Origin of the sequence: Pseudomonas fluorescens NCIMB 11764 (assembly GCF_000293885.2) — a bacterium.
Taxonomy (GTDB): Bacteria; Pseudomonadota; Gammaproteobacteria; order Pseudomonadales; family Pseudomonadaceae; genus Aquipseudomonas; species Aquipseudomonas fluorescens_B.
The window spans coordinates 1543783-1601453 of sequence record NZ_CP010945.1; the positions used below are offsets into that span (position 1 = coordinate 1543783).

The following is a 57671-nucleotide window of genomic DNA, read 5'->3' on the forward strand; positions in this document are numbered from 1 at the left end:
TGAACGGGTCGAGGACGGCAGTGCTGTCGTCCGGCATCAGGATCATGTCGGAGGCTTCGATGCCTTTCCAGCCAGCGATGGAGGAACCGTCGAACATTTTGCCTTCTTCGAAGAAAGCTTCATCCAGCGCGTCGCGAGCCGGCATGGTCACGTGGTGCTGAGTGCCTTTGGTGTCCGTGAAGCGCAGATCAATCCACTTGACGTCATGATCTTTGATGAGTTGAACCGACTTCGACATAGTGTCCTCCGGGTGGCTTCGGGCTTAGTAGTGGATGCCCTTAGAATGTGGGTGATGCCGGCGCGAATACTCTGCCAAGGCAACCTGCCTCACAAGGGAGCAAATTGCATGCCAGTGCCCCAGCATGGGTTTTTTGCCCCAATATCACGCTTATAAAGGCACAAATCGCATTGAGGGGCAAAATGTCGCCCTACAATGTAGCGTCGAAACCAATAAACGACCCGTTTTGGTGCGCTGAAAACCTTCTGCACATTAACTGGTTAAACCTTGAGCAATTTCCGCTATAATCCGCGCCCCCCTTTTTCGGCTGGCCCAGCGCGCGCTGTTTTCATGAAACTAATCGTAAAAGTCTTCCCCGAGATCACCATCAAGAGCCGCCCGGTACGGATGCGTTTCATCCGCCAGTTGGCCAAAAACATCCGCACCGTGCTCCGTGACCTGGACCCGGCCGTGGTGGTGAACGGTGTGTGGGACAATCTCGAGCTTGAAACCCGCGTTACTGAGCCTAAAGTCCTGAAGGACATGACCGAGCGCCTGAGCTGCATGCCGGGCATAGCGCATTTCCTGCAGGTCGACGAGTACCCGTTGGGCGACTTCGATGACATCGTCGCCAAGTGCAAGCTGCACTTCGGTGATTCGCTGGCCGGGAAGATTTTTTCGGTGCGCTGCAAACGCGCCGGCAAGCATGAATTCAGTTCGATGGATGTCGAGAAATACGTCGGCAGCCAACTGCGTCGTCAGTGCGGCGCCGCCGGAATCTCGCTGAAAGAGCCGGAAATCGAAGTTCGCATCGAAATTCGCGACAAACGGTTGTTTGTGATCCACAGCCAGCACAACAGCATCGGCGGTTATCCGCTGGGTGCCCTGGAACAGACGCTTGTGCTGATGTCCGGCGGCTTCGATTCCACTGTTGCGGCCTACCAGATCATGCGCCGCGGCCTGATGAGCCATTTCTGCTTCTTCAATCTGGGCGGGCGGGCCCATGAACTGGGCGTCATGGAAGTGGCGCACTTCATCTGGAAGAAGTACGGCAGCTCCCAACGCGTGTTATTTGTCAGTGTGCCGTTCGAGGAAGTACTGGGAGAAATTCTCGGGAAAGTCGATAACAGTCATATGGGTGTAGTTTTGAAGCGTATGATGTTGCGCGCTGCTTCCCGTATTGCCGATCGGCTGGACATCGAAGCGCTGGTCACCGGTGAAGCGATTTCCCAGGTTTCCAGCCAGACGCTGCCGAACCTGTCCGTGATCGACTGCGTGACCGACAAGCTGGTCTTGCGTCCGCTGATCGCCAGTCACAAGCAGGACATCATCGACCTGGCCAACGAAATCGGCACTGCCGACTTCGCCAAGCACATGCCGGAGTATTGCGGGGTCATTTCGGTGAACCCCAAGACCCACGCCAAGCGTCCGCGCGTGGAGCATGAAGAGAAAGAATTCGACATGGCGGTCCTTGAGCGTGCGCTCGAGAACGCCAAACTGGTGCCGATCGATCGCGTGATCGACGAATTGGGCCAGGACTTGCAGATCGAAGAAGTCAGCGAAGCACTGGCGGGCCAGATCATCATCGACATCCGACACCCGGATGCCGCTGAAGACGAGCCGCTGGAACTCGCTGGCATTGAGGTACAAGCGATGCCGTTTTATGCATTGAACGCTCGTTTCAAGGAACTGGACCCTACTCGCCAGTACCTGCTGTATTGCGACAAAGGCGTGATGAGTCGCCTGCATGCCCACCATTTGCTCAGTGAGGGGCATGCCAATGTGCGCGTTTATCGACCGAGCTAAGAGCCCGGGGCTGTTTGCCTGTGGCCTGCGTCACCGGCCCCCCGACTCTGCCGTCAAGCTGTAACGGCAAGGCCTGACTCTACTGTTAATCGCTGCCAAGACTTGTCAGCACACCGAATCCTCTGATCGAGATACACAAGTGATCGAAAATCTACGCAACATCGCCATCATTGCTCACGTTGACCATGGTAAAACCACCCTGGTAGACAAACTCTTGCGTCAATCCGGCACCCTGGAGCGCAACGAGCTCAACGACGAGCGCGTGATGGACTCCAACGACCAGGAGAAAGAGCGCGGTATTACCATTCTGGCGAAAAACACCGCCATCAACTGGAACGGCTACCACATCAACATCGTGGATACCCCGGGCCACGCCGACTTCGGCGGCGAAGTTGAACGCGTAATGTCGATGGTTGACTCCGTTCTGCTGCTGGTTGACGCTCAAGACGGCCCTATGCCGCAAACCCGTTTCGTGACCAAGAAGGCTTTCGAAGCCGGCCTGCGTCCGATCGTGGTCATCAACAAGGTTGACCGTCCAGGCGCGCGTCCGGACTGGGTTCTGGACCAGATCTTCGACCTGTTCGACAACCTGGGTGCCACCGAAGAACAGCTGGACTTCAAAGTCGTCTACGCCTCGGCCCTGAACGGTATTGCCGGTCTGGAACACACCGACATGGCTGAAGACATGACCCCGCTGTACCAGTCGATCGTCGACAACGTACCTGCGCCGAAAGTCGACCGTGACGGTCCGTTCCAGATGCAGATCTCTGCTCTGGACTACAACAGCTTCCTGGGTGTTATCGGCGTTGGCCGTATCGCTCGTGGTCGCATCAAGCCGAACACTCCGGTTGTCGCTATCGACGCCGACGGCAAGAAGCGTAACGGTCGTATCCTGAAGCTGATGGGTCACCACGGTCTGCACCGTATCGACGTTGAAGAAGCAGCTGCCGGCGACATCGTCTGCATCAGCGGCTTCGACCAGCTGTTCATCTCCGACACTCTGTGCGACCCACTGAACGTCGAAGCGATGAAGCCGCTGACCGTTGACGAGCCAACCGTTTCCATGACCTTCCAGGTAAACGACTCGCCTTTCTGCGGTAAAGAAGGCAAGTTCGTGACTTCCCGTAACATCAAGGAACGTCTGGACAAAGAGCTGCTGTACAACGTTGCTCTGCGCGTTGAAGAAGGCGACTCGGCTGACAAGTTCAAAGTCTCCGGCCGTGGTGAGCTGCACCTCTCGGTACTGATCGAAACCATGCGTCGCGAAGGCTTCGAAATGGGTGTTGGTCGTCCGGAAGTGATCATCCGCATGGTTGACGGCGTCAAGCACGAACCGTACGAAAACGTGACCATCGACCTGCCGGAAGAATCGCAAGGTTCGATCATGGAGCAGATCGGTATCCGTAAGGGCGACCTGACCAACATGGTTCCGGATGGCAAGGGCCGTGTGCGCCTTGAGTACAACATCCCGGCCCGTGGCCTGATCGGCTTCCGTAACGAGTTCCTGACCCTGACCTCCGGTGCAGGCATCCTGACCTCGATCTTCGACCGTTACGACGTGATGAAGTCCGGCGACATGTCCGGCCGTCAGAACGGCGTGCTGGTTTCGGTTGCTACCGGTAAGGCTCTGACTTACTCGCTGGAAACCCTGCAAGCTCGCGGCAAACTGTTCCTGGGTCACGGTGAAGACGTGTACGAAGGTCAAATCGTCGGCATCAACAGCCGCGACAACGACCTGGGCGTCAACCCAACCAAAGGCAAGAAGCTCGACAACATGCGTGCTTCGGGTAAAGACGAAACCATCGCTCTGGTTCCGCCTATCCGTTTCACCCTGGAACAAGCGCTTGAGTTCGTGCAAGAAGACGAACTGTGCGAAGTCACTCCTAAGTCCATCCGTCTTCGCAAGAAGATCCTGGGCGAAAGCGAGCGTACCCGCGCTGCCAAGAAAAGCGGCAACTGAGTTTCGACTTAGTTAAGGCTTAAAAAAAACGCCCCCGACCGCAAGGTCGGGGGCGTTTTTGTTTGTCCGGGGTTTGTGCGGTCACTGTGGCGAGCGAGCTTGCTCGCGCTGGGCTGCGTAGCGGCCCCAGATTTTTGCAGCTAGCTGATTTTCTGAGTGCTATGCACTCAAGCGGGAGCAAGCTCCCTCGCCACAGTTCACAGGCTGAGGATCAGAATTTTTCGAGGGTACGACGGCTACTGCTGGTCTCGCGCGCCACTTCCTTCGGCTTGTAAGCGCAATACCCCGGCCGCGGTCCGATTTTCGGGTGATTGCGGCAAGTATCCGGGCGCTTTTCATAAATAGTGCACAGACGGCTCTTACGATCCAGGTACAGGCAATCGTTATTGCTCATGCGCTGGAGGGTGAAGATCTCGGTTTTCTGGCTGTAGCGCTCGACGATCCCTTCCTTCTGCAACCGCTTGGCGATGTTCTTCGCCGGTTCGCCGCGCTCGAACTCATCGACGATACCGATGCGGATCAGATCCTTGATCTTGACCTCGACCGGCAGGGTGCAGCAGCTGGATACACACGAGCCGCACATCGGCGCAGAATATTTGGCCCAGGTATCGAGACGATCGATTTCTGCGGCGGCGATCAGGTTGGGCTTCATCATCAGTTGTTACCAGCGTGTGTATCAGGGCGCGCGATCATACCGGGACTGGTGGATTTTTGAACAACCTTTCGCCAGATTTTTTCTTGGTCGTGCAATAAACACCGTTAATCCGGCACGGCCCCTGCATTGATTCAGGCACACGACAATGTAATGCCGGCCTATCTCGCACTAACAGGAAAAACTGCCGAACCAGAGCCCACGCCGTCTGTCTGACCGTCTAGGCTCAACTACTTCACGCTCGCTCGAGGTCTTATCGATGACTCAAGAACCACTTGTTCGCGAAGCAGAGGTGGCCGCATTTCGCGACGCCGTCTTGACCAAACTCACCTACGCGGTGGGTAAAGACCCGGATCACGCCTTCGACCACGACTGGTTCGAAGCCATTGCGCTGGCCGCGCGCGATCACATGGTCGAGCACTGGATGGATCACACCCGGCAGATCTACCGCAAAGGTCAGAAGCGGGTTTACTACCTCTCCCTGGAATTTCTCATCGGCCGGCTGCTCTACGACAGCCTGAGCAACCTCGGCCTGCTGGACGTTGCCCGCGAGGCCATGACCGAACTCGGCGTCGACATCGAGCGCATCCGCCTGCTGGAGCCTGATGCGGCCCTGGGTAACGGTGGCCTCGGTCGTCTGGCGGCGTGCTTCATGGAAAGTATGTCGACCCTCGGCATCGCCGGCCACGGCTACGGCATTCGGTATGAACACGGCTTGTTCCGTCAGGCGATTGTCGATGGCTGGCAGCAGGAACAGACCGAGCATTGGCTGGATTTCGGTAACCCATGGGAATTCGAGCGCCCCGAAGTCGTTTACCCGATCGGCTTTGGCGGCAGCGTTGAAACCGTCACCGACGACAGCGGCAAATCCAGGCAAGTCTGGTCCCCGGCTGAAACTGTGCGCGCCATTGCGTATGACACCCCGGTGGTCGGCTGGCGCGGGGCGAGCGTCAACACGCTGCGCTTGTGGCGTGCCCGAGCGATGGAAGATTTGCACCTTGAGCGCTTCAATGCCGGCGACCACTTGGGCGCGGTCGCGGAAGTGGCCCGGGCGGAAAGTATTTCCCGCGTGCTCTACCCGGCGGACAGTACCGAAGCCGGCCAGGAGCTGCGCCTGCGTCAGGAGTACTTTTTTGTCGCGGCGTCTCTCCAGGATTTGCTGCGCCGCCATCGCAACATGCACACCTCGGTGCTGACCCTGGGCGATCACGCGGCGATCCAGCTCAACGATACTCACCCGTCCATTGCCGTTGCCGAGCTGATGCGTCAGTTGGTCGATGTCTACGACGTGGCGTGGGACGCTGCATGGCAGGTCACCGTCGACACGCTCTCGTACACCAACCACACGCTGTTGCCGGAGGCGCTGGAAACCTGGCCGGTCGGTTTGATGGAGCGGATGCTGCCGCGGCACATGCAGATCATTTATCTGATCAACGCTCAGCACATCGACTCGCTGCGGGCCAAAGGCATTCACGATTTCGACGTGCTGCGTGCAGTGTCGCTCATCGAAGAGGACAACGGACGCCGCGTGCGCATGGGCAACCTCGCGTTTCTCGGCTCCCACAGCGTCAACGGCGTGTCCGGGCTGCACACGCAGCTGATGCGCAAGACCGTGTTCTCCGAACTGCACAAGATCTACCCGGAACGGATCAACAACAAAACCAACGGGATCACCTTCCGCCGCTGGCTGTATCAGGCCAACTCGGAGTTGACCTCGATGCTGGTCGACGCCCTCGGCCCTGATCTTCTGGATAACCCGGAAGAGCGCTTGCTCGATCTGGAACCCTTCGCTGAAAAAGCCGCGTTCCGCAAAGCGTTCGCCGAGCAGCGCCTGCACAGCAAGAAAGCCCTGGCGTACATCATTCATGAGCGGCTTGGGGTCGCGGTCAACCCGGCAGCGATGTTCGACGTGCAGGTCAAGCGGATCCACGAATACAAACGCCAGTTGCTCAACCTGCTGCACACCGTCGCGCTGTACCAGGCGATCCGCGCCGAGCCGGAAATCGACTGGGTGCCACGGGTGAAGATCTTCGCCGGCAAGGCCGCCGCCAGTTATCACCAGGCCAAGCTGATCATCAAACTCACCAACGACATCGCCCGGGTGGTGAATAACGACCCGACCGTGCGCGGTTTGCTCAAAGTGGTGTTCCTGCCCAACTACAACGTCAGCCTGGCGGAGAGCATCATTCCGGCGGCGGATTTGTCGGAGCAGATTTCCACCGCAGGTTTTGAAGCCTCGGGCACCAGTAACATGAAGTTCGGCCTCAACGGCGCGCTGACCATCGGCACCCTGGACGGCGCCAACGTGGAAATGTGCGAACGCATCGGCGCCGAGCACATGTTCATCTTCGGCCTCAGCGCGCAGCAGGTTGAAGCTCGCAAGCAGAACCACGAGTTCAGCGCGGTGCCGGACATTGCCGCGTCGCATCGACTGAATGACGTGCTGCAAGCGATTCGCGGCGGAGTGTTTTCGCCGGACGATCCTTCCCGCTACACCGGCTTGATCGATTCGCTGATTGACTACGACCGCTTCCTGGTCTGCGCCGATTTCGATTCCTACTGGGAGGCGCAGATGCGTGTGGAAGCCCATTGGCACGATTCGAACCAATGGTGGCGTTCAGCGGTGTTGAACACGTCCCGGATGGGCTGGTTCTCCTCTGACCGAACTATTCGCGAGTACGCCACGGATATCTGGAAGGCATTGGAGTAAGTCTTCAATCGGCTCGATATACTGGCGCGCCGGAAAAGATCGCAGCCTTCGGCAGCTCCTACAGTCGGCGTTCACCTAACATTGGGTGAACGCGGTCGGTTTAGGCGCTGCCGAAGGCTGCGATCTTTGCTGTACGGGCTGCGCTAATCTTCTCGGATTGGCCACTGCGCTTAGGGATATCGACCATGCAATGGATGTTCATGCTGATTGGGCTGGTGCTGGGCTGGATACTCGACGAGTCGTTCAGCGACGCGCTGTTGGGCGCGTTGCTCGGGTTGGGGATCGGCCAAGCCGTTCGCATCGGTCGTTTGGGCACACAAGCGGCGGAACAGCGCCTTCTGCTGGAACAGGCGCAAGTAGCGCTGCATGCGGTCCAGCAGCGCCTGGCCTTGCTGGAGGTGTCTGGCGTCAAGACACCCGAAGCCAGCGAGCCGGTTGCCGAGGAACCGGTTGCCAGCGACCCCGGCCCCTCCCCTGTATTCATTCTCGAAGAAATCCCGGTCTCGGCTCCGGAGATGGTCTGGGAGCTTCCCCCCGAATTCGAACCGATCACCGCGACGGCGACGCAAGCCAGTCGTCCCTTGCCCGACGATGTCTGGAAAGCCGAGCCAGTCGCCCGTGAGCCGCAGCAACCCGTAGCTCCGCGCGGCCCAAATTTCTTCGAACGGGCCATCAGCGGCGCACGCAACTGGCTGTTCGGAGGCAACACCGTGCTGCGGGTCGGCGTGGTGCTGTTGTTCCTCGGTCTGGCGTTTCTGCTGCGTTATGCCACCGAAGGCATGGTGGTGCCGATTGAGCTGCGTTACGCCGGTGTGGCAGTGGCGGCGTTGGGCCTGCTCGGTCTGGGCTGGTGGCTGCGTCATCGCAACAATCACTATGCGTTGATGCTGCAAGGCACCGGGATTGCCGTGTTGTACCTGACGGTGTTTGCGGCCATGCGTTTGCATCCATTGCTCGATCCGACGGCGGCGCTTGGGCTGCTGGTGGCGGTAACGGTGTTCTCGGCCATTCTGGCCATCACTCAGGACTCGCTGGCATTGGCCTGCGCCGCAGCGCTGGGTGGTTTCGCCGCGCCGATCCTGACGTCTACCGGCGCCGGCAACCACATCGCGCTGTTCAGCTACTTCGCCTTGCTCAATGCCGGCATCCTTGCCATCGCCTGGTTCAAGGCCTGGCGGCTGCTCAACCTGATCGGCTTCGTCGGCACCTTCGGCATCGGTTTCGCCTGGGGCCTGCGCTCCTACACGCCGGAATTGCTGTGGAGCACCGAACCGTTTCTGATTCTGTTTTTCCTGATGTACCTGGCCATCGGCCTGCTGTTCACACGGCGCAAGTTGCTGGAAATGAGCGACGCGCCCGAGGACGACAGCCGTGAGGCACTGCTGCGCTGGTCGGCGCATAAAGGTGATTACGTCGACGGCACAATGCTGTTCGGCCCGCCCCTGGTGGGTTTCGGCTTGCAGTTCGCGCTGGTGCAGCACCTGGAATTCGCCGCCGCTTTCAGCGCCCTCGCGCTGGGCATGATCTACATGGGACTTGCGCGTCTGCTGATGGGCGGACGGGCGCTGCTGCTGGCGGAAACCTGTCTGGCGCTGGGCGTGATCTTCGCCAGCCTGGCGATTCCATTGGGCCTCGATGCGCGTTGGACCTCCGCCGCCTGGGCCGTTGAAGGCGCCGGGATTTTCTGGCTCGGCCTGCGCCAGCAACGACCACTGGCCCGTGCATTTGCCTTGCTGCTGCAACTGGGGTCGGCGCTGGCGTTTCTCAGCGAGTTGCGGATCGGCGAAAGCAGCCTGCTCGACGGCGCGCCGCTGGGCGCGTTGATGCTCGGTGTGGCGTTGCTGTTCAGCTTCTACCAATTGCGCAACGCCTTGCCCGAGCAAACGTCGGAGTGGGAGCGCAAAAGCCTGCCGGTACTGGCGTGCCTCGGCCTGACCTTTCTCTATCTGCTGGCGCCGCTGTTTTTCTTCACCCACGGTACGGCGATCAGTTGGGCGCTGGCCGGTCTGGCGACATTGTTTGTCGGCCTGCGCCTGCAATCGCGCACCTTCCTGTTTACCGCGTTTGCCGTGCAGTTGCTGGGTGGCGCGTTGTTCCTGTTGCGACTGCAAGGCGCAAGCGGTGAGTCCGGCGCGGTGTTCAGTGCAGGCTGGAGCGGCTTGCTCAGCGCGTCCCTGATCGGTCTGGCGTTGATCGCCGGCATGCTGCTGGCAGCGCGAGACGACATGGTGCGTAGCGACGTTCGGCTGTTGCGCGGTTTGTCAGTGGTGTTGCTGGCCGGTCTGGTGCTGATCAATCTGGCAGTGCTGTTCGTGCTGCCATGGCAAACCGCGAGCGCGGTGTGGGCGGCCAGTGGTTTGTTTATCATCTGGCTGAGCCTGTATCTGAAGCAACGCGTAAGTTTTGTCTTCGGCCTGCTGCTGCAGGTGATTGGCGGCGCGGCGTTTCTGTTCGCTGGGCCGGATCTGCTCGGGCCGCTGGCCAGCGAAGGATTGAAACCGCTGGCGCACAGCGGTTTCTGGACGCCGCTGGTGTTGGGATTGGCCGCATTGGTTGGCGCCTGGCGCTTGCAGCTCGGCAACCATGCTTCGGCGTTTGACGCGTTGGATTTGCAGCGCTTGTCCGAAGTGCTGCTGGTGTGGGGCGCGGGATGGTGGGCGCTGGCATGGATCAGTGATGTGCTGCGGTTTGCGCCGGTGAATCTTCAAGCGACGTTGCTGCTGACGGTCGCTGCGGTGAGTGTGGCGGTGTGGGCCGTGTTGGCGTTGCGCCTGAAATGGCCGTCGCTGGGCTTGTTCTGCACCTTGCTGATACCGGCCGCGGGTGTGGTGTTGCTCGCCGCTTGGCACTCGCGTTATCACCCGGCGGCGGATTTCGGTTGGCTGGCCTGGGCGGCGGTGTTTGTCGTGCATTTCATCTCGCTGCGGCGTCTGGCACCGATGCTGCCGGCGCGTGCCTTGAGCACTGCTCATGTGCTCGGCTGCTGGCTGTTGATCGGGGTGCTGGCGCTGGAATTGCGCTACGGCCTGCTGTTGTTGTCCGAGCAGTACAACGCCTGGCGCTGGTTGGGTTGGGCGATACTGCCGAGCCTGTATCTGGTGCTGATGGCTGCGCCACGCAACGGGCCTTGGCCAGTGTCGGCTTACGCGCGTGAATACCGCTTGTACGCGGCAGCACCTCTGGCGGTGCTGATGCTCGGCTGGTTCTGGCTGGCGAACATCGTCAGCGACGGTACGGCCGAACCGTTGCCTTACGTACCGCTGATCAATCCGCTGGAATTGGGCCTGCTGTTTGCGCTGTTCGGGGTTTATGTCTGGGCGCGCAGCGCGGTGACGCGACTGGCGATCGGCAAGGACACCTTCGATCACGCCACGCAACTGATCGCCGGCGTTTCACTGTTTGCGTTCTTCACCGCGCTGGTGAACCGCACGGCTCATCACTGGGGCGGCGTCCCGTTCGAGCTGGATCTGCTGCTCGCGTCCATGCAGGTGCAGGCCGGTCTGTCGATCGTCTGGACCTTGATGGCCCTGAGTCTGATGATCGGCGGCCATCTACGGCATCGTCGTGAAGTCTGGCTGATTGGCGCGGCCTTGATCGGCGTCGTGGTCGCGAAACTGTTCTTTGTCGAATTGAGTAACCGTGGCGGGCTGGCGCGGATCGTCTCGTTTATCGGTGTGGGTGTGTTGCTGTTGGTGGTGGGCTATTTCGCTCCGTTGCCACCCAAGCGTGCCGACGCCGCGCCGGAACCTGAAAACCCGGCCCCGCAAACCGAAGGAGTGTCATCTTGAGTTCGAAGCTGAACCTGGTCTGGTTGGGCGTTGTTGCCATGGGTATGGCGCTGTCGGCCGGCGCGCAGGAAAAACCGGTGGATTTCGCCACGCAAGTGCCGTTGACCGTGAGTGGCGAGGGGCCGTGGTATCGCCTCGAATTACCCTTGGCCGTGCAATTGAACGCGCGGCAGACAGACCTGAGCGACGTGCGCGTGTTCAACGCGGCAGGCGAAGCCCAGGCCTATGCCTTGGCGCGGGAAACCGCGAAAACCAGCGAAAACCGTACCCTGACCGATGTGAAGTGGTTCCCGCTGTACAACTCCGCGGACGACACCGAGCGTGCGCCGAGTGTGCGGGTGCAATCGAGCGCCAATGGCACGCTGGTCGAAGTGCAGCCGTCGAGTCAGCTGGAGGTGGGCGAAGAAGTGCTGCGTGGCTGGTTGCTCGACGCCAGCGGCATCAAGGCACCGCTGCAGCAGTTGATCCTCGACTGGACCAGCGAGCGCGACGGCTTCCAGCGTTTCAGTATCGAAGCCAGCGACGACTTGCAGCATTGGCAGTCGTGGGGTGACGGGCAGGTGGCGCGGCTGACGTTTGCCGACGAGCGGGTCGAGCAGCATGAAGTCGGTTTGCCGGGTCAATCAGCGCGCTACCTGCGTTTGTTGTGGAGCACGCCGCAGTCGGCGCCGACGCTGACGTCGGCGCAACTGGAAAGCGCCAGCACCCGCAGCCTGCCGCTGCCGTTGGTCTGGTCGCAAGCGTTGGCCGGCAGCAGCGTGAAGGCCGGGGAATACACCTGGCAATTGCCGATGGGGCTGAATGTCGAGCGCTTGCAGGTCGAGTTGAGTCAGCCGAACAGCCTGGCGCCGGTGACCTTGTCCGGTCGTCGGGACAGCAGTCTGCCGTGGCAGCCGTTGAGCAGCGGTTTGCTTTATCGCCTGACCCAGAGTGGCCAGGACGTGGTGCAGAACGAGTTGCAGCTGTCGGGGCAAACGGTGCAGCAGTTGAAGCTGACGGTGGACGAGCGGGGCGGTGGCTTGGGTGCCGAAGCGCCAACGGTGAAGTTCGCCGTGCGCTCGACGCAATTGGTGTTCCTGGCGCGCGGTGCCGGGCCTTATACGCTGGCGCTGGGCAGCGCGACGGTGAAGGCGGCGAACCTGCCGTTGTCGACGCTGATTCCGGATTACAGCGCGGCCAAGTGGGCGGCGTTGGGCAGGGCGACAGTGGATAGCGGGGCGGTGGCGACACCGACATCGACAGCCACCTCGACTTCGCAGGTTGGGACCCACTGGAAGAAGTTCGGGTTGTGGGGGGTGTTGCTGCTGAGCGTTCTGTTCTTGGCGGCGATGGCGTTCAGCTTGTTGCGCAAACCCCCGGTCAAACCTTGAAGGCGGGTGCTGCGCACCCGATCGCCAGCAGGCTGGCTCCCACAGTTAATCGCATTCCCCAGCAGGCTGGCTCCTACAGTTAATCGCATTCCCCTGTGGGAGCCAGCCTGCTGGCGATAGCGGTTTACCTGACGGTAAAGATGCCCGTTTCGAACTACGCTGAACCCGGCACATGAACTCTATTGGGTGTTCCACGTCTGATAGGAGGAAATGCGCCCCGACTCGCGTTAAACTGCGCGGGTTTTTAGCCCCCCATTCCACCGGAGCCTTCCATGTCCCGCGTTACCCTGAGTCGCTATTTGATTGAGCAGACCCGTAGCAACAACACCCCTGCCGATCTGCGTTTCCTGATCGAAGTGGTGGCGCGCGCCTGTAAAGAAATCAGCCACGCCGTCTCCAAAGGCGCCCTGGGTGGTGTTCTGGGCAGCATGGGCACCGAAAACGTCCAAGGTGAAGTGCAGAAGAAGCTTGATGTGATGTCCAACGACATCCTGCTCGAAGCCAACGAATGGGGCGGTCACCTGGCCGGCATGGCATCCGAAGAAATGGACAATGCCTACCAGATCCCGGGCAAATACCCGAAAGGCGCCTACCTGCTGGTGTTTGACCCGCTGGACGGTTCGTCGAACATCGACATCAACGCGCCGGTCGGTACGATCTTCTCGGTGCTGCGTTGCCCGAACGAATACCTGACCCAGAACGAGCCTTTGAACGAAAAGGCCTTCCTGCAGCCAGGCACTCAGCAGGTTGCCGCCGGTTACGCGATTTACGGTCCACAGACCATGCTGGTTCTGACCCTGGGCAATGGCGTCAAAGGCTTCACCCTGGATCGTGAAATGGGCAGCTTCGTACTGACCCATGAAGACATCACGATCCCGGAGTCCACCCAGGAGTTCGCGATCAATGCGTCCAACCAGCGTCACTGGGAAGCGCCGGTACAACGTTACGTCGGTGAATTGCTGGCTGGCGACGAAGGCCCGCTGAAAAAGAACTACAACATGCGCTGGGTCGCCGCGATGGTTGCCGACGTGCACCGCATCCTGACTCGTGGCGGCCTGTTCATGTACCCACGCGACAGCCGCGAGCCGTCGAAGCCGGGCAAACTGCGCCTGATGTACGAAGCCAACCCGATGTCGTTCCTGGTTGAACAAGCCGGCGGCGCCTCCACCGATGGTCACCAGCGCATCCTCGACATTCTGCCGGACGGCTTGCACCAGCGCGTAGCGGTGTTCCTCGGTTCGAAAGAAGAAGTCGCACGCATCACGGCTTACCACAAGGAATAAACCATGACCGCGCCCTGGCAGCCGTTGCTCGAATGGTGGTTCGGAAACGCCGAATCACCGATCGAAACAGCGGCAGAGAAGGGTAAGTTATGGTTCGGCAAGCGCGACAGCCAGGACCTCGAAGCGCAGACGCGTTTCGGGGACTGGGTCGAGCAGGCACTGGCCGGCGGATTGACTGACTGGGCGCAACGCCCCGACGGTTGGCTGGCCCTGGTGCTGCTGCTCGATCAACTTCCGCGAATGATCTTTCGCGACACTCCCAAATCCTTTGCAGGCGATCCCAGGGCGCAGGCTCTCGTAGCGCAAGGCATTGCTGCGGATTTCGATCGACAGTTGCGGCCGATTCAGCGGGTGTTTATCTACCTGGTGTTTGAGCATTGCGAGAATCTGGCGGTGCAGAATGAAGCGGTCTCGCGCTATATCGACCTTGTGGCACAGCACCCGGAGGCCGAGCGGAAACTTTTTACCGACTATCTGAACTATGCCGAGAAGCATCAGCAGGTGATTGCGCGGTTTGGGCGGTTTCCACACAGGAATGCGGTATTGGGAAGGGAATCGACGGCTGAGGAGTTGGCGTTTCTTTCGGGGCCAGGGTCTCGGTTTTAGATTTCCATTTCTGCTGATACCGTCATCGCCAGCAGGCTGGCTCCCGCAGGAGTTTGTGATCGACACAAACCTATTGTGGGAGCAAGCCTGCTGGCGATGAGGCCAGTAAGAGCGCCTCAGATTCTGAAACTGCCCACCAACTGCTTCAACCGCGCCGCCTGCTGCTCAAGATCAGAACACGCGCGCAACGTCGCCTGCAGGTTCTCCACACCCTCCTGATTCAGCGTGTTGATCTCGGTGATGTCGACGTTGATCGATTCCACCACGGCGGTCTGCTCTTCGGTCGCCGTCGCCACGGACTGGTTCATCCCGTCGATCTCGCCGATCCGCTGGGTCACGCTGCCCAGACGCTCGCCCGCCTGGTTGGCGATGCCCACGCTGCTTTCGCTCTGGCGCTGGCTGTCGGTCATGGTGCTCACCGCTTCGCGGGCGCCGACTTGCAGTTCCTCGATCATCTTCTGCACTTGCTGCGCCGAATCCTGGGTGCGGTGGGCGAGGTTGCGCACTTCATCGGCGACCACGGCAAAACCGCGACCGGCTTCACCGGCCCGTGCCGCTTCGATGGCGGCGTTCAATGCCAGCAGGTTGGTCTGCTGCGAGATGCTGGTGATCACTTCCAGAATCTGCCCGATGTTCACCGTGTTGCTGTTGAGCGTCTCGATGTTGCCGCAGGAATCGCTGATCTTCGCCGAGAGCTGTTGCATCGCCGCGATGGTTTTATCCACCACCTGCTGACCGTCTTCGGCCAGGGCGCGCGCGTCGCTGGAGTGCTGCGAGGCGAGGGCGGCGTTCTGGGCGATTTCCTGGGCGGCGGCGCCCAGTTCGTTGATCGCCGCGGCCACGCTGCTGGTGCGCGAAGCTTGCTGGTCGGAGTTGAACATCGACGAGTTGGACGCGGCGACGACCCGCAGTGCGACTTCGTTGACCTGGCCGGTGGCCGAGGACACTTCGCGGATCGAGGTGTGAATACGCTCGACAAAGCGGTTGAACGAAGTGCCCAGCGCACCGAATTCGTCATGGCCGTGAATGATCAGGCGTTTGGTCAGGTCACCTTCGCCTTCGGCGATGTCATGCATGGCGCGGCCCATGGTCAGCAGCGGCTGCATCAGGAAACTGATCAGCATGCCCAGCAACGCGATGATGATCACTACGGCGATGACCATGGCGATGATCGCCGAGGTGCGGAATTCGCTGATCATCGAGAACGCGGTGTCCTGATCCAGCACCAGCGCCACGTACCAGTTTGCCGACGGCACACCGTTGACGTGAGTGAAGGAAATGAACTGGCGCTTGCCGTCGATCTCGACTTCTTTCAGGCCCGGACTGACTTGCGGGGCACCGTTCGGGTAGGCGTCGGCCAGATTCTTGAGGACCAGTTTGCTGTCCGGGTGAATCAGGATCTTGCCGTCGGCGCTGACGATAAACGCATGACCGTGACCGCCGAAGTTCAGCGAGTTGATGATCGCGCTGACGCTGGACAGGTCAATATCGGCGCCGGCGACGCCGATCATCTGGCCCTGGCGCTGTACCGGCGTGGCGACGGTGATCACCAGTTTGCCGGAGGACGCCGCGATGTAGGGTTCGGTGACGATGGTCTGTTGGGCGCTGTTGGCTGCCTTGTACCAGCCGCGTGCGCGAGGGTCGTAGTCCGCGGCACGATTGCCGGCCGGAACCGAAAACATCACACCGTCGGTGCCACCAAAGTAGCTCAGCTGGAAGTTGCTGGTGTAGGCGGGCAGGTCGATGACCCGCTTGAGGCTGGCCAGGGCACTGCCATCCACTACGATCTGCTGGGACAGCGACTGCAGCAACTGAATGCGGCTTTCCAGCCAGGTCTGGATGTTGCTGGTGGTCAGGCTGCCGAGTTCCTGCATCGACGATTCGGTACTGCTGCGCAGGGTCTGCCGCTGGCGGTAGTCGTTGAAAAGGATGAAACAAGCGAAGGCGACGGCCACTACGAGGGCAGCAGCCAGCAGAATCTTGTGGCTGAATTTCATGTTTCTGGTCATTAAATGAGCTACCGCGGAGGGGCTGGTCAACAAGGGGCGCCAATTTGCCACAGGAGCGGGCTTTGCGCTGCATTTATGTCGACTCGCCGGCGCCAAAGATTAGGCGACTTTTGCCAAAACCGATGAAATGCTCAACGGCGAAAGAAAGTGGCTGATTTTTCGGCAAAAGGCAGACGAGCGGCCCAACAAATAGGCGCTCGGTCAGGGAACCAGACAGGGCTTTTCTCTTCTAAGCTTCAGCTTGGCAGCCATGCCATTCCCCTTCGCCCCAGGAGCTACACCATGTCGCTGCGTTCCATCGCTTTGCTTTCGTTCTGCGTGTTGCTGGCCGCATGCGGCAAGATCAATCAGGAAAATTATTCGAAGCTGTCGACAGGCATGCCCAAGGCCGAGGTGGAAACCTTGTTGGGCAAACCCACCGACTGCTCGGGCGCGCTCGGCATGTCCAGTTGCACCTGGGGCGACAAGAACAGCTTTATCAGCGTGCAGTACGCCGGTGACAAAGTGTTGATGTTTTCCGGCCAAGGCCTGAAGTAAACCGGGGCGATGCGCCCGCGGGAGAAAAACAATGAAACGGTTATTGATCCTCCTTTTTGCCGGCCTGGTATTGGCTGGCTGTGCCACTTCTGGCGAAGATCCATTGGCGCCGAAAACCGTCGCCAGCGTCAATTTGAAGAAGTACCAAGGGACCTGGTACGAGTTGGCACGTCTGCCGATGTATTTTCAGCGCAACTGTGCGCAATCCGAAGCCCATTACACGCTCAAGCCGGACGGTAACGTGCTGGTGCTGAACCGCTGCCTGACGGCGGATTGGCAGTGGGAAGAGGCCAAGGGCACGGCGTATCCGCAAGTGCCAGGCAAGACCGACAAGCTGTGGGTCGAGTTCGACAACTGGTTCTCGCGATTGCTGCCGGGTGTGGCGAAGGGGCAATACTGGGTGTTGTACGTCAGCGATGACTACAAGACTGCCATCGTCGGTGATCCTAGTCGCCGGTATCTGTGGCTGCTGTCGCGAACCCCTACGGTCAACGGCGTAGTGCGCGAAGAGCTGCTGAGCAAGGCGCGTCAGCAGGGATATGACACGACGCGGCTGATCTGGCGTGCGACGGATACGCAGATGGCCAAGACCTCGAACTGACGGCTAGTAAAGAACAAATATGGGAGCGAGCCTGCTCGCGATAGCGGAGTATCAGTCAACACTTCTGTTGAATTTGATCGCCCTGTCGCGAGCAGGCTCGCTCCCACATTTCGTTTGTGTCAGCCCAGGAGGTCGCGCAGGACTTGGGTAAACGCGCGGTTACTTTCTTCTTCTGCTGCATGACGCCCGTCACGCACCACCCACTGGCCATTGACCAGCACATCGCGCACCTGGCGATCGCCGCCGGCAAACAACCAACGATTGAGGATCCCGTCACCGCTGGCCGTTGCCAGGTACGGATCGTTGCCGTCCAGCACCAGCCAATCCGCACGTTTGCCAACCGTCAGCGCACCGATCGGCTGCCCCAGCGCCTGAGCGCCGCCATCCAGCGCAGCGTCATATAGCGTGCGGCCAACCATCGGCTGATCCGCGCCATACAGCCGATTACGCCGCTGATCGCGCAGGCGCTGGCCGTATTCCAGCCAACGCAACTCTTCCACAACGCTCAATGACACATGGCTGTCGGACCCGATACCCAGGCGTCCGCCCTGCGCGAGGAAATCCACCGCCGGGAAAATCCCGTCGCCGAGGTTGGCTTCGGTGGTCAGGCACAGGCCGGCGATGGCGCGACTCTTGGCCATCAGCGCGACCTCTTCCGGGTTGGCGTGAGTCGCGTGCACCAGGCACCAGCGCTGATCGACTTCGGTGTTTTCGTACAGCCATTGCAGGGGGCGACGACCGCTCCAGCTCAGGCAGTCATCGACTTCCTTCTGCTGTTCGGCGATGTGAATGTGCACCGGACACTGCTTGTCGCTGGCCGCCAGTACTTCGCTGATTTGCTGTGGGGTGACCGCGCGCAATGAGTGGAAACACAGACCCAGCGATTGTGCCGGTTGCTGCGCCAGGATCGGCTGCAAGCGCGACTGCAGCTTCAGGTAATTTTCAGTGCTGTTGATAAAGCGACGCTGGCCATCGTTCGGCGTCTGGCCACCGAAACCGGAATGGCTGTAGAGCACCGGCAGCAAGGTCAAGCCGATACCGGCGGAACTGGCCGCCTGGCTGATGCGCAGCGCCAGTTCGGCCGGATCCGCATACGGCTGGCCGCTGGTGTCGTGGTGCACGTAATGAAATTCCGCGACCGAGGTGTAACCGGCCTTGAGCATTTCGATGTACAGCTGACGGGCGATTACACCGAGCTGATCGGGGCTGATTTTTCCGACGAGCCGGTACATCAGATCGCGCCAGGTCCAGAAACTGTCGTTCGGATTACCGGCCACTTCGGCCAATCCGGCCATCGCCCGCTGGAAGGCGTGGGAGTGCAGATTCGGCATGCCCGGCAGCAGTGGACCGCTTAGCCGTTCGGCGTCATCTGCGTTGGAATTGGCCTGGACATGGGTCAAAACGCCGTCGGCGCTGACCTCAAGACGTACATTGTTGGCCCATCCACTAGGCAGCAGCGCGCGTTCGGCAAAGAAGGCGGACATGGTTCAGCACCCCATCGTGTGTTATTTGTATATACATATACAGACGTTTGCCTGCTCGGTAAACTCCGGCAAGCTAGCAACCCTCACCAAATGAACAAGGATTTACCGTGCCGACTCCGCCTACAGTGTCACCGTTGGCCGCGAACATGGGCGACAGTCCGGCGCCCTTGTACGCTCGCGTCAAACAAATGATCACCCAGCAGATCGACAGTGGAAACTGGCCGCCGCACTACCGCGTTCCGTCGGAAAGCGAGTTGGTCAGCCAACTCGGGTTCAGTCGCATGACCATCAACCGCGCGCTGCGCGAGATGACCGCCGACGGCCTGTTGGTGCGTATGCAGGGCGTCGGCACGTTCGTCGCCGAGCCGAAAAGCCAGTCTGCGCTGTTTGAAGTACACAACATCGCCGACGAAATCGCCTCCCGTGGCCATCGCCATACATGCCAGGTGATCACGCTTGAAGAAGAGGCCGCCGGTTCCGAGCGCGCCCTGGCCCTGGACATGCGTGAAGGCCAAAAGGTCTTCCACTCGCTGATCGTGCATTTCGAAAACGACATTCCGGTGCAAATCGAAGACCGTTTCGTCAACGCGCTGGTGGCGCCGGACTACCTCAAGCAGGACTTCACCCTGCAAACGCCTTACGCCTATCTGAACCAGGTCGCGCCGCTGACTGAAGGCGAGCACGTGGTCGAGGCGATTCTGGCCGAGGCCAGCGAGTGCAAATTGCTGCAGATTGAAAAGGGCGAGCCGTGCCTGCTGATCCGTCGCCGTACCTGGTCCGGCCGTCAGCCAGTGACTGCCGCCCGTTTGATCCACCCCGGTTCCCGTCATCGTCTGGAAGGTCGGTTTCACAAATGAGTCAGGTCAAGGTTTTACGCGCTGTCGATTACCCACGCATGCCATGGAAAAATGGCGGTGGCAGTACCGAAGAAATCACCCGCGACGCGGGCACTGGCCTTGATGGTTTCGGCTGGCGCCTGTCAATTGCCGATATCGCCGAGTCGGGCGGGTTTTCGACCTTCGCCGGTTACGAGCGGATCATCACGGTGTTGCAGGGCGACGGCATGACCTTGTCGGTGGATGGCCAGTTCACGCGGCCGTTGTTACCGTTGGACCCCTATGCCTTCAGCGGCGAGAGCCAGGTGTCCTGCACGTTGCTGGGTGGTCCGATTCGCGACTTCAACCTGATTTATGCGCCGCAGCGTTACAGCGCGCGGTTGCAGTGGCTGGACGGCGAGCAGCGGTTTTTCAGCGAGGCCGGGACGGTGCTGGTGTTCAGTGTGAGCGAAGCGCTTGAGGTGACGGTCGAAAACAATGCCCAGCAATTGGGTCGTCATGATTGCCTGCAACTCGTCGGTAACACCGGCCTGCTGGACGTCTCCAGCAACGGCGCCTGCTGCGTGATCGAGCTGACTGCACACTGATCCAACTGTTTACAACATCTCTGTGGCGAGGGCGCTTGCTCCCGCTCGGCGGCGAAGCCGTCGTAAAAAGCCCGCTAGCGAAATCTATCTGACAAATCTCGGTTGAATGGTTTAAGGGCTGCTTCGCAGCCCAGCGGGAGCAAGCGCCCTCGCCACAAAAGCAATCACCTTTCCTGTTTCTCAGCGCGCACCACTTTGTTACCGAACGCCCCAGCGTGGCGCAAAACCACGCTCAAGTAACGAGCCATCATCCCTCCGCACAATCCCCCCGAAAAATTTCATCTTCCTCATAACCCTTGATCTACAGGCTTCCCAGCCTTTTCAGAATTTTTCTCGAATGCCCATCCAATAAGTTGGCCGCTTGATTGCATATGCTTGTATGTACAAGTAAAGACGTATGCGTATGAGTCGACCGAGACTCTCCGCAGCGTCCACTGATTCGCTTGTGTCGCTGTGACGCGCACAGGCTGGCTTACCCACCGCCAGGGTTGGTTTGGATTGATCGCTGAGGAGTCTTTTTCGTGACTGACATTAAACCTACTAAGTTTCGTGACGTTGAAATCCGCGCTGCCCGCGGTAACAAGCTGACCGCCAAGAGCTGGCTGACTGAAGCGCCGCTGCGCATGCTGATGAACAACCTCGACCCGGAAGTCGCCGAGAACCCTAAAGAACTGGTGGTTTACGGTGGTATCGGTCGTGCGGCGCGTAACTGGGAATGCTACGACAAGATCGTTGAAAGCCTGACCAATCTGAATGACGACGAGACCCTGCTGGTGCAATCCGGCAAGCCGGTCGGCGTGTTCAAGACTCACACTAACGCCCCGCGCGTATTGATCGCCAACTCCAACCTCGTACCGCACTGGGCGAGCTGGGAACACTTCAACGAACTCGACGCCAAAGGCCTGGCCATGTACGGCCAGATGACCGCCGGCAGCTGGATCTACATTGGCAGCCAGGGCATCGTCCAGGGGACCTACGAAACGTTCGTCGAAGCCGGTCGCCAGCACTATAACGATGACCTGAAAGGTCGTTGGGTCCTGACCGCAGGCCTGGGCGGCATGGGCGGCGCTCAACCTCTGGCTGCAACCCTGGCCGGTGCTTGCTCGCTGAACATCGAATGCCAGCAGGTCAGCATCGATTTCCGTCTGAACAGCCGTTATGTCGACGAGCAAGCCACCGACCTCGACGACGCACTGGCCCGCATCGACAAATACACCAAGGAAGGCAAGGCGATTTCCATCGCTCTGCTGGGCAACGCGGCGGAAATTCTGCCGGAACTGGTCAAGCGCGGCGTGCGCCCGGACATGGTCACCGACCAGACCAGCGCCCACGACCCGCTCAACGGTTACCTGCCGGCCGGCTGGACCTGGGAAGAGTACCGCGCTCGTGCCAAGACCGAGCCTGCAGCCGTGGTGAAAGCCGCCAAGCAATCGATGGCCGTGCACGTTAAAGCGATGCTCGAATTCCAGAAGATGGGCATTCCGACCTTCGACTACGGCAACAACATCCGTCAGATGGCCCAGGAAGAAGGCGTGGAAAACGCATTCGACTTCCCTGGCTTCGTACCGGCCTACATCCGCCCACTGTTCTGCCGTGGCATCGGTCCGTTCCGTTGGGCTGCACTGTCGGGTAACGCTGAAGACATCTACAAGACCGACGCCAAGGTCAAAGAACTGATCCCGGACGACGCCCACCTGCACAACTGGCTGGACATGGCGCGCGAGCGCATCAGCTTCCAGGGGCTGCCGGCTCGTATCTGCTGGGTTGGCCTGGGCCTGCGCGCCAAGCTTGGCCTGGCGTTCAACGAAATGGTTCGCAGCGGTGAATTGTCCGCGCCAATCGTGATCGGTCGCGACCACCTGGACTCCGGTTCGGTCGCCAGCCCGAACCGCGAAACCGAATCCATGCAGGACGGCTCCGACGCCGTGTCCGACTGGCCACTGCTCAACGCTCTGCTCAACACCGCGAGCGGCGCGACCTGGGTTTCCCTGCACCACGGCGGCGGCGTCGGCATGGGCTTCTCCCAGCACTCGGGCATGGTGATTGTCTGCGACGGTACTGACGAAGCGGCCGAGCGTATCGCTCGCGTTTTGCACAACGACCCGGCAACTGGCGTTATGCGTCACGCCGATGCGGGTTACCAGATCGCGATCGACTGCGCCAAGGAACAGGGCCTGAATCTGCCAATGATTACCGGCAAGTAATGCTCGCTCCTACAGGGAGCCCGCCAACCCACAATAACAATCCACAGAGGTTGAACCATGGCAGTTAACAACGATCGTGCAGGCAGTAAACCGTTGATCGAGAAACGCTCGATCGACTACATCCCGGAAGCGGAGAGACACGGTCGTCTGTTGAGCCAGTTCACCCTGTGGATGGGTGCCAACCTGCAAATCACCGCGATTGTCACCGGGGCCCTGGCCGTGGTGCTGGGCGGTGATGTGTTCTGGTCGTTGATCGGTTTGCTGATCGGGCAACTGCTCGGCGGTGGGGTGATGGCGCTGCATGCCGCGCAAGGGCCAAAGCTTGGCCTGCCGCAGATGATCTCCAGCCGTGTGCAGTTTGGTGTTTATGGCGCGGCCATCCCGATCGTGCTGGTCTGTTTGATGTACCTCGGTTTCACCGCAACCGGAACGGTACTTTCCGGCCAGGCGCTGGGCCAGTTGTTTGGCGTCAGTGACACCGTCGGTATCCTCATCTTCGCCAGTGTCATCGTGCTGGTCACGGTACTCGGCTATCGGGTGATCCATTGGATTGGCCGGGTTGCCAGTGTCATTGGGGTGATTGCCTTTGTTTACCTGTTCAGTCGTCTGATAAGCCAGACTGACGTTGGCGCACTCCTGCAAATCCGCCACTTCAGCTGGAGCAGCTTCCTGCTGGCGGTATCGCTCGCGGCGTCCTGGCAGATCGCCTTCGGCCCTTACGTGGCTGACTATTCTCGCTACTTGCCGAGCAAGACTTCCTCGGTGAAAACCTTTTTCGCCGCGGGTGCAGGTTCGGTCATTGGCGCACAGGTGGCGATGATCCTCGGCGTGTTTGCCGCCGCCTCGGCCAATGGGCAATTCGTCGGCCACGAAGTGGCCTACATCGTCGGTCTGGGCGGTGCCGGTACCACGGCTGCGCTGCTGTACTTCAGCATCGCGTTCGGCAAGGTCACCATCTCCACGCTGAACTCCTACGGCAGCTTCATGTGCATTGCGACCATCATCAGCGGCTTCCGTGGTGACCTGAAAGTCACGCGCTTGCAGCGTCTGCTCTTCGTGCTGGTGATCGTCGGTGCTGCGACCCTGATGGCGTTGCTCGGCCAGCACTCGTTCCTCGGTGCGTTCAAGTCCTTCATCCTGTTCCTGCTGGCGTTCTTTACGCCATGGAGCGCGATCAACCTGGTGGACTACTACTGCATCACCCGTGAGCGCTATGACGTGCCGGCGCTGTCCGATCCAAACGGTCGCTACGGTCGCTGGAACATGCTCGGTATCAGCATCTATGTGTTCGGTGTGCTGGTGCAGCTGCCGTTCATTTCCAGCAAGTTCTACACCGGTCCGCTGGTGGCAGCGCTGGGTGATGTGGATATTTCCTGGATCATCGGTCTGGTGATTCCTGCAGCCCTGTATTACGTGTGTGCGAAAAAATGGCACGGCACCGTGCCTGATCAACTGATTCTGCCGGTCGAGCAGGACAGCGTTGTACAACCTAAAACAAGCGGGGCCGGTCGCGCTGCGGCGCAGGCCTGATTGGACGTGGACAGGGCTGGATGCCTCTTGACTGCCGTAAGCCAATTCATGATTAGGAGCGTCAAACAATGAAATCGAACAAGACCCTGCTGACCACATTGCTTTCCATGGGCCTGTTGGCCAGCGCCGGCGCCACTCAGGCTGCCGGTTGGTGCGAATCGGGTAAACCGGTGAAATTCGCCGGCCTGAACTGGGAAAGCGCCATGTTGCTGACCGACGTGCTGCAAGTCGTGTTGGAGAAAGGTTACGACTGCAAGACGGATAGCCTGCCGGGCAACTCCATCACCATGGAAAACGCCCTGAGCAGCAACGACATTCAAGTGTTTGCCGAAGAATGGGTCGGCCGCAGCGAAGTCTGGAACAAGGCCGAGAAGGCCGGCAAGGTCGTCGGTGTCGGTGCGCCAGTCGTAGGCGCAGTCGAAGGCTGGTACGTGCCGCGCTACGTGATCGAAGGCGATGCCAAGCGCAAGCTGGAAGCCAAGGCGCCGGACCTGAAAAACATTGCTGACCTGGCCAAGTATTCCTCGGTGTTCAAAGACGCCGAAGAGCCTTCCAAGGGCCGTTTCTACAACTGCCCGGCCGGCTGGACCTGTGAGCTGGATAACAGCGAAATGCTGAAAAGCTACGGTCTGGAAAGCAGCTACACCAACTTCCGCCCAGGCACCGGTCCGGCGCTGGATGCCGCCGTGCTGTCGAGCTACAAGCGTGGCGAGCCGATCCTGTTCTACTACTGGTCGCCAACACCGCTGATGGGCCAGGTTGACCTGGTCAAACTCGAAGAGAAACCAGGGGTGAACAAGCAAGTGACGATCAAGGTCGGCCTCTCCAAGACCTTCCACGAGCAAGCCCCGGAACTGGTGGCCGTGCTGGAAAAGGTCAACCTGCCGATCGACCTGCTGAACCAGAACCTCGGGCGCATGGCCAAAGAGCGGATCGAGTCACCAAAACTGGCGAAAATTTTCCTCAAGGAACATCCTGAAGTCTGGCACGCATGGGTGAGCGAAGACGCAGCCAAAAAGATCGACGCGGCCTTGTAGGTTGAGCCTCTCCGACTGTCGGCAACGGCAGTCGGACGCTGAATCGCAACCCCTTGATTGAGAGTCTCTTATGTTTCCCGAAAGCTTTACCTTTTCCATCGCCGACTGGGTCAACGGTTGGGTCGATTCGCTGGTCACCAACTACGGCGACGTGTTCCGGCACATCTCCGACACCCTGTTGTGGGCCATCGTCAATCTTGAAGGGCTGCTGCGCGCGGCGCCCTGGTGGCTGATGCTGGCGATCGTGGCGGGCATTGCCTGGCACGCGACCCGCAAGGTCGTGACCACCGCCGTCATTGTCGGTCTGTTGTTCCTGGTGGGCGCGGTCGGGCTCTGGGACAAGCTGATGCAGACCCTCGCGCTGATGATGGTGGCGACGGTCATTTCGGTGCTGATCGGCATTCCGCTGGGCATTCTTTCGGCGCGCAGCAATCGCCTGCGTTCGGTGCTGATGCCGCTGCTGGACATCATGCAGACCATGCCGAGTTTCGTGTACCTGATCCCGGTGTTGATGCTGTTCGGTCTGGGCAAGGTCCCGGCGATTTTCGCCACCGTGATCTACGCTGCGCCACCGCTGATCCGCCTGACCGATCTGGGCATCCGCCAGGTCGACGGCGAAGTGATGGAAGCGATCAACGCCTTTGGTGCCAACCGCTGGCAGCAACTGTTCGGCGTGCAACTGCCGCTGGCCCTGCCGAGCATCATGGCCGGGATCAACCAGACCACCATGATGGCCCTGTCGATGGTGGTGATTGCCTCGATGATCGGCGCCCGTGGCCTTGGCGAAGATGTGTTGGTGGGGATTCAGACCCTCAACGTCGGACGTGGCCTTGAAGCCGGTCTGGCGATCGTGATTCTGGCAGTGGTCATCGACCGCATTACTCAGGCGTATGGTCGGCCACGGCATGAGGTGAGCAAATGAACAACGAAGCCATCAGCAAAATCGAAGTCAAAAACGTCTTCAAGATTTTCGGCAACCGTTCCAAGGATGCGCTGGGCATGATCGGCCAGGGCAAGACCAAGGATCAGGTGCTGGCCGAAACCGGCTGCGTGGTCGGCGTGAACGACCTGTCGTTGAGCATCGGTAGCGGCGAGATCTTCGTGATCATGGGCCTGTCCGGCTCCGGCAAATCGACCCTGGTGCGCCACTTCAACCGCCTGATCGACCCGACCAGCGGCGCGATCCTGGTGGATGGCGTGGACATCCTGCAATACGACATGGACGCCCTGCGCGAATTTCGCCGGCGCAAGATCAGCATGGTGTTCCAGAGCTTCGGCCTGCTGCCGCACAAGACCGTGCTGGACAACGTCGCCTACGGCCTGAAAGTGCGTGGCGAGAGCAAGCAAATGTGCTCCGAGCGCGCGCTGCACTGGATCAACACCGTGGGCCTGAAGGGCTACGAAAACAAATACCCGCACCAGCTCTCGGGCGGCATGCGTCAGCGTGTGGGCCTGGCCCGCGCACTGGCGGCGGACACCGACATCATCCTGATGGACGAAGCGTTCAGTGCGCTCGATCCGCTGATCCGCGCGGAAATGCAGGACCAGTTGCTGGAACTGCAAAAGACCCTGCACAAGACCATCGTCTTCATCACCCACGACCTCGACGAAGCCGTACGCATCGGCAACCGCATCGCAATCCTCAAGGATGGCCGCCTGATTCAGGTCGGCACGCCGCGAGAGATCCTGCATTCGCCGGCGGATGAGTATGTAGACCGGTTCGTACAGCGGCGTGCGGCGGTGGTTTAAGAGGTTTGTGGCGGGACCGCTTTTGTGGCGAGGGAGCTTGCTCCCGCTCGAGCGCGCAGCGGTCGCGAAATTTTGGGGCCGCTACGCAGCCCAGCGGGAGCAAGCTCCCTCGCCACAGGTGTCACATGTCCATGAATTTTGTATGAGGCTCCAGATGTCCCAGGCTGAAAAAATCGTTATCGCCGATGCCCCTCTGCGTTGGCAGGATGTAGTCGCCGTCGCCCGCCACGGCGCTCAGCTCGAGCTGTCGACCCAAGCCTGGGCGCGGATCGAGAACGCTCAGGCGATCGTCCAGCGCATCGTCGCCAGCGGCGAACGCGCTTACGGCGTCAACACGGGCTTGGGCGCGTTGTGCAACGTCTCTCTGAAAGACGAACAACTCAGCCAGCTGTCGCGCAACACCTTGCTCAGTCACGCTTGTGGCGTCGGCGCACCACTGGCCGACGACCAGACCCGGGCGATCATGTGCGCCGCGATCCGCAACTACAGTCACGGCAAGTCCGGCATTCATCGCCGGGTGGTCGAAGCGCTGCTGGCACTGCTCAATCGCGGCATCACCCCGCAAGTGCCGTCCCAGGGCTCGGTGGGTTACCTGACCCACATGGCGCACATCGGCATTGCACTGCTGGGCGTCGGCAATGTCAGCTATCGCGGGCAGATCGTTTCTGCGCAACAGGCCTTGGCCGAAGAAGGTCTGCAACCGGTTCAACTCGGCGCCAAAGACGGCTTGTGCCTGGTCAACGGCACGCCGTGCATGAGCGGCCTCAGCGCCCTTGCGATTGCCGATGCCACGCGCCTGCTGCAATGGGCCGACGTGATCGGCGCCATGAGCTTCGAAGCCCTGCGCGGCCAGATCGCAGCGTTCGATGCCGAAATCATCGCCCTCAAGCCGCATCCGGGCATGCAGCAGGTCGGCATCAATCTGCGGGCGCTGCTTGATGGCAGTGAAGTGATTGCGTCGAGCAAAGGTATCCGCACCCAGGATGCGCTGAGCATCCGTTCGATCCCGCAGGTCCACGGTGCTGCACGGGATCAACTGGCGCACGCGATCCAACAGATCGAAACCGAACTCAATGGCTGCACCGACAACCCATTGCTGCTGGGCACGCCGGACAATTTCCGCATCATGTCCCAGGCCAACCCGCACGGCCAGTCCGTGGCCATGGCCGCTGATCTGCTGGCCATCGCCATGGCGGAAATAGGTTCCATCGCCGAGCGACGTCTCGACCGCTTGATCAACCCGCACGTCAGCGGCCTGCCGGCGTTCCTTGTGGCCAATCCGGGTGTGAACTCCGGAATGATGATCGTGCAATACGTGGCTGCTTCGCTGTGTGCGGAAAACCGTCAACTGGCGCAACCGGCGGTCCTCGACAACTACGTGACGTCCGGTCTGCAAGAAGATCACCTGAGCATGGGCACCAACGCCGCGCTGAAGCTGCATCGCGCGCTGGAAAACTGCACGCAGATCCTCGCCATCGAGTACCTGCTGGCGGCTCAGGCCTTTGAGTTCCTGAAAGAACAACGCTTCGGCACGGGCACTGATACGGCCTGGCGTCTGCTGCGCGAGCGCGTTCCGGCCTACGACCAGGACCGATGGCTGGCACCGGATATCGCGGCGGCGGCCGGGGTTTTGAAAGATTCGAATTTGCTGCGCAAGGCTTTACCGAATCTGAACTGATTTCTACATCAAACCAGCGTGCCAAGGCGCAGCCCCCCCACAAGGCGGGAAGCGACGGACAACGGACATCTCCGGAGCGTCTGGTTAGTTAATAACAAACTCTCATAAGGAGCTCAAAATGACTGCGCTAAACCTGATTCCCGGCCAACTGAGCCTGGCCCAACTGCGTGATATCTATCAGCAGCCGGTCCGGATCACCCTCGACAACAGCGCCTCGGCTCAGATCGAAGCCAGCGTTGCCTGTGTGGAACAGATCCTCGCCGAGAACCGCACCGCTTACGGCATCAACACCGGTTTCGGTCTGCTGGCCTCGACCCGCATCGCCAGCGAAGACCTGGAAAACCTGCAGCGCTCACTGGTGCTGTCCCATGCCGCCGGTGTGGGCCAGCCGATCAGCGACGCCTTGGTGCGGCTGGTCATGGTGCTCAAGGTCAACAGCCTGAGTCGTGGTTTCTCCGGCATTCGCCGCGTGGTCATCGACGCGCTGATCGCCCTGATCAACGCCGAGGTTTACCCGCACATTCCATTGAAAGGTTCGGTCGGTGCCTCCGGTGACCTGGCGCCGTTGGCCCACATGTCGCTGGTGCTGCTGGGTGAAGGCAAGGCACGCTACAAAGGCGAATGGCTGGAAGCGACCGAAGCGCTGAAAGTCGCCGGTCTGACCCCGCTGACCCTGGCCGCGAAAGAAGGCCTGGCGCTGCTCAACGGCACTCAGGTGTCCACCGCTTATGCGTTGCGCGGTCTGTTTGAAGGTGAAGATCTGTTCGCGGGCGCCCTGGCCCTGGGCGGCCTGACCGTCGAAGCGGTGCTGGGTTCGCGCTCGCCGTTCGACGCACGCATTCACGCCGCGCGTGGCCAGAAAGGCCAGATCGACGCCGCTGCCGCTTACCGCGACCTGCTGGGCGAGCGCAGTGAAGTCTCCGACTCGCACCAGAACTGCGAAAAGGTTCAGGACCCGTACTCCCTGCGCTGCCAGCCGCAAGTCATGGGCGCCTGCCTGACCCAGTTCCGTCAGGCTGCCGAAGTGTTGGCCGTTGAAGCCAATGCCGTCTCGGATAACCCGCTGGTGTTCGCTGCTGAAGGTGACGTGATCTCCGGCGGTAACTTCCACGCCGAACCCGTTGCGATGGCTGCCGACAACATGGCTTTGGCCATCGCTGAAATCGGCTCGCTGAGCGAACGCCGCATCTCGCTGATGATGGACAAGCACATGTCGCAACTGCCGCCGTTCCTGGTGGCCAATGGCGGCGTGAACTCCGGTTTCATGATCGCCCAAGTGACCGCTGCGGCACTCGCCAGCGAGAACAAAGCGCTGGCCCATCCACATTCCGTGGACAGCCTGCCGACGTCGGCGAACCAGGAAGACCACGTGTCCATGGCACCGGCTGCCGGCAAGCGCCTGTGGGAAATGGCCGAGAACACTCGCGGGATTCTGGCGGTGGAATGGTTGGCGGCAGCCCAGGGCCTGGACCTGCGTGAAGGCTTGAAGACTTCGCCAAAACTCGAAAAGGCCCGGGCGATTCTGCGTAAAGAAGTGCCGTTCTATGAGAAGGATCGTTTCTTTGCGCCGGACATCAATGCGGCGACTGAACTGCTGGCGACGCGTTGCCTGAATGAACTGGTGTCGGTGAAGCTTTTGCCGAGCCTGTGATGTACTCATCGCCAGCAGGCTGGCTCCCACAGTTGCATTGCGCATCCTTGTGGGAGCCAGCCTGCTGGCGATTCGATTTTGAATACTGTGGAGACTAAGGGATGAAAACCCTCTGGCAACACTGCCACGTCGCAACCATGGCGCAAGGCGTCTACTCGATCATCGAGGATGCGGCCATCGTGACGTCAGGTGCGCGCATTGAGTGGATCGGCCCTCGCGCTGAGCTGCCGTCTGGTGAATACCCGGCCGTCAACGATTTGAACGGGGCCTGGGTCACCCCGGGCCTGATCGACTGCCACACCCACACGGTGTTCGGCGGTAACCGCAGCGGTGAATTCGAACAGCGCCTGCAAGGCGTCAGCTACGCGGAAATCGCGGCGGCCGGTGGCGGCATCGCCAGCACCGTACGCGCCACTCGCACGGCCAGTGAAGACGAACTCTTCGCCAGCGCCGCCAAGCGCCTGAAAAGCCTGATGCGTGACGGTGTCACCAGCATCGAAATCAAATCCGGCTACGGCCTTGATTTGACCAACGAACGCAAGATGCTGCGGGTCGCCCGCCGTCTCGGCGCCGAACTGCCGATCAGCGTGCGCAGCACCTGCCTGGCGGCCCACGCCCTGCCACCGGAGTATGTGGGCCGCGCCGACGATTACATCGATCACATCTGCGCGGAAATGCTCCCCGCGCTCGCCGCCGAAGGCCTGGTGGATGCGGTGGACGCGTTCTGCGAATACCTGGCGTTTTCGCCGGCGCAGGTCGAACGCGTGTTTATCACCGCTCAAGCACTTGGCTTGCCGGTGAAGCTGCACGCCGAGCAACTGTCATCGCTGCACGGTTCGAGTCTGGCGGCGCGTTATCACGCATTGTCGGCCGACCACCTGGAGTTCATGACCGAAGAAGACGCCATCGCCATGGCCGCGTCCGGCACCGTCGCGGTGTTGCTGCCGGGGGCGTTCTATTTCCTGCGTGAAACCCAATTGCCGCCGATGGATGCCCTGCGCAAACACGGCGTGAAAATCGCCATCGCCAGCGACCTCAATCCCGGCACCTCGCCAGCGCTGTCGCTGCGCTTGATGCTGAACATGGCGTGCACCTGTTTCCGCATGACCCCGGAAGAAGCCCTGGCGGGTGCAACGATTCATGCCGCCACCGCGTTGGGCATGGCCGAGACACACGGCTCGCTGGAAGTTGGGAAGTTCGCGGACTTCGTCGCCTGGCAAATCGATCGTCCCGCCGACCTGTCGTACTGGCTGGGCGGTGATCTGGAGAAACGCGTCGTGCGTCACGGCGTTGAAACGAGCGTTTAGGAGAATAGTTGTGGATAAGGTTCTGAACTTCAAACAAGGCCGTGTGCCGCTGCTGATCAGCATTCCCCACGCCGGCCTGCGCCTGACCCCGGCGGTCGAAGCCGGGTTGATCGCCGACGCGAAAAGCCTGCCGGACACCGACTGGCACATCCCCAGGCTTTACGAGTTCGCTGCCGAACTGGGCGCCAGCACGCTGGCCGCCGAGTACTCGCGGTTTGTCATCGACCTGAACCGCCCGTCCGACGACAAGCCTCTGTACGCAGGCGCGACCACCGGCCTGTACCCGTCGACGCTGTTCGACGGCATTCCGTTGTTCCGTGAGGGTTTGGAACCGTCGGCAGCGGAACGCGCGACCTATCTGGAACAGGTCTGGACGCCGTACCACAGCACGCTGCAGAACGAACTGGCTCGTTTGAAAGCCGAATTCGGCTATGCGTTGCTGTTCGATGCGCACTCGATCCGTTCGATCATTCCGCACCTGTTTGACGGCAAGCTGCCGGACTTCAACCTCGGCACCTTCAACGGCGCCAGTTGTGATCCTCAGTTGGCCACCCAGCTGGAAGCGATCTGCGCACGGCATGGCGACTACAGCCATGTGCTGAACGGTCGTTTCAAGGGCGGCCACATCACCCGGCACTACGGCAATCCGGCGGAAAACATTCATGCGGTGCAACTGGAGTTGTGCCAGTGCACCTACATGGAAGAATTCGAGCCGTTCCGCTATCGCCCGGATTTGGCTGAGCCGACGCAAGTGGTGCTCAAGGAATTGCTGCAAGGATTGTTGGCCTGGGGCGAAAAGCACTACACCGCATAACTCTGTTGCGAGGGGGCTTTTTGTGGCGAGGGAGCTTGCTCCCGCCGGGTTGCGAAGCAGCCCAGGACCACGACGGCTTCGCCGCCGAGCGGGAGCAAGCTCCCTCGCCACAGGTTGTTGTCCGTCTCGATACTGGATCGGGACAGTCGCCACCGTGCAAAACACAGTCGCCACAGTTCGCTTTTACCTCTCGTCTGCTGCGTAATGTTCCGGGCACGGTGCACAAAGACACCGAGCCCACAACAATCCGCTGCCGCACGAGAAAGCCCTCTATGACAAGCACCAAAGGTTTGTTCACCCGCTGTCTCTCAATCCTTTGCGGTACCGCTCTTCTGAGCACCAGTGTTCTGGCCAGTGACGATGCTTCCTGCAAAGCCGTGCGCATGGGAGTGGTCAACTGGACCGACGTAATTGCCACCAGCGGCATGGCTGATGTGCTGCTCAATGGTCTTGGCTATGAAAGCAAGCAGACCAGCGCCGTGCAGCAAATCATCTTCGCCGGCATCCGCGACAAGCGCCTCGACATCTTCCTCGGTTACTGGAAACCGGCGATGGACAACAATATCGCGCCGTTCGTGGCGGCCAATCAGGTGAAAGTCATGGCCAAGCCGAGTCTGGCCGACGCTCAGGCAACGCTTGCTGTGCCGCAGTACGTCGCCGACGCCGGGCTGAAAACCTTCGCCGACATTGCCAGGTTCAAAGACAAGCTTGGCGGCAAGATCTACGGCATCGAGCCGGGCAGCGGTGCCAATACCACCATCAAGACCATGATCGAGACCAATCACTTCGGTTTGAAGGATTTCAAACTGATCGAGTCCGGTGAGGCCGGCATGCTGGCCGCCGTTCAGCGGGCGGTGAACCGCAAGGAATTCGTGGTGTTTGTCGGTTGGACCCCGCACCCGATGAACATCAACATGAAAATTGCCTACCTGACCGGCAGCGAAGATGTCTACGGGCCGAACGAAGGGGCGGCCACGGTCTCCACGGTGACGTCACCGGACTACGCCGAACGTTGCCCGAACGTGAACCGTCTGCTGGAGAACCTGACGTTTACCGCCGCTCAGGAAAGTCAGCTGATGGTGCCGATCATGGAGCGCAAGACGCCGCAGGACGTTGCCAGGCAATGGCTGCGTGATCACCCGGAAGACCTTCAGCGCTGGCTGGCGGGTGTCAGCAGTTTTGACGGCAAGGACGGTGTAGCCACCGTACAGGCCAGCCTGAAAAACTGACCCGCCTTCTTTTGGCGCGCAATTTCTGTGGCGAGGGCGCTTGCTCCCGCTCGGCGGCGAAGCCGTCGTAAACCCGGCTGCTCGGGTGCACCTGATAAAACTCGGTTGAGTGGTTTGGGGGCTGCTTCGCAAACCAGCGGGAGCCAGCTCCCTCGCCACAGAACCGAGTTCCACTTCCAATGCTGAACTGACTGGCACCAGGCTCATGGCTACTTACCCGCTATCTGCACAAATGTCGGCCTTCGTCGAGAAAACCGTCAGCTTCAACAGCACCGAGAGCAGCCTCGCCGGCATGCGCCAGGCCTACAGCGACATGTGTCGGGCATTTACCCCGCCCCGTCCCGCCGGGCTGTATGTCGTGGACTTTGAATTGGCCGGTGTGCCGGTGCGCTCGTATCAGCCGCCGGTTTCGCCGTTGACCGGCGGTTGTCCGTGCATTGTGTATCTGCACGGCGGCGGTTGGGTGGTGGGGGATCTGGATTCCCACGATTTCATCTGCGCTGAACTGGCGTCGACGCTCGACGTGTTAGTGATCGCCGTCGATTACCGTCTGGCGCCGGAGCATCCGTTTCCGGCGGGCTTCAACGATTGTCTGGGGGTGTGGCGGGCGTTGCGAACCGGGCCATTCCAGCTTGATCCCGCGCGTACGCTGGTGGCAGGCGACAGTGCCGGGGGAAATCTCGCCGCCGCGCTTTGCCTGGCATTGCGCGATGCGGGTGAGCCATTGCCAGCGGCACAGGTCCTGATCTATCCGGGGCTCGGCGGCGACCAGCGGCTGGCGTCGCGCAGCGAATGCGTTGACGCGCCGTTGCTCAGCAGCAGCGACGTGGATTGTTATCACGCCTTGTACTTGCGCGGCAGTCGACAACCGGGCGGCTATGCGATGCCGTTGCTCGCCGAGGATCTCGGCGGCTTGCCGCCGGCGCTGATCGCTGTGGCGCAATTCGATCCGCTGCGCGACGACGGCGTGCGCTACGCCGAGCGACTGGACGCCGCGGGCGTGGCCGCAACACTTTATTACGGCGAGGGACTGGTTCACGGCTGTTTGCGAGGGCGGGGCCAGGTCGCCGAGGTCGATGCGCTCTATGAAACGCTGCTCGGCTATCTGGCTGAAAAAACGGGCGGTAAAACTCTGGCTCAGCAAGGGCATGCTCATTGACGTAATTCGGGTTTATGATGCCGGACGGCAGAATAATAGAAGTCCCCCCAGGGATGACCTCGACCCCTTACGGAGCGCGCAATGCAGACTTTGTACCCGCAGATCAAACCCCACGCCCGGCACGATCTGGCTGTCGATGAAACCCACACCTTGTATGTCGACGAAAGCGGTTCGCCGGAAGGTTTGCCGGTGGTATTCATCCACGGTGGCCCCGGTGCCGGGTGTGATGCACAGAGTCGCTGCTTTTTTGATCCGAACCTGTACCGCATCGTCACCTTCGATCAGCGCGGTTGCGGCCGCTCCACCCCCCACGCCAGCCTGGAAAACAATACCACCTGGGATCTGGTCGCCGACCTTGAGCGGATTCGTCAGCACCTGGGCATCGACAAATGGGTGCTGTTTGGCGGGTCATGGGGCTCGACCCTGGCGCTGGCCTACGCGCAAACCCACCCGGAGCGGGTACACGGTCTGATTCTGCGCGGGATTTTTCTCTGCCGTCCGCAGGAAATCGAATGGTTCTATCAGGCAGGTGCCAGCCGTCTGTTCCCCGATTACTGGCAGGACTACATCGCGCCGATCCCGCTGGACGAGCGCGAAGACTTGCTCAGCGCTTTCCACAAGCGCCTGACCGGCAACGACCAGATTGCGCAGATGCACGCAGCCAAGGCCTGGTCTACCTGGGAGGGCCGTACGGCGACCTTGCGTCCAAACCCGCTGGTGGTCGACCGTTTCTCCGAGCCGCAGCGTGCGTTGTCGATTGCCCGTATCGAATGCCATTACTTCACCAACAATGCGTTCCTCGAGCCGAACCAGCTGATTCGCGACATGGGCAAGATCGCCCATTTGCCAGGCGTGATCGTGCACGGTCGTTACGACGTGATCTGCCCGCTGGATAACGCCTGGGAATTGCATCAGAACTGGCCGAACAGTGAATTGCAGGTGATCCGTGACGCCGGGCATGCCGCCTCCGAACCGGGCATTACCGATGCCTTGGTGCGCGCCGCTGATCAGATGGCCCGGCGCTTGCTCGACCTGTCCCCAGAAGAAGCATGAAGGGCCTGCTGCAGCGCGTGCGTGGCGCGCGAGTCGAGGTAGCGGGGGAGGTGGTGGGTGCCGTCGATCAGGGGTTGCTGGTACTGGTCGCGGTCGAGCCCGAGGATACTCGGGCCAGCGCCGACAAACTTCTGCATAAGCTGCTTAACTATCGAGTGTTCAGTGACGCCGAGGGCAAGATGAATCTGTCCCTGGTGGACGTCGGTGGCGGGTTGCTGCTGGTCTCGCAGTTCACCCTGGCTGCCGACACCAGAAGCGGGTTGCGCCCGGGTTTTTCAACGGCCGCACCTCCGGCGCTGGGCGAGGAGCTTTTCGACTATCTATTAGGGAAAGCGAAACAGGTGCATGGCACTGTGGCATCAGGTAGATTCGGCGCGGATATGCAGGTGCACCTGGTCAATGATGGCCCGGTTACCTTCCTGTTACAGACCTGAAAGCGCTTGAAACAAGTTTTTAAGCGCTTTTTCACTGAAAACAGGGGTTTTTCGCGAGAAATACTTTGTTGCGCCTGATGCGTTGTAACGCGGCCTGCTAGATAATCGCGCGCTACGGGGATCAGCGTTCGTTGGTCCGTTTTGACTTAGGTAGAGACTTGTCCTGGACCTGTTGGGGAATCATTTGGCCCCATAGGAGTCGGAACAATGCTCGCCAACTTGGCAAGAGTGGTTTGTAGGGACGGGTTTTTCCTTCCGTCTACCTCACAGGCCCTTCAACTGGCCGTTGGTTTTTTGATCTGTTTTCGGCGAGGGTTGCTCGTGATTGTTAGTCCCTGTATTGCACCAAAATTGTCTGCCAAACGGTTACGAAGCGCTCTGGTAGCGGGCTCTGCCCTGCTTTGCCTGCTCAGCGCCGGCCAGCTTTGGGCATTCAGTCTGGATGATGTATCGGCCAAGGCAAAAGAGCTGGCCGGGCAGAAATACGAAGCCCCGCGCAGTAACCTGCCGAAAGAATTCCGTGAAATGAAATTCGCGGACTATCAAAAAATTCGTTTCCTGACCGAAAAAGCCGAATGGGCTGATCAGAAAACCCCGTTCAAGTTGTCGTTCTATCACCAGGGTATGCATTTCGATACACCGGTGAAAATCAACGAAATCACCGCGACCACCGTCGAAGAGATCAAATACGACCCAAGTCGTTTCGATTTCGGCGACTTGAAATTCGATCCTAAAGCCACCGAACAACTGGGGTATGCCGGTTTCCGTGTGCTGTACCCGATCAACAAGGCCGACAAGCAAGACGAAATCATGACCATGCTCGGCGCGAGTTACTTCCGCGTTGTCGGCAAGGGGCACACGTATGGCTTGTCCGCTCGCGGCATGGCGATCGATACCGCGTTGCCGTCCGGCGAAGAATTCCCGCGTTTCACCGAGTTCTGGATTCAACAGCCGAAACCGGGCGACAAGCACCTGGTCATCTTCGCCCTTCTGGATTCGCCACGCGCTACCGGTGCCTATCGCCTGACCGTACGTCCGGGCAGCGACACCATTGTCGACGTCAAGGCTCAGATGTTCCTGCGTGACAAGGTCACCAAGCTTGGCGTTGCGCCGCTGACCAGCATGTTCCTGTTCGGCGCCAACCAGCCTTCCAAAGTGCTGAACTATCGTCGCGAACTGCATGACTCCAGCGGTCTGTCGATCCATGCCGGCAACGGCGAGTGGATCTGGCGCCCGTTGAACAACCCGAAACACCTGTCGGTGAGCAACTACTCGGTCGAGAACCCGCGTGGCTTCGGCTTGTTGCAACGTGGCCGTGACTTCAGTCACTACGAAGACCTCGACGACCGCTACGACAAGCGCCCAAGTGCCTGGATCGAGCCAAAAGGCGATTGGGGCAAGGGTTCTGTAGACCTGGTCGAAATTCCGACGGCCGATGAAACCAACGACAACATTGTTGCCTTCTGGAGCCCGGAAAAACTGCCTGAGCCTGGCCAGCCGCTGGAGTTCGGCTACCGCATGCACTGGACCATCGACGAAGCCGCGCTTCATGCGCCGGACAGTGCCTGGGTTCAACAGACCCTGCGCTCCACAGGCGACGTCAAACAGTCCAACCTGATTCGTCAGCCGGACGGCAGCGTTGCCTATCTGGTGGACTTCGAAGGCCCGTCGCTGGCGGCATTGCCGTCCGATGCGGACGTTCGCAGCCAGGTCAGCGTTGGCGACAATGCCGAACTGGTCGAGAACAGCGTGCGATACAACCCTGAAACCAAGGGCTGGCGCCTGACCCTGCGCATGAAGATCAAGGACCCGAGCAAAGCCACCGAGATGCGTGCTGCGCTGGTCCAGAACATTCTGCCTGCCGACCTGGCCAAGTCATCCGTGCCAGCGTCCAGCAATGCTGTGGCCAAGGCCGACAAGGTTGCCGCCAGACAACAGGAAAAAGCAGACAAGGAAGCCAAGCAAGCCGAGGCCAAGCAGGCCGAAGCCAAGCCAGTCGCAGATGCCAAGGAGGCCAACAAAGACGCCAAGCAGCCTGCTGCTGCGGACGCGGCCCCAGCCACACCGGAATCGGCCGCGACTGAAGACGTCCTGACCGAGACCTGGAGCTACCAGTTGCCTGCCGATGAGTAATTCTCAAGTACAGCCAGAGACGCTTGCCGAGTATCTGGCGCATTTACCGATGACCGACGAGCAGCGCGCGGAACTCGCGGGCTGCCAGTCCTTCAGCGAGCTGCACCAGCGCCTGTCGTCCTCGACGTTCGACGCACCGACCGAGGCTGCTCAAGCCTCGGTGGGCCGTCGTTTGACCCTGAACTCCGCTGAAGAGCTGGAAGAAGCGGAAATGCTGGTGCTCGACGCCAGCGGTCGGGTTTGCCTCAAGGCCACTCCACCGATCCGCCGGACCAAAGTCGTGCCGGAGCCGTGGCGCACCAACATTCTGGTGCGTGGCTGGCGGCGTCTGACCGGCCGCACCAATCCGCCAGCCCCGCCGAAAGACGAGAACGTGCTGCCGGCCGCGCGCTGGCGCACCGTAGGTTCGATCCGGCGTTACATCCTGCTGGTACTGATGCTTGGTCAGACCATCGTCGCCGGCTGGTACATGAAGGGCATCATGCCGTACCAGGGCTGGTCGTTCGTCGACCTGAACGAAGTCCTGCATCAGCCAATCCTGAAAACCGTCACGCAAGTACTGCCGTATGCGCTGCAGACCAGCATCCTGATCATGTTCGGGATTCTGTTCTGCTGGGTGTCGGCCGGTTTCTGGACGGCATTGATGGGCTTCCTTGAGTTGCTCACCGGGCACGACAAGTACCGCATCTCCGGTAAGAGCGCCGGCAATGAGCCGATTCCCAAGGACGCGCGCACCGCACTGGTGATGCCGATCTGCAACGAAGACGTGCCGCGGGTGTTCGCCGGTCTGCGCGCGACGTTCGAGTCGGTCGCTGCCACGGGTGACCTGGATCGCTTCGACTTTTTCGTCCTCAGTGACAGTAACGATGCCGATATCTGTGTTGCCGAGCAGCAAGCCTGGCTGGACGTTTGCCGCGAAGCCGGCGGTTTCGGCAAGATTTTCTATCGCCGCCGTCGCCGTCGGGTAAAACGCAAAAGCGGCAACCTCGACGACTTCTGCCGTCGCTGGGGCGGCGATTACAAGTACATGGTCGTGCTCGACGCTGACTCGGTGATGAGCGGTGAATGCCTGACCAGTCTGGTGCGCTTGATGGAAGCCACGCCGGACGCCGGGATTATCCAGACCGCGCCGCGTGCCTCGGGCATGGACACGCTGTATGCGCGCATGCAGCAGTTCGCGACTCGGGTGTACGGTCCGCTGTTCACCGCCGGTCTGCACTTCTGGCAGTTGGGCGAATCCCACTACTGGGGCCACAACGCGATCATCCGCATGAAGCCGTTCATCGAGCACTGCGCCCTGGCGCCGTTGCCGGGTAAAGGCGCATTCGCCGGGGCGATTCTGTCCCACGACTTCGTCGAAGCCGCGTTGATGCGTCGTGCGGGTTGGGGCGTGTGGATTGCCTACGACTTGCCGGGCAGCTATGAAGAACTGCCGCCGAACCTGCTGGACGAACTCAAGCGTGACCGTCGCTGGTGCCACGGTAACCTGATGAACTTCCGCCTGTTCCTGGTCAAGGGCATGCACCCGGTTCACCGTGCAGTGTTCCTGACCGGCGTGATGTCTTATTTGTCGGCGCCGCTGTGGTTCTTCTTCCTGGTGCTGTCGACGGCGCTGCTGGCGGTCAACACACTGATGGAGCCGCAGTACTTCCTTGAACCGCGCCAGCTCTATCCGCTGTGGCCACAATGGCACCCGGACAAAGCGATCGCGTTGTTCTCGACCACCATCGTGCTGCTGTTCCTGCCGAAGCTGTTGAGCATCATCCTGATCTGGGCCAAGGGCGCGAAAGAGTTCGGCGGCAAGTTCAAGGTGACCTTGTCGATGCTGCTGGAGATGCTGTTCTCCATGTTGCTGGCGCCGGTGCGGATGATTTTCCACACTCGCTTCGTGCTCGCCGCGTTCCTCGGCTGGGCCGCCACCTGGAACTCGCCGCAACGTGACGACGACTCCACGCCGTGGAGCGAAGCGGTCAAGCGTCACGGGCCGCAAACCCTGCTGGGTTTCTTCTGGGCGTTGCTGGTGATCTGGCTGAACCCGAGCTTCCTCTGGTGGCTGGTGCCGATCGTCGGTTCGTTGATGCTGTCGATTCCGGTGTCGGTGATCTCCAGCCGCGTGGGCCTGGGCCTCAAGTCCCGTGACGAGAGCCTGTTCCTGATCCCCGAGGAATACAATCCGCCGCAGGCGTTGCTGGCAACGGATCAGTACACCCATGAAAACCGTTACCACGCGCTGAAAGACGGCTTCATCCGCTCGGTGGTCGATCCACAGCAGAACGCCCTGGCGTGCGCGCTGGCGACGTCGCGTCACCGTGAGGCCGAGCCGATCGAATGGCTGCGGATCGAGCGTGTGCGCCATGCCTTGAAAGTCGGGCCTGACGGTTTGACCAACAATGAGCGTGTGCAACTGCTGAGCGATCCGGTAGCACTGGCTCGCTTGCATGAGCAGGTGTGGAACGAAGGTCATTCCGCGTGGCTGGAAGCCTGGCGCAAATCGGTGAAAGCCGATCCCCATGCGCCGCTGCTGCCGCTCAAGCCACTGAGTGCACAGCCTCAATTGGCATAAAAAGCCCCGCTTCTGAGAGGAGGCGGGTGTTTTTAAAGATCGCAGCCTTCGGCAGCTCCTGCACGGTATCAATCTGTAGGAGCTGCCGAAGGCTGCGATTTTTTGCTTTCAGTCCCGTGAAACAACAAATCACGCGCCAACACTTTTGCAAACGAGCGAGTGCGTTAGGCCCCGTCCGCGAATTGGTGCGCCCGGATAATTTTTGTCCGTATCGATGCTTTTCCTGAGGGGAGCTGGCGTTTGCGCGCCTCATGACGCTTATCTACGACGCGCCACACAACGTAGTGGCGGTGAATAAGGTCGGCAATATGGAGTAAGGCCGGTCAGACAGACCGCGTCGCGCCTCATCGCCAGCAGGCCGGCTCCCACACTGAAATGCATTCTCCTGTGGGAGCCAGCCTGCTGGCGATTGCATCAACTCGGTTCCAAGCGGACCGAGGCATGCACATCACCTCAAACCTTGAACCTGCCCACCAGCGTCTGCAAATGCGTCCCCAGCCGCGCCAACTCGACGCTGGAGGCCGCGGTCTCTTCACTGGCGGCCGAGGTCTGCTCGGACACATCGCGCACGTTCAGCACGCTACGGTTGATCTCTTCGGCTACCGCGCTCTGCTGTTCGGCCGCTGCGGCGATCTGCTGGTTCATCGACTGGATCGCCGACACGGTGCGGGTGATGCTTTCCAGCGAGCCACCGGCACGGCGGGTCAGTTCGACGCTGCTGTCGGTCAGGCTGCGGCTGTTGTCCATGATGGTCGCGACTTGCTGGGTGCCGTTTTGCAGACCGACGATCAGCTCTTCGATTTCTTCGGTGGACTTCTGGGTGCGTTGGGCCAGGCTGCGGACCTCGTCGGCGACCACCGCGAAACCACGCCCTGCTTCACCGGCGCGGGCGGCTTCGATCGCGGCGTTGAGCGCCAGCAGGTTGGTTTGCTGGGCCACGGATTTGATCACGTCGAGCACGCTGCCGATCTTGTCGCTTTCGCGTTTCAGGTGACCCATGGCTTCGGTGGAGTTGCCGACTTCCAGGGCCAGGCGCTCGATCTGCGCGATGGCTTCGCCAACGACCTTGTCACCTTCGCGGGCCTGCTGATCGGCGGCCAGAGCCGCTTCAGAGGCCTCTTCGGCGTTACGCGCGACTTCCTGCACGGTGGCGGTCATTTCGTTCATCGCGGTCGCCACTTGGTCGGTCTCGACCTTCTGGCTGTTGACCCCGGCGCTGGTCTGCTCGGTCACTGCGGACAGTTCTTCGGCAGCGCTGGCGATTTGCGTGACGCCATCGCTGATGCCGCCGATCAATTCGCGCAGGCCCAGGGTCATGTTCTGCATGGCGCGCTGGAGTTGACCGAGTTCATCGTGGCGCTCGGAAACGAGGTTGTGGGTCAAGTCGCCGGCGGCAATGCGCTCGGCCACTTTCAGTGTCTGGCTCAACGGAATGACGATCTGCCGTGTGATCGCCCACGCCGCGAAGAGGCCGAAGACCAGCGCCAGGGAAGTGGCCAGCAACAGCATGTTCCTGGCGTGTGCCGCATCGGTGTCACGCACGACGGTTTGTGAGGCGGTGAGTTTCTTGCTGACTCCGAGCAGGATGTCGCCTTGCGCGGCCATGCGTTTCAGGGCATCAGCCGTCGCAACCTGCGAGTCACGGAACTGAGTGACCGCGGCTCGGTAGGCTTTGAGCGCTTCGCTGGCCTGTTGCAGATTGGCGGTGTGCTGCTGCGGCAGTTTCGATGGAAGGCTTTCGAGGCTGTTCAACGCGTTGGCGATGGCATCCAGCGCCGGTTGTTCGGCATCGGCCTTGCCACTATAGGTGTAGCCGCGAACCTGATAGCGGGCTTGTTGCAGCAGCTTGCTGACTTCCACCACGTTGTTGAAGTCAGCCACGTTGTCGCCTTGCAGCAGGGACTTCTCGACTTCAGTGACTCGCGCCACAGCGTTGTCGGCGTTGGCGCCGAGTTTGCTGCGAGCGTCTTCGCGGCTGGCGCCGGCCTGCGTCATGGCGGCGAAGGCTAGTTTATATTCGCTGACGGCGGTCAATTGCTGGTCGATCATCGCTACGTCGGCCGGTTGTTCGATCAACGTGCGCGCGGTTTTCAGTCCGGTATCGAGTTGGCCGAGCAGGTCGTTGACGGCGCCCGGACCTTGTTCGCCGCGGCGCATCTCGTAATCCAGACGGGCCAGGCGCAAATCCTTGGTCAGCTCATTGAGGCTGGAAATGAATCCCAGCTTGTCGCCGCGACTGATCACATTACCCAGGCCAGTCCAGCCGGTAGCGGTGATCAACACCGTCAGAAGCAGCACCAGACCGAAGCCGACACCCAGTTTGCGATTGACGCTGACGTTCCCCAGTTTCTCGGCTAGCCATCGGTACATGCTGCAACTCCCACGGACCACAAGTTGGTTTTATGGGAGGTGTATCGGCTGGCGGGTGGAAATCTGTAGGCGCAGCACGAGTTTGGCTTGGTTAACCTGTGGTGAGGGAGCTTGCTCCCGCTCGGCGGCGTAGCCGGCGTAAAACAGTCGCCGCGATATTGGGGATTCAATGCGGTGGCCGCTTCGCGCCCAAGCGTGAGCAAGCTCCCTCGCCACAGGGTTTGGAGCGAAGCTCGGGGGACCGGATTAGAACAGGCGTGCAAGCAACGCAGTGACGGCAGTCTCTACGCGCAGGATGCGCTCGCCGAGCTGCACCGGTTGCAGGCCGGATTTGCCGAGTAAATCGATTTCGTAGGGAATCCAGCCGCCTTCCGGGCCGATGGCCAGGGTCACCGGTTCGTCCAGGCCGCGGGGGCAGGGCGGGTAATTGCCGGGGTGACCGACCAGGCCGAGGGTGCCTTCGGTGATCGCGGGCAGTCGATCTTCGACGAACGGTTTGAAGCGTTTTTCGATGACAATTTCAGGCAACACGCTATCTCTTGCCTGCTCGAGGCCGAGGATCAGTTGCTCGCGAATCGCTTCAGGTTCGAGAAACGGGGTCTGCCAAAAGCTCTTCTCGACGCGGTAGCTGTTTACCAGCACGATTCGCGGCACACCCATGGCCGCCACGGTCTGAAACACCCGACGGAGCATTTTGGGCCGCGGCAGCGCCAATACCAGAGTCAGTGGCAGCTTGGCCGGTGGTGGTTGGTCGAGGGTGACGCGCAGTTCGGCTTCATCGCTGTCCAGACGCAGCACTTCGGCCGAGCCCATCAGACCGCCGATACGCCCGACGCGCAGGCTGTCACCCACTTCACAGCGGTGAACTTCCTGCATGTGCGTCAACCGGCGATCGCGCAGGACCACTCGGTCGGCCGCAATGAAATCGGCCTCTTCGAGGAGCAGCAGGTTCACGCTTGGGTCGCTGGCGGCTGGTCGTTGTGATCGTCGACCGGTTGGTCGTCCGGGTGGTCGCCGCGCTTGCTGATCAGGCCGCCGAACAGGATGCCGATTTCAAACAGCAGCCACATCGGTACGGCCAGCAGCGTCTGCGAGAAAATGTCCGGTGGCGTCAGGATCATGCCGACCACGAAGCAGCCAATGATCACGTACGGGCGGATTTTCTTCAGGTATTTGACGTCGACCACGCCGATCCAGACCAGCAGCACCACGGCCACCGGGATCTCGAACGCCACACCGAAGGCGAAGAACAGCGTCATGACGAAATCGAGGTAGCTGCTGATGTCGGTCATCATCTCCACGCCGGCCGGGGTGGCGGCGGCGAAGAATTTGAAGATCAGCGGGAACACCAGGTAGTAGGCGAACGCCATGCCGGCGTAAAACAGCATGATGCTCGACACCAGCAAAGGCACGGCGATGCGTTTTTCATGTTTGTACAAGCCCGGCGCAATGAAGCCCCAGATCTGATGCAGGATCACCGGGATTGCCAGGAACAGCGACACCATCATGGTCAGCTTCAGTGGCGTTAAAAACGGCGACGACACGTCGGTGGCGATCATCGTCGCGCCCACCGGCAGGTACTGGCGCAACGGCGTCGAGACGAAGGTGTAGATCTGCTGGGTGAAGGCGAACAACCCGGCGAAGATGATGAAGATCGCCGCTACGCAGCGCAGCAGACGGGTACGCAACTCGGTGAGGTGCGAAACCAGCGGCATGTGCTGGTCGTTTTCTGGGAGATCGCTCATGAGACTCGCGGCGGCAAAGTGGTGTCGTGAGGGGCCGGCGTTGTCGGCGCGGCGGCAGGAGCAACAGGTTCTACGGATGCGACAGCCGCTGCCGGTTCAACAGTTTTCACCGTTTCCGTTGGTGCCGCGACAGGTGCAGCTTCTGCAATCGGTGCATGAATCGTCTGCTCCGCCACAGGTTCAACCGGCTGAACCGGCGTAGCCTCCTGCTGGGTCGGCGTGAAGATTTTCCGTGCCTCCTGCTCCAGCGACAGGATGTGCTCGTTGTGCAGTTGCCGACGAATCTCGTCGGCACCGATTTCACGTTCAACTTCCTGTTTGATCGCGTTGAAGCTGCGCTTCAGGCGCCCGACCCACAGGCCGGCCGTGCGCGCAGCCCCCGGCAGACGTTCGGGGCCCAGCACCAGCAGGGCCACGAGGCCGACGAGCAGCAGTTCAGAGAAGCTGATACCAAACATTAGTCAGTGCTCACACGTCTTTGCGGATCGGCTCTTCGACTTTTTGCGCCTGCACGTCGATGGTGTGCGGCTGGTTCACGGACTGTGTGGTCTGTGGCTGAACCGGTGGCACCGGTTGGGCCGGGGTCACAGTCGGGTCAACCGGCTTGTCTTCATCGTTCATGGCTTTGCGAAAGCCCTTGATCGACTCGCCCACGTCAGTGCCGAGGTTTTTCAGTTTCTTGGTGCCGAACACCAGAACGACAACAACCAGGATGACGATCCAGTGTTTCCAGTCAAAAATGCCCATGTTGCTGCTCCTCTCTAATAATTGTTCAGGCGGACGGGCGCGAGGCTTTCTCGGCGTGTCCGGACAGACCGAAACGACGGTCCAGTTCATCGAGTACAGCCTGTGGATGCTGCCCCAGTTGGGCAAGCATGACCATGCTGTGGAACCAAAGGTCGGCAGTCTCGTAGATCACGTCGCTGCAGTCACCGCTGATGGCGGCGTCCTTGGCGGCAATGATGGTTTCGACCGACTCTTCGCCGACTTTTTCCAGAATCTTGTTCAAGCCCTTGTGGTACAGGCTGGCGACATACGAGCTGTCGGCGGCGGCGCCTTTGCGCTCTTCCAGTACCTCGGCCAGTCGGGTCAGGGTGTCACTCATGGGTGTGTCCTGCGCAATAGATAGCGTGCGGGTCTTTCAGGACCGGATCGACGGTTTTCCAGTCGCCGTTCTCGAAGACGCGGTAGAAGCAGCTTTGACGGCCGGTATGGCAGGCAATGTCGCCGATCTGCTCGACCATCAGGATGATCACGTCGGCGTCACAGTCCAGGCGCATCTCATGCAGGGTTTGCACGTGACCGGACTCTTCGCCCTTGCGCCACAGCTTGCCACGGGAACGTGACCAGTAAATGGCACGGTTTTCGGCAGCGGTCAGTTCCAGCGCTTCACGGTTCATCCAGGCCATCATCAGGACGCGCCCGGTCTTGTGATCCTGGGCAATTGCCGGCACCAGGCCATCGGCGTCCCACTTGATCTCGTCCAGCCAGTTTTTCATCTTCGACTCCGACAGCGGGCCCCGCACTTCATTAGCAGGGCCCAACGTTCAAACAGTGTGCCAGTGGATCACACAACTGGCTATCGGCGAACGACCAGATACAAACCGACGGCCATCATGATCCCGGCCGGCCAGTAAGCCAGTTCATTCAGCGGCCCGCCAACGGCGAGTATTGCGCCGCCGGCCAGATGGGCTGTGCCGAGCAGCCGCAGGAACCAGTCGTCCCGGCGCCGATGCCACGGTGGCGGCGGGTCGTAGGCGTGGGGCTGGGACATGCGTTCGAGCAGATCACGCGCCATGTTGGCCAGGTGCGGCAGTTGCTCGAACTGGCTCTGCACGTTGCCGAGCAAGGCCTTGGGGCTGACGCGTTCACGCATCCAGCGTTCGAGGAACGGTTGGGCGGTATTCCACAAATCGAGGTCCGGGTACAACTGACGGCCCAGGCCTTCGATGTTCAACAAGGTTTTTTGCAGCAGCACCAGCTGCGGCTGCACTTCCATGTTGAAGCGTCGAGCGGTCTGGAACAGGCGCATCAGCACTTGGCCGAATGAAATATCTTTTAACGGTTTTTCGAAGATTGGCTCGCACACCGTGCGGATCGCCGCTTCGAATTCGTTGAGTTTGGTTTCCGCCGGCACCCAGCCCGAATCGATGTGCAGTTGCGCCACACGACGGTAATCACGCTTGAAAAACGCGAACAGGTTGCGCGCCAGGTAATCCTGGTCTTCCGGGGTCAGGCTGCCGACGATGCCGCAGTCGATCGCAATGTATTGCGGGCTCCACGGGTTGACGGTGCTGACGAAGATGTTGCCGGGGTGCATGTCGGCGTGGAAGAAACTGTCGCGGAACACCTGGGTGAAGAAAATTTCCACGCCGCGCTCGGCGAGCATTTTCATGTCGGTGCGTTGATCGGCGAGGGTCGCCAGATCGGTCACCTGAATCCCGTAGATGCGCTCCATCACCAGCACTTTCGGCCGGCACCAGTCCCAATAGACTTGCGGCACGTACAGCAACGGCGAGCCATCGAAGTTGCGTTTCAACTGGCTGGCGTTGGCAGCCTCGCGCAGCAGGTCGAGTTCGTCGTAGATGGTTTTTTCGTAGTCGCTGACCACGTCCACCGGGTGCAGCAGGCGTGCATCGGCCGAGAGCTTTTCCGCGGCGCGGGCGAGGATGAACAACCACGCCAGGTCCTGGGCGATGATCGGCTTCAGGCCCGGGCGGATGACTTTGACGACGACCTCTTCACCGGTTTTCAGCTGCGCGGCATGCACCTGCGCCACCGAAGCGGAAGCCAGCGGTTCGACGTCAAAGCGGCTGAACACTTCACTGATTTTCTTGCCGAGCTGTTCTTCGATCAGCCTGATCGACACTTGCGAATCGAACGGCGGCACGCGGTCCTGCAACTTCATCAGCTCGTCGGCGATGTCTTCCGGCAGCAGGTCGCGGCGGGTGGACAGGATCTGCCCGAACTTGATGAAAATCGGCCCCAGGTCCTGCAGCGCCAGGCGCAATCGGGCGCCACGGCTCAGGTCCAGCGTCTTGCGCGGGAACCAGCGCCACGGCAAGGCGTAGCGCAGCGCCAGCAGAAACCACGGCAGCGGCAGGGCGAACAGCAGGTCATCGAGGCGGTAGCGAATCACAACGCGCTGGATGCGCAACAAACGGCGGACGGCAAGCAGCTTCATGCGTTATCGCTTGGGTCGAGGGATCGGGAAAGGCGCTCGAAACGCGCCTCGAGACGTTCCAGATCGAGTTTGATCTGGTCCAGTTCACTGAAACGGGCTTCGGCTTCGCGCTGACCGACGAGGGTGCGCGATTCTTCGGCCAGGTATTCGCCCAGGTTCTGATTGAGGCTGGCGAACCCTTGCTGATACCAGCGTGCGCGGCTGCGCAGGTGACCGCCGACCAGGGAAGTGGCGACGGGGCCGAGCCAGCGCGAGAGTTCGTACTCCCAGTCCAGCTCGAGGTCCTGAAGGATCGCCGCCAGTTCCAGCAACACGCCGCTGTCACCGTCGAGTTCAACTTCAGGGCCATGCAGGACCGAGGTCTTGTCCTTGCTCATCGCCAGTTTCAACAGGCTGGAGGCCGGTGCACGCAAGGTGCAGTCGGCACCGGTTTCCCAGTGTGAGGCCAGCATCAAGCCTTCGTCGCTGGGCAAAATGAACAGTTGCAGCGCCGGGCTGCGGCAGTCGACGGCAATCACCTTGCCGCTCAAATGCGCCAGCCGCGGCAGCGCCGTGCTGTCGAGACGCAGCACCCGGTTCAGACCGAGTTCAACGCTGGCGAGCAGGCCGGCCAGCAGCATCAGGGTTTGATGCCGCGGTGCAGGGCGACGATGCCTGCGGTCATGTTGTGATAGGTCACGCGATCGAAACCGGCCTCGACCATCATCGACTTCAGGGTTTCCTGGTTCGGGTGCATGCGGATCGATTCGGCCAGGTAGCGATAGCTTTCCGAGTCGTTGGTGATCAGCTTGCCCATCAGTGGCATGAAGGCGAACGAGTAGGCGTCGTAAGCTTTGGACATCAGCGCGTTGGTCGGTTTGGAGAACTCCAGCACCAGCAAACGGCCACCCGGCTTGAGTACACGCAGCATCGAGCGCAGGGCGTCTTCTTTATGCGTGACGTTGCGCAGGCCGAAAGCGATGGTCACGCAGTCGAAGTGGTTGTCCGGGAACGGCAGCTTTTCAGCATCGGCCTGGACGAATTCGACGTTGCCGGCCACGCCGAGATCCAGCAGGCGGTCACGACCGACCTTGAGCATGGATTCGTTGATGTCGGCCAACACCACCTGGCCGGTCGGGCCCACGAGGTGCGAGAATTTCTTGGTCAGGTCGCCGGTGCCACCGGCGATGTCCAGCACGCGGTTGCCGGTGCGCACGCCCGACAGCTCGATCGCGAAACGCTTCCACAAGCGGTGCATGCCGCCCGACAGGAGGTCGTTCATCAAGTCGTACTTGGCGGCTACCGAGTGGAAAACCTCAGCGACTTTTTCCGCTTTTTGGCTTTCCGGAACGTTTTTGAAACCGAAGTGAGTGGTGGGTTCGGCATCGCTGCCTTTGCGCTGATCAGTCATATCGCTGTCACCAGAAGAGAATGCGGGACATTCTAATCCCGGTGGCCTGCTTTGTCTTGGCAAGGCTGAAGGTAAGATAGGCAACCGCCGGGACGTTTTGCCGCAGCAGCGGTCAAGATGCTTCAGGAAAGTATCCATAAAGCAGGAGTCATTCGATGGCCCGTATTAGTGTTGAGCGTGCCCACGGCCTGGGCAAGGAAGCGGCCCGCGAGAAGGCCGACCAGTTGGCGCAGAAGCTGTCCGATCAATATGGCCTGGAGCCGCAGTGGTCTGGCGATACCCTGAACCTCAAGCGTTCCGGGGTGAAAGGCGCAGTGCATGTCAGCGAAGATTCGATCCGCGTCGATGTGGAGTTGGGCCTGATGATGTCGGCCATGAGCGGCATGATCAAATCGGAAATCGAAAAGGCCCTCGATAAAGCCCTCGCCTGAGATCGAGCCTATACCTGTGGCGAGGGCGCTTGCTCCCGCTGGGGTGCGAAGCGCCCCCAACACTGGCACTGCATATTCTCAGGGACATTCGGTTCGCCAGTTTGCGACTGCTGCGCAGTCGAGCGGGAGCAAGCGCCCTCGCCACAATTGATCTCGGTCATGCAGCACCTGTTTATGTCAGTTGTTAGGGTGCCGTTTCTAATTTTTCTCCCTACTTTGTGCCTGAGCCCGACACTTTCGCGGGCAGTTCCTCAAACCTTCTGCGCGTGAGGTGCACCATGGCCAAAGTTATTTTGAAGAAAAAAATCGACGCTTCGACAACTGCTCTGAGCGACGTCAAATCCTATGCCCGCAAGATCTGGCTGGCAGGCCTGGGTGCCTACACCAAGGTCGGCCAAGAGGGCAGCGAGTATTTTCAAGAGCTGGTAAAAGCGGGTCAAACCGTTGAAACCAAAGGAAAAAAAGTAGTCTCCGAGAAACTTGAAGCCGCTAACGCCGAGATCGATGAAGCCAAGAGTGAAGTGAGCACATTCAAAGGCAAGGTCGAACTTCAACTCGACAAGGTCGAGAAGGCTTTCGACTCGCGTGTTGCAAGTGCCTTGAATCGTATCGGCATTCCGTCTAAACATGACGTTGAGACACTCTCTGCTAAGCTCGATGAGCTGACGGCATTGCTCGAACGCGTCGCGCGTAAATCTTAAGGAGAACGGGATGGCTGGTAAAAAGAACACCGAAAAAGAAGGCAGCTCGTGGATTGGGAAAGTCGAAGACTACTCCCGCAAAATCTGGCTGGCTGGTTTAGGCGTGTACTCGAAGATCGACACTGACGGCAGCAAGCTCTTCGATGCATTGGTCAAAGACGGCGAGAAAGCCGAGAAGCTCACCAAGAACGCAGTTGGCAAAAAAGTCGACGACGTCAAGGACTCCGCTTCCTCGGCCAAGTCGCGCATCAGTGGCGTGAAAGATCGTGCGCTGGGCAAGTGGGATGAGCTGGAAGGCGCTTTCGACAAGCGCCTGAACAGCGCCATTTCGCGTCTGGGCGTACCAAGCCGTAATGAAGTGAAAGCGCTGCACAGCAAGGTCGATACCCTGACCAAGCAAATCGAACGACTCACCGGTGCCAAGGTTGCGCCTGTTGCGGCGAAAACCGCAGCGGCCAAACCTGCTGCTAAAACGGCTGCCAAGCCACTGGCAAAAGCAGCCGCTAAACCGGCTGCCAAACCCGCTGCAAAAGCAGCGGCCAAGCCTGCTGCCAAAACGGCTGCTGCCAAACCTGCCGCAGCCAAGCCAGCGGCCAAACCGGTCGCCGCCAAAGCCGCAGCTAAACCAGCCGCCAAGCCTGCAGCGAAAACCGCAGCCGCCAAACCGGCAGCCAAGCCAGCGGCAAAACCTGCCGCAGCGAAGAAGCCAGCAGTGAAAAAACCGGCAGCGCCGAAAGCCGCTGCACCCAAACCAGCAGTGGCTGCCGCCAAACCGGCAACCCCGTCGACTGTAAGCGCATCGAACTCCGCTTCCGCGCCGACCCCTGCTGCAACCCCGACTGCCGCGCCAGCTCCATCGACGCCAACCAGTCAGTCCTGATTCCAGGGCTCAAAAAAACGCCCGGCCTGTAAAGGCCGGGCGTTTTTGTTTGTGCACGATTCTGCAAACACCGCGGCCCCTGTGGGAGCTAGCAGGCTGGCTCCCACAGGGGCCGCGGTGTTCGGGGGTTATTCGTGTTCTTCGAGGTATTGCAGCGCCAGCTGTTCAGTCGCAACCTTGATCGGCGGCAGCAGATGCGGCGCCACCAGCATCATGATCTGGTACACCACCAGTCTCACTTCACCCTCACGATCCAGAATCCGCTGATAGTCCAGCGAGAACAGCAGCGTCATGGTGATCTGCTCCACCAGTTGCCCCAGCGCCTGCGTGTCGCTGACCAACAGCCCTTGAGCCTTCAGCCGCGCCAGCAATGAAGCCAGCGTGCGCTTCAGTGCATTGAGCAGATTGCGTATTCCTTTGGCCAGTTTCGGCAACCGCCCGGCGAGGTTCGACAGGTCCTGGAACAGAAACCGGTAATGAGCCAGGCGCTCTACGATCAAATGCAGAAACAGCCAATAGTCTTCAGGGGCCAGTTCCACGTCGGACGGCGGATCTAGCAGCGGCGCGAGTTCCGCCTGGAAACGTTCGAACAACCCGAGAATCAGCGGTTCCTTGCCGTGGAAGTGGTAGTAGAGGTTGCCCGGGCTGATGCCCATTTCGTTGGCAACTTCCATGGTGGAGACGTTCGGTTCGCCCTTCTGGTTAAACAACTGCAGGGCACATTCGAGGATCCGGTCGCGGGTTTTCATCCAGTCTTCTTAATGATCAGGTCATGCCACGGTCGATGCCGGCCGTGGTGTGTTGAGCGTCAGCGCACGCGCACGTAAGTACCGGGTGCTGCCTCCATCGGTGGATAGTTCTGGTTGCCGAGCGCCATGTGGGTTTCTTTCTGTGTGCCCGAGCGTTCCTGGATCCAGCCCAGCCACTGCGTCCACCAACTGCCGTCGACTTGTTTGGCGTCGTAATACCAGGCCCGGGGATCGCCGCTCAGTTTTGTGCTTTCGATGAAATTGGCTTTCGGGTTGGAAGGCGGGTTGAGGATGCTCTGCACATGCCCGCTGTTGGACAGCAAGAAGCGCCGCTCGCCACCCAGCAGCAGGGTCGAGCGGTACACGGCATCCCATGGGGTGATGTGGTCGTTGATGCCGGCCACGCTGAAGCTGTCGACCGTGACTTTCTGCAAATCGATCGGCGTGCCGCACACTTCAAGACCCCCTGGATGACTCAGCGGGTTGTGCTTGAAGAAGTCCAGCAGGTCACCGTGAAAGGCCGCCGGCAGACGCGTGTTGTCGTTGTTCCAGTAGAGAATGTCGAACGCCGGCGGCTCCTTGCCCAGCAGGTAGTTGTTGACGAAGTAGCTCCAGATCAAATCGTTGGGGCGCATCCAGGCGAAGACCTTGGCCATGTCGCGGCCATCCAGTACGCCTTTCTGATATGACCGACGCTTGGCCGCTTCCAGTGTCTGTTCGTCGGCGAACAGGGTCGCGGGGCTCTCCATCTGACTGTCGAGCAGGCTCACCAGATAGGTTGCGCTGGATACCCTGCGCAACTGTCGTTTGGCTTGCAAATGGCCTTGCAGCGCGGCGATGGTCAGCCCGCCAGCGCAAGCGCCCATCAGATTCACGTCCCGGGCACCGGTAATCGCCCGGCACACATTCATCGCTTCTTCGACGGCTTCGACGTACGTCGATAGGCCCCATTCGCGATGACGCACATCCGGGTTGCGCCAACTGATCATGAAGGTCTGCAGGCCGTTTTTCAGGGCAAACTGAACGAAGCTGTTGCTCGGGCTCAGGTCGAAAATGTAGTACTTGTTGATCTGTGGCGGCACCACCAGCAGCGGTTTGGAATACTGCTTCTCGCTCATCGGCTTGTACTGGATCAGCTCCAGCAGCTCATTGCGAAACACCACGGAGCCGGTGGTGGTGGCGACCGTTTTGCCGACCTCGAACGCCTGCTTGGTGACTTGCCTGGGCAGGCCGTCGTTGTGCAGGAAATCATCGACCAGATGACCGATGCCGCGCACCAGGCTGTTGCCGCCGGAGTTGAAGATCTCCTTGATCGCCAGCGGATTGAGCAGGGTGTTGGACGGTGACACCGCATCGTTGAGCAAGGCGAACGCGAAGTGGGCGCGGGCGCGATCGTCCGGGTTCATGTTGCTTTCGTCGATCCAGCTTTTGACCTGCTTCTGCCAACTCAGGTACGCCTGCAGGCTGCGGCGATAAAACGGATTGAGGCTCCAGGCCGGGTCGGCGAAGCGACTGTCATGCGGGTTGGTCGGATGCAGGGTTTCGCCCAGCAACACCCGCCCCAATTGACCGCCCAGCTTCAAGGCGTGTCGGGCACTGTGCACCGGGTTGCGCAAACCATGGGCGGCAACACTGCGCAGGGTTGACAGCAGATCCCGACCACGCAGGCCGGTAATCGCACTCTGTGCGTTGATGAACGCGGCGGGAGTGGGCAGAAACTCCTTTGTTGGTTTTTCGCGCATGAATCAACACTCCTTCGTCTTCAGGCCTAAAACAAATACACCGAACCAGAACACCATAGACGCTGTAACGGGTTGTTGCGCGGCGCGGCGTCCTGCCGACCGACGATGAGTCGGCTAACCGCCCAATGGCGCCGGATGCGGATGCATCACGGCGCGCTGCCGTTCTTCCTCGAGGAATTTCATGATGATCGGCGCCACGGCCTCGGCGCGGGTGATCAGGAACAGATGCCCGTCATCGATGATGTGCAACTGAGCATTGGGAATCCGCCAGGCCAGCATGCGCATGTTGATCAGCGGGATCAGAGGATCATCGTCACCTGCCAGCACCAGCGTCGGCTGGTTGATCTTGTGCAGCCAGTGAATGCTGGTCCAGCCGAGGCCGGCGAACAGCTGCCAGTAGTAACCGAGCTTGCCGGCCGAACGCACCTTTGCCGCATGGCTGGCGGCGAGTGTCGGATCGCGTCGGAACGAGCCGCCGTAGATCATTGGCGCAATGCGAATCACGTGAGAGGGCTGGATGTAGCGCCGTGGACTGGCCATCATCCACAGCACTTTCGGCTTGCCCGGCACCATCACCGCACCTGCCGCCGTCGCCGCCAGCACCAGTTTTTTGCAGCGCTCGGGATAGTCGTAGGCAAACTGCTGGGCGAGGGCGCCGCCCCACGACACACCGATCACGTTGACTCGCCCGTAATCGAGATAATCGAGCATCCGTGCCGTGAGTTTGGCCAGGCCCGGAAAACGATACGGCCGGTTCGGTGTCGACGAGCCACCAACACCCGGGACATCGAAAGCGATGACTTCGAGGTCCGGGTCCAACGCCGCGACGAACGGAAACACCAGCTCCAGGTTGGCGCCGATGCCATTGAAAATCAGCAAGGGCGTCAAGTGAGGCTTGCCGGGGCGTACCGCCGTGCGGAGGGTCTGGCCATCCAGGTCGACGGTACGAAAAATGAACGGTTGCGGCATGCTTCAAGCCCTGTGGGTTAATTATCCCGATCCGCTGCAGGTGCTGAGCAGGCTCCGCTCCTGCAGCGGATCGGGGTGTGTCATTTACCGCTCATGTACGTAAGTGCCTGGTGCAGCTTCACCCGCGGGGTAAGCCTTGTTGCCCAGTTTTGTCGGAGCTTTTTTCAGTTCGCCCGAACGTTCCGCTTGCCAGGCCTGCCAGTGCAGCCACCAGGAATCGGTGTGCTTGGTGGAATTTTCCTGCCAGTCCTCGGCCTTCATCGGCATCTCGGTGCTGGTCATGTAACGTGATTTCGGATTGCCCGGCGGGTTCAGAATGCTCTGGATATGCCCGCTGCTGGACAACACGAACTCAACCTTGCCACCGAACAGTTGCGCCGATTTGTAGCAGGACTTCCACGGGGTGATGTGGTCGTTGGTGCCGGCCAGGGAATAGATGTCCGCCGTGACCTGTTTCAGATCAATCGGCGTGCCGCACACTTCCAGTGCGTCCGGACGAATCAGCGGGTTGTTTTTGAACATCTCGATCAGGTCGCCGTGGAATGCGGCGGGCAACCGTGTGGTGTCGTTGTTCCAGAACAGAATGTCGAACACCGGCGGCTCGTTGCCGAGCAGGTAGTTGTTGACCCAGTAGTTCCAGATCAGATCGTTGGGCCGCATCCAGGCGAAGACCTTCGCCATGTCACGGCCTTCCAGCACACCGGCCTGATAGGAATGACGCTTGGCGGCTTCGAGGGTCTGCTCGTCGACGAACAGGGCCACGTCGCTGTCCAGCGTGGTGTCCAGCACGCTCACCAGCAAGGTGAGGGCGTTGACCTTCTTCTCGCCGATCGCGGCGTAGTGGCCCAGCAGCGCGGTGCAGGTGATGCCGCCCGAGCAGGCGCCGAGCATGTTCACGTCTTTGCTGCCGGTGATCGCGGTGACCACGTCGACCGCTTCCTTGAGCGCTTCGATGTAGGTCGAAAGACCCCACTCGCGTTGCTCCTTGGTCGGGTTGCGCCAGCTGACGATGAAAGTCTGCACGTGATTGCGCAGGCAAAAACGCGCCAGGCTTTTGTCCGGGCTCAGGTCGAATACATAGAACTTGTTGATCTGCGGCGGCACCACCAGCAACGGGCGCTCGTGCACCTGCTCGGTGGTCGGCCGGTACTGGATCAGCTCCAGCACGTCGTTGCGAAAGACCACGGCGCCTTCGGTCACGCCCAGGCTCTTGCCGACTTCGAACGCGCCCATGTTGACCTGGCTCGGCATACCGCCGTTGTGCACCAGATCCTTGGCCAGGTGCGAGAGGCCGTCGAGCAGGCTCTTGCCACCGGTTTCGAAGAAACGTTTGACCGCCGCCGGGTTGGCCGCACTGTTGGTCGGGGCCATGGCCTCGGTCATGAGGTTGATCACGAAATGCCCGCGTGCCACATCCTTGGGCCCGAGGTTGCTGTCGTCGATCCAGTCGTGGAGTTCCTTGCGCCACGCCAGGTAAGTTTGCAAATAACGTTTGTAGAGCGGGTTCTGGCTCCAGGCCGGATCGTGGAAGCGACGGTCATCGCTGGTCGGTTGCAGCTCGGACTTGCCGAAGAGCACGTTCTTGAGTTCAAGGCCGAAATGAGCGACATGCCTGGCGCTATGAATCGGTTGCCGGATGGCCTGCCTGAGCACCATTCGAGCAGAAGCCAGTAGATCCTTTCCACGCAGCCCAACGACAGGATTCAGCCCCAGGGTGTTTTCCGAGGCCTGATACTTCAAGTCATCGTTATTCTTGTTACTCATCTACGACGCTCCATTGTCCTGAGACGAGTACCAGGGTCCAGCTGTGTAGGTACACAGCCAATGCCAGGTACTACTGCTCGGGTGACCGTTAATTCTGCATCGCTGCTTTTTCGTTCGCAGAGAGCACTGCAGGGAACTTGCCAGCTCCATTGGTTACCCGAGTTTAATTTTTTTCGCAAGCAGGCCAATGACTGGCCTCGCGGCCAAGCATTCAAACAGATGAAATTAGAAAATGCCCTCTAAAGCGCAAGAAGCCTGGGCTAGAGCATCAGCTTGACGACAGACTCGTTCGGGTCGCGGGTCTTTCCGGCCGCTTTCAGTTCGGCAAGATAATCGTTCCAGAGATCCTCCTGACGCACGCCCAACTGGTACAAGTAATCCCAGGTGAACAGGCCGCTGTCGTGGCCATCGTCGAAGGTCAATTTCAGTGCGTACTGACCGGCCGGTTCTACCTTGGTCAGGCCTACGCCGATCTTGCCAAATTGCAGGATAGGTTTGCCGTGGCCCTGGACCTCGGCGGAAGGAGAGTGCACGCGCAGGAACTCGGCGGGCAGGTGATGCTCCTCGCCGGACGCGTATTTCAGCGACAGGGTTTTCGAGGCTTTGTGCAGCTTGATGTCGGTGGGGAGTTGGGTCGTCATGGGCCGGTCATCCGTCTTGAGGGTGGCGGGTGATCCTGTGGCGAGGGAGCTTGCTCCCGCTCGGCTGCGCAGCAGTCGTAAATCCGGCGAACGGGTTTTGCTGACAGACAGCATTCGC

General features: G+C 60.3%; 48 protein-coding genes and 2 pseudogenes (1 of these 50 running past the window's edge). 29 read left to right on the plus strand and 21 right to left on the minus strand.

Annotation, left to right across the window (positions count from 1 at the left end):
• Positions 1-238 carry the beginning of a glutamate--ammonia ligase gene (glnA, locus tag B723_RS07170; protein WP_017336068.1) on the minus strand. 1169 nt of this gene lie to the left of the window's left edge, so 238 of the gene's 1407 nt are visible here — the first part of the coding sequence; the start codon lies at positions 236-238; its stop codon lies off the left edge, out of view.
• 330 nt (positions 239-568) lie between these two features.
• Between glnA and thiI the strand changes: the two genes are divergently transcribed.
• Together thiI and typA are read left to right on the plus strand one after the other, a co-directional pair.
• Entirely contained in the window at positions 569-2023 is a 1455-nt protein-coding gene (thiI, locus tag B723_RS07175; protein WP_017336069.1) for a tRNA uracil 4-sulfurtransferase ThiI, read from the plus strand.
• 139 nt (positions 2024-2162) lie between these two features.
• Positions 2163-3983 (plus strand): translational GTPase TypA, encoded by a 1821-nt coding sequence (typA, locus tag B723_RS07180; RefSeq protein ID WP_017336070.1) that lies wholly within the window; start codon positions 2163-2165, stop codon positions 3981-3983.
• Positions 3984-4194: 211 nt separating this feature from the next.
• On the opposite strand, the gene B723_RS07185 is transcribed toward typA, so the two are convergent.
• Positions 4195-4635, minus strand: a complete 441-nt coding sequence (locus B723_RS07185; protein ID WP_027922155.1) for a YkgJ family cysteine cluster protein — start codon at positions 4633-4635, stop codon at positions 4195-4197.
• A 259-nt stretch (positions 4636-4894) separates the two neighbouring features.
• Here B723_RS07185 and B723_RS07190 point away from each other — a divergent pair, with 259 nt between their 5' ends.
• The 5 genes from B723_RS07190 to B723_RS07210 all read left to right on the plus strand — a co-directional run bounded on the left by B723_RS07190 (position 4895) and on the right by B723_RS07210 (position 14392).
• On the plus strand, positions 4895-7345 hold the full coding sequence (locus B723_RS07190; RefSeq protein WP_017336072.1) for a glycogen/starch/alpha-glucan phosphorylase: 2451 nt from the start codon (positions 4895-4897) through the stop codon (positions 7343-7345).
• Between the two features lie 185 nt (positions 7346-7530).
• Positions 7531-11133 carry a DUF2339 domain-containing protein gene (locus B723_RS07195; protein ID WP_017336073.1) on the plus strand — a complete coding sequence of 1201 codons (3603 nt, stop codon included), beginning with the start codon at positions 7531-7533 and terminating at the stop codon, positions 11131-11133.
• Positions 11130-12503 carry a DUF3999 domain-containing protein gene (locus tag B723_RS07200; protein WP_017336074.1) on the plus strand — a complete coding sequence of 458 codons (1374 nt, stop codon included), beginning with the start codon at positions 11130-11132 and terminating at the stop codon, positions 12501-12503. Before B723_RS07195 ends, B723_RS07200 begins: the two co-directional genes overlap by 4 nt.
• Before the next feature lie 272 nt (positions 12504-12775).
• The gene (locus B723_RS07205) at positions 12776-13786 is read left to right on the plus strand and encodes a class 1 fructose-bisphosphatase (RefSeq protein ID WP_017336075.1); all 1011 of its coding nucleotides are present in this window, start codon (positions 12776-12778) and stop codon (positions 13784-13786) included.
• Positions 13787-13789: 3 nt separating this feature from the next.
• Positions 13790-14392 (plus strand): DUF924 family protein, encoded by a 603-nt coding sequence (locus B723_RS07210; protein ID WP_017336076.1) that lies wholly within the window; start codon positions 13790-13792, stop codon positions 14390-14392.
• Positions 14393-14508: 116 nt separating this feature from the next.
• Here B723_RS07210 and B723_RS34040 read toward each other — a convergent pair whose 3' ends face one another.
• The gene (locus B723_RS34040) at positions 14509-15273 is read right to left on the minus strand and encodes a methyl-accepting chemotaxis protein (protein ID WP_371927683.1); all 765 of its coding nucleotides are present in this window, start codon (positions 15271-15273) and stop codon (positions 14509-14511) included.
• Positions 15274-15366: 93 nt separating this feature from the next.
• Positions 15367-16401, minus strand: a pseudogene (locus tag B723_RS34045) (HAMP domain-containing protein); the annotation flags it as partial.
• 282 nt (positions 16402-16683) lie between these two features.
• Here B723_RS34045 and B723_RS07220 point away from each other — a divergent pair.
• Together B723_RS07220 and B723_RS07225 are read left to right on the plus strand one after the other, a co-directional pair.
• Complete coding sequence (locus B723_RS07220) at positions 16684-16938, plus strand: hypothetical protein (protein WP_007907841.1); 255 nt, start codon at positions 16684-16686, stop codon at positions 16936-16938.
• A gap of 31 nt (positions 16939-16969) precedes the next feature.
• Positions 16970-17539, plus strand: coding sequence for a lipocalin family protein (locus tag B723_RS07225; protein WP_017336078.1), 570 nt, complete (start codon positions 16970-16972; stop codon positions 17537-17539).
• Positions 17540-17658: 119 nt separating this feature from the next.
• Here the strand turns inward: B723_RS07225 and B723_RS07230 are convergent, their stop codons facing one another.
• Positions 17659-19023, minus strand: coding sequence for a formimidoylglutamate deiminase (locus tag B723_RS07230; protein ID WP_017336079.1), 1365 nt, complete (start codon positions 19021-19023; stop codon positions 17659-17661).
• Between the two features lie 146 nt (positions 19024-19169).
• On the opposite strand from B723_RS07230, the gene hutC reads away from it, so the two are divergent.
• From hutC to mdoH, 17 genes are all read left to right on the plus strand, one after another.
• Positions 19170-19880, plus strand: a complete 711-nt coding sequence (hutC, locus tag B723_RS07235; protein ID WP_174602685.1) for a histidine utilization repressor — start codon at positions 19170-19172, stop codon at positions 19878-19880.
• Positions 19877-20446, plus strand: a complete 570-nt coding sequence (locus B723_RS07240) for a HutD/Ves family protein (protein WP_017336081.1) — start codon at positions 19877-19879, stop codon at positions 20444-20446. The genes hutC and B723_RS07240 overlap by 4 nt, the downstream gene beginning before the upstream one ends.
• Before the next feature lie 521 nt (positions 20447-20967).
• Positions 20968-22650 carry a urocanate hydratase gene (gene hutU / locus B723_RS07245; protein ID WP_017336082.1) on the plus strand — a complete coding sequence of 561 codons (1683 nt, stop codon included), beginning with the start codon at positions 20968-20970 and terminating at the stop codon, positions 22648-22650.
• A 57-nt stretch (positions 22651-22707) separates the two neighbouring features.
• The gene (locus tag B723_RS07250) at positions 22708-24180 is read left to right on the plus strand and encodes a purine-cytosine permease family protein (RefSeq protein WP_017336083.1); all 1473 of its coding nucleotides are present in this window, start codon (positions 22708-22710) and stop codon (positions 24178-24180) included.
• A 68-nt stretch (positions 24181-24248) separates the two neighbouring features.
• Positions 24249-25217: an ABC transporter substrate-binding protein gene (locus tag B723_RS07255; protein ID WP_017336084.1), complete on the plus strand. Its 969-nt coding sequence runs from the start codon at positions 24249-24251 to the stop codon at positions 25215-25217.
• 70 nt (positions 25218-25287) lie between these two features.
• Positions 25288-26139 (plus strand): ABC transporter permease, encoded by an 852-nt coding sequence (locus B723_RS07260; RefSeq protein WP_017336085.1) that lies wholly within the window; start codon positions 25288-25290, stop codon positions 26137-26139.
• Positions 26136-26966, plus strand: coding sequence for a quaternary amine ABC transporter ATP-binding protein (locus B723_RS07265; RefSeq protein ID WP_017336086.1), 831 nt, complete (start codon positions 26136-26138; stop codon positions 26964-26966). The genes B723_RS07260 and B723_RS07265 overlap by 4 nt, the downstream gene beginning before the upstream one ends.
• Before the next feature lie 154 nt (positions 26967-27120).
• Positions 27121-28644, plus strand: coding sequence for a histidine ammonia-lyase (hutH, locus tag B723_RS07270; protein ID WP_017336087.1), 1524 nt, complete (start codon positions 27121-27123; stop codon positions 28642-28644).
• Positions 28645-28762: 118 nt separating this feature from the next.
• On the plus strand, positions 28763-30295 hold the full coding sequence (hutH, locus tag B723_RS07275; RefSeq protein WP_017336088.1) for a histidine ammonia-lyase: 1533 nt from the start codon (positions 28763-28765) through the stop codon (positions 30293-30295).
• 101 nt (positions 30296-30396) lie between these two features.
• Positions 30397-31602 carry an imidazolonepropionase gene (hutI, locus tag B723_RS07280; protein ID WP_017336089.1) on the plus strand — a complete coding sequence of 402 codons (1206 nt, stop codon included), beginning with the start codon at positions 30397-30399 and terminating at the stop codon, positions 31600-31602.
• 10 nt (positions 31603-31612) lie between these two features.
• Complete coding sequence (gene hutG, locus B723_RS07285) at positions 31613-32416, plus strand: N-formylglutamate deformylase (protein WP_017336090.1); 804 nt, start codon at positions 31613-31615, stop codon at positions 32414-32416.
• Positions 32417-32688: 272 nt separating this feature from the next.
• Positions 32689-33645, plus strand: a complete 957-nt coding sequence (locus B723_RS07290; RefSeq protein ID WP_017336091.1) for a choline ABC transporter substrate-binding protein — start codon at positions 32689-32691, stop codon at positions 33643-33645.
• Between the two features lie 205 nt (positions 33646-33850).
• Positions 33851-34804 carry an alpha/beta hydrolase gene (locus tag B723_RS07295; RefSeq protein ID WP_050558245.1) on the plus strand — a complete coding sequence of 318 codons (954 nt, stop codon included), beginning with the start codon at positions 33851-33853 and terminating at the stop codon, positions 34802-34804.
• Positions 34805-34885: 81 nt separating this feature from the next.
• A complete protein-coding gene (gene pip, locus B723_RS07300) occupies positions 34886-35857 on the plus strand; it encodes a prolyl aminopeptidase (RefSeq protein WP_017336093.1) in 972 nt (323 codons plus the stop codon).
• Positions 35854-36291 carry a D-aminoacyl-tRNA deacylase gene (gene dtd, locus B723_RS07305; RefSeq protein ID WP_017336094.1) on the plus strand — a complete coding sequence of 146 codons (438 nt, stop codon included), beginning with the start codon at positions 35854-35856 and terminating at the stop codon, positions 36289-36291. Before pip ends, dtd begins: the two co-directional genes overlap by 4 nt.
• Before the next feature lie 321 nt (positions 36292-36612).
• Entirely contained in the window at positions 36613-38424 is a 1812-nt protein-coding gene (locus B723_RS07310; RefSeq protein WP_017336095.1) for a glucan biosynthesis protein G, read from the plus strand.
• Positions 38417-40987 carry a glucans biosynthesis glucosyltransferase MdoH gene (mdoH, locus tag B723_RS07315; RefSeq protein ID WP_017336096.1) on the plus strand — a complete coding sequence of 857 codons (2571 nt, stop codon included), beginning with the start codon at positions 38417-38419 and terminating at the stop codon, positions 40985-40987. Before B723_RS07310 ends, mdoH begins: the two co-directional genes overlap by 8 nt.
• A 453-nt stretch (positions 40988-41440) precedes the next feature.
• Here the strand turns inward: mdoH and B723_RS34050 are convergent, their stop codons facing one another.
• From B723_RS34050 to ubiE, 11 genes and pseudogenes are all read right to left on the minus strand, one after another.
• Positions 41441-42313: a methyl-accepting chemotaxis protein gene (locus B723_RS34050; RefSeq protein WP_425311818.1), complete on the minus strand. Its 873-nt coding sequence runs from the start codon at positions 42311-42313 to the stop codon at positions 41441-41443.
• A pseudogene (locus B723_RS34055) lies at positions 42299-43357 on the minus strand (methyl-accepting chemotaxis protein); the annotation flags it as partial. The gene B723_RS34050 and the pseudogene B723_RS34055, both read right to left, overlap by 15 nt.
• Before the next feature lie 246 nt (positions 43358-43603).
• Positions 43604-44311, minus strand: coding sequence for a 16S rRNA (uracil(1498)-N(3))-methyltransferase (locus B723_RS07325; protein WP_017336098.1), 708 nt, complete (start codon positions 44309-44311; stop codon positions 43604-43606).
• Positions 44308-45102, minus strand: a complete 795-nt coding sequence (tatC, locus tag B723_RS07330; protein ID WP_008025235.1) for a twin-arginine translocase subunit TatC — start codon at positions 45100-45102, stop codon at positions 44308-44310. Before tatC ends, B723_RS07325 begins: the two co-directional genes overlap by 4 nt.
• The gene (gene tatB / locus B723_RS07335) at positions 45099-45560 is read right to left on the minus strand and encodes a Sec-independent protein translocase protein TatB (protein WP_017336099.1); all 462 of its coding nucleotides are present in this window, start codon (positions 45558-45560) and stop codon (positions 45099-45101) included. Before tatB ends, tatC begins: the two co-directional genes overlap by 4 nt.
• A gap of 10 nt (positions 45561-45570) precedes the next feature.
• Complete coding sequence (locus B723_RS07340; RefSeq protein WP_017336100.1) at positions 45571-45849, minus strand: twin-arginine translocase TatA/TatE family subunit; 279 nt, start codon at positions 45847-45849, stop codon at positions 45571-45573.
• A 25-nt stretch (positions 45850-45874) separates the two neighbouring features.
• Positions 45875-46207 (minus strand): phosphoribosyl-ATP diphosphatase, encoded by a 333-nt coding sequence (locus tag B723_RS07345; RefSeq protein WP_008047820.1) that lies wholly within the window; start codon positions 46205-46207, stop codon positions 45875-45877.
• Entirely contained in the window at positions 46200-46601 is a 402-nt protein-coding gene (gene hisI, locus B723_RS07350) for a phosphoribosyl-AMP cyclohydrolase (RefSeq protein ID WP_017336101.1), read from the minus strand. The genes B723_RS07345 and hisI overlap by 8 nt, the downstream gene beginning before the upstream one ends.
• Positions 46602-46681: 80 nt before the next feature.
• Positions 46682-48286, minus strand: a complete 1605-nt coding sequence (gene ubiB / locus B723_RS07355) for a ubiquinone biosynthesis regulatory protein kinase UbiB (protein WP_017336102.1) — start codon at positions 48284-48286, stop codon at positions 46682-46684.
• Complete coding sequence (locus B723_RS07360; protein WP_017336103.1) at positions 48283-48906, minus strand: ubiquinone biosynthesis accessory factor UbiJ; 624 nt, start codon at positions 48904-48906, stop codon at positions 48283-48285. Before B723_RS07360 ends, ubiB begins: the two co-directional genes overlap by 4 nt.
• Entirely contained in the window at positions 48906-49676 is a 771-nt protein-coding gene (gene ubiE / locus B723_RS07365; protein ID WP_007948968.1) for a bifunctional demethylmenaquinone methyltransferase/2-methoxy-6-polyprenyl-1,4-benzoquinol methylase UbiE, read from the minus strand. The genes B723_RS07360 and ubiE overlap by 1 nt, the downstream gene beginning before the upstream one ends.
• A 155-nt stretch (positions 49677-49831) precedes the next feature.
• Here ubiE and B723_RS07370 point away from each other — a divergent pair, with 155 nt between their 5' ends.
• The 3 genes from B723_RS07370 (at position 49832) to B723_RS07380 (ending at position 51688) form a co-directional block, all read left to right on the plus strand.
• Positions 49832-50107, plus strand: coding sequence for a polyhydroxyalkanoic acid system family protein (locus B723_RS07370; protein WP_017336104.1), 276 nt, complete (start codon positions 49832-49834; stop codon positions 50105-50107).
• Between the two features lie 278 nt (positions 50108-50385).
• On the plus strand, positions 50386-50808 hold the full coding sequence (locus B723_RS07375; RefSeq protein ID WP_017336105.1) for a phasin family protein: 423 nt from the start codon (positions 50386-50388) through the stop codon (positions 50806-50808).
• Positions 50809-50818: 10 nt separating this feature from the next.
• Complete coding sequence (locus tag B723_RS07380; protein ID WP_017336106.1) at positions 50819-51688, plus strand: phasin family protein; 870 nt, start codon at positions 50819-50821, stop codon at positions 51686-51688.
• Between the two features lie 128 nt (positions 51689-51816).
• Here B723_RS07380 and B723_RS07385 read toward each other — a convergent pair whose 3' ends face one another.
• The 5 genes from B723_RS07385 to B723_RS07405 all read right to left on the minus strand — a co-directional run bounded on the left by B723_RS07385 (position 51817) and on the right by B723_RS07405 (position 57553).
• Entirely contained in the window at positions 51817-52437 is a 621-nt protein-coding gene (locus tag B723_RS07385; RefSeq protein ID WP_017336107.1) for a TetR/AcrR family transcriptional regulator, read from the minus strand.
• Positions 52438-52496: 59 nt separating this feature from the next.
• Positions 52497-54179, minus strand: coding sequence for a class II poly(R)-hydroxyalkanoic acid synthase (gene phaC, locus B723_RS07390; RefSeq protein WP_017336108.1), 1683 nt, complete (start codon positions 54177-54179; stop codon positions 52497-52499).
• Positions 54180-54293: 114 nt separating this feature from the next.
• Positions 54294-55148 carry a poly(3-hydroxyalkanoate) depolymerase gene (gene phaZ, locus B723_RS07395; protein WP_017336109.1) on the minus strand — a complete coding sequence of 285 codons (855 nt, stop codon included), beginning with the start codon at positions 55146-55148 and terminating at the stop codon, positions 54294-54296.
• Between the two features lie 84 nt (positions 55149-55232).
• Positions 55233-56912 carry a class II poly(R)-hydroxyalkanoic acid synthase gene (phaC, locus tag B723_RS07400; RefSeq protein WP_017336110.1) on the minus strand — a complete coding sequence of 560 codons (1680 nt, stop codon included), beginning with the start codon at positions 56910-56912 and terminating at the stop codon, positions 55233-55235.
• Positions 56913-57172: 260 nt separating this feature from the next.
• Positions 57173-57553, minus strand: coding sequence for a gamma-butyrobetaine hydroxylase-like domain-containing protein (locus B723_RS07405; protein WP_017336111.1), 381 nt, complete (start codon positions 57551-57553; stop codon positions 57173-57175).
• Between the last annotated feature and the right edge of the window lie 118 nt (positions 57554-57671).

Coding starts and splice junctions, on each gene's coding strand:
- B723_RS07370 (WP_017336104.1), top strand. CDS start 49,832: ATGGCCCGTATTAGTGTTGAGCGTGCCCACGGCCTGGGCAAGGAAGCG.
- tatB (WP_017336099.1), bottom strand. CDS start 45,560: ATGTTTGGTATCAGCTTCTCTGAACTGCTGCTCGTCGGCCTCGTGGCC.
- B723_RS07190 (WP_017336072.1), top strand. CDS start 4,895: ATGACTCAAGAACCACTTGTTCGCGAAGCAGAGGTGGCCGCATTTCGC.
- B723_RS34050 (WP_425311818.1), bottom strand. CDS start 42,313: ATGCAGAACATGACCCTGGGCCTGCGCGAATTGATCGGCGGCATCAGC.
- hutH (WP_017336088.1), top strand. CDS start 28,763: ATGACTGCGCTAAACCTGATTCCCGGCCAACTGAGCCTGGCCCAACTG.
- B723_RS07290 (WP_017336091.1), top strand. CDS start 32,689: ATGACAAGCACCAAAGGTTTGTTCACCCGCTGTCTCTCAATCCTTTGC.
- B723_RS07220 (WP_007907841.1), top strand. CDS start 16,684: ATGTCGCTGCGTTCCATCGCTTTGCTTTCGTTCTGCGTGTTGCTGGCC.
- hutH (WP_017336087.1), top strand. CDS start 27,121: ATGTCCCAGGCTGAAAAAATCGTTATCGCCGATGCCCCTCTGCGTTGG.
- hisI (WP_017336101.1), bottom strand. CDS start 46,601: ATGAAAAACTGGCTGGACGAGATCAAGTGGGACGCCGATGGCCTGGTG.
- B723_RS07185 (WP_027922155.1), bottom strand. CDS start 4,635: ATGAAGCCCAACCTGATCGCCGCCGCAGAAATCGATCGTCTCGATACC.
- hutI (WP_017336089.1), top strand. CDS start 30,397: ATGAAAACCCTCTGGCAACACTGCCACGTCGCAACCATGGCGCAAGGC.
- B723_RS34040 (WP_371927683.1), bottom strand. CDS start 15,273: ATGTTCAACTCCGACCAGCAAGCTTCGCGCACCAGCAGCGTGGCCGCG.
- phaC (WP_017336108.1), bottom strand. CDS start 54,179: ATGCGCGAAAAACCAACAAAGGAGTTTCTGCCCACTCCCGCCGCGTTC.
- B723_RS07340 (WP_017336100.1), bottom strand. CDS start 45,849: ATGGGCATTTTTGACTGGAAACACTGGATCGTCATCCTGGTTGTTGTC.
- ubiB (WP_017336102.1), bottom strand. CDS start 48,286: ATGAAGCTGCTTGCCGTCCGCCGTTTGTTGCGCATCCAGCGCGTTGTG.
- B723_RS07360 (WP_017336103.1), bottom strand. CDS start 48,906: ATGCTGCTGGCCGGCCTGCTCGCCAGCGTTGAACTCGGTCTGAACCGG.
- phaZ (WP_017336109.1), bottom strand. CDS start 55,148: ATGCCGCAACCGTTCATTTTTCGTACCGTCGACCTGGATGGCCAGACC.
- B723_RS07345 (WP_008047820.1), bottom strand. CDS start 46,207: ATGAGTGACACCCTGACCCGACTGGCCGAGGTACTGGAAGAGCGCAAA.
- B723_RS07385 (WP_017336107.1), bottom strand. CDS start 52,437: ATGAAAACCCGCGACCGGATCCTCGAATGTGCCCTGCAGTTGTTTAAC.
- dtd (WP_017336094.1), top strand. CDS start 35,854: ATGAAGGGCCTGCTGCAGCGCGTGCGTGGCGCGCGAGTCGAGGTAGCG.
- B723_RS07260 (WP_017336085.1), top strand. CDS start 25,288: ATGTTTCCCGAAAGCTTTACCTTTTCCATCGCCGACTGGGTCAACGGT.
- B723_RS07265 (WP_017336086.1), top strand. CDS start 26,136: ATGAACAACGAAGCCATCAGCAAAATCGAAGTCAAAAACGTCTTCAAG.
- B723_RS07405 (WP_017336111.1), bottom strand. CDS start 57,553: ATGACGACCCAACTCCCCACCGACATCAAGCTGCACAAAGCCTCGAAA.
- pip (WP_017336093.1), top strand. CDS start 34,886: ATGCAGACTTTGTACCCGCAGATCAAACCCCACGCCCGGCACGATCTG.
- B723_RS07210 (WP_017336076.1), top strand. CDS start 13,790: ATGACCGCGCCCTGGCAGCCGTTGCTCGAATGGTGGTTCGGAAACGCC.
- B723_RS07225 (WP_017336078.1), top strand. CDS start 16,970: ATGAAACGGTTATTGATCCTCCTTTTTGCCGGCCTGGTATTGGCTGGC.
- hutC (WP_174602685.1), top strand. CDS start 19,170: ATGGGCGACAGTCCGGCGCCCTTGTACGCTCGCGTCAAACAAATGATC.
- B723_RS07375 (WP_017336105.1), top strand. CDS start 50,386: ATGGCCAAAGTTATTTTGAAGAAAAAAATCGACGCTTCGACAACTGCT.
- B723_RS07230 (WP_017336079.1), bottom strand. CDS start 19,023: ATGTCCGCCTTCTTTGCCGAACGCGCGCTGCTGCCTAGTGGATGGGCC.
- tatC (WP_008025235.1), bottom strand. CDS start 45,102: ATGAGCGATCTCCCAGAAAACGACCAGCACATGCCGCTGGTTTCGCAC.
- B723_RS07255 (WP_017336084.1), top strand. CDS start 24,249: ATGAAATCGAACAAGACCCTGCTGACCACATTGCTTTCCATGGGCCTG.
- ubiE (WP_007948968.1), bottom strand. CDS start 49,676: ATGACTGATCAGCGCAAAGGCAGCGATGCCGAACCCACCACTCACTTC.
- B723_RS07205 (WP_017336075.1), top strand. CDS start 12,776: ATGTCCCGCGTTACCCTGAGTCGCTATTTGATTGAGCAGACCCGTAGC.
- B723_RS07250 (WP_017336083.1), top strand. CDS start 22,708: ATGGCAGTTAACAACGATCGTGCAGGCAGTAAACCGTTGATCGAGAAA.
- B723_RS07295 (WP_050558245.1), top strand. CDS start 33,851: ATGGCTACTTACCCGCTATCTGCACAAATGTCGGCCTTCGTCGAGAAA.
- thiI (WP_017336069.1), top strand. CDS start 569: ATGAAACTAATCGTAAAAGTCTTCCCCGAGATCACCATCAAGAGCCGC.
- B723_RS07195 (WP_017336073.1), top strand. CDS start 7,531: ATGCAATGGATGTTCATGCTGATTGGGCTGGTGCTGGGCTGGATACTC.
- B723_RS07380 (WP_017336106.1), top strand. CDS start 50,819: ATGGCTGGTAAAAAGAACACCGAAAAAGAAGGCAGCTCGTGGATTGGG.
- B723_RS07240 (WP_017336081.1), top strand. CDS start 19,877: ATGAGTCAGGTCAAGGTTTTACGCGCTGTCGATTACCCACGCATGCCA.
- mdoH (WP_017336096.1), top strand. CDS start 38,417: ATGAGTAATTCTCAAGTACAGCCAGAGACGCTTGCCGAGTATCTGGCG.
- phaC (WP_017336110.1), bottom strand. CDS start 56,912: ATGAGTAACAAGAATAACGATGACTTGAAGTATCAGGCCTCGGAAAAC.